The sequence below is a fragment of the Bacteroidales bacterium genome (assembly GCA_031275285.1).
Classification (GTDB): Bacteria; Bacteroidota; Bacteroidia; order Bacteroidales; family UBA4181; genus JAIRLS01.
Window position 1 is genome coordinate 1 of sequence record JAISOY010000108.1, and the last position, 57,671, is coordinate 57,671.

At 40.4% G+C, this 57,671-nt stretch carries 42 protein-coding genes and 1 tRNA gene (1 of these 43 running past the window's edge); 13 read left to right on the forward strand and 30 right to left on the reverse strand.

What is annotated here, in order from left to right; all coding sequences use genetic code 11:
* On the reverse strand, window positions 1–4,145 hold a 4,145-nt coding region (locus LBQ60_11480), incomplete at its 3' end, for a hypothetical protein (protein ID MDR2038533.1).
* A gap of 306 nt (window positions 4,146–4,451) precedes the next feature.
* Complete coding sequence (locus tag LBQ60_11485; protein ID MDR2038534.1) at window positions 4,452–5,219, reverse strand: PorT family protein; 768 nt, start codon at window positions 5,217–5,219, stop codon at window positions 4,452–4,454.
* Between the two features lie 187 nt (window positions 5,220–5,406).
* On the opposite strand from LBQ60_11485, the gene LBQ60_11490 reads away from it, so the two are divergent.
* Window positions 5,407–5,781 (forward strand): hypothetical protein, encoded by a 375-nt coding sequence (locus tag LBQ60_11490; GenBank protein MDR2038535.1) that lies wholly within the window; start codon window positions 5,407–5,409, stop codon window positions 5,779–5,781.
* A 4-nt stretch (window positions 5,782–5,785) separates the two neighbouring features.
* Here LBQ60_11490 and LBQ60_11495 read toward each other — a convergent pair whose 3' ends face one another.
* The 22 genes from LBQ60_11495 to LBQ60_11600 all read right to left on the reverse strand — a co-directional run bounded on the left by LBQ60_11495 (window position 5,786) and on the right by LBQ60_11600 (window position 34,438).
* Complete coding sequence (locus LBQ60_11495) at window positions 5,786–6,229, reverse strand: pseudouridylate synthase (protein ID MDR2038536.1); 444 nt, start codon at window positions 6,227–6,229, stop codon at window positions 5,786–5,788.
* 38 nt (window positions 6,230–6,267) lie between these two features.
* Window positions 6,268–6,996 carry a 3-oxoacyl-ACP reductase FabG gene (gene fabG / locus LBQ60_11500; GenBank protein MDR2038537.1) on the reverse strand — a complete coding sequence of 243 codons (729 nt, stop codon included), beginning with the start codon at window positions 6,994–6,996 and terminating at the stop codon, window positions 6,268–6,270.
* A gap of 89 nt (window positions 6,997–7,085) precedes the next feature.
* Complete coding sequence (locus LBQ60_11505) at window positions 7,086–7,733, reverse strand: outer membrane lipoprotein carrier protein LolA (GenBank protein MDR2038538.1); 648 nt, start codon at window positions 7,731–7,733, stop codon at window positions 7,086–7,088.
* A gap of 99 nt (window positions 7,734–7,832) precedes the next feature.
* The gene (locus LBQ60_11510) at window positions 7,833–9,311 is read right to left on the reverse strand and encodes an NAD(P)/FAD-dependent oxidoreductase (protein ID MDR2038539.1); all 1,479 of its coding nucleotides are present in this window, start codon (window positions 9,309–9,311) and stop codon (window positions 7,833–7,835) included.
* Window positions 9,308–12,319: an MMPL family transporter gene (locus tag LBQ60_11515; protein ID MDR2038540.1), complete on the reverse strand. Its 3,012-nt coding sequence runs from the start codon at window positions 12,317–12,319 to the stop codon at window positions 9,308–9,310. The genes LBQ60_11510 and LBQ60_11515 overlap by 4 nt, the downstream gene beginning before the upstream one ends.
* 39 nt (window positions 12,320–12,358) lie before the next feature.
* On the reverse strand, window positions 12,359–12,802 hold the full coding sequence (locus LBQ60_11520; GenBank protein MDR2038541.1) for an acyl-CoA thioesterase: 444 nt from the start codon (window positions 12,800–12,802) through the stop codon (window positions 12,359–12,361).
* A 132-nt stretch (window positions 12,803–12,934) separates the two neighbouring features.
* Window positions 12,935–13,174, reverse strand: a complete 240-nt coding sequence (locus LBQ60_11525) for a phosphopantetheine-binding protein (protein MDR2038542.1) — start codon at window positions 13,172–13,174, stop codon at window positions 12,935–12,937.
* 28 nt (window positions 13,175–13,202) lie between these two features.
* Window positions 13,203–14,423, reverse strand: coding sequence for a beta-ketoacyl-[acyl-carrier-protein] synthase family protein (locus LBQ60_11530; GenBank protein ID MDR2038543.1), 1,221 nt, complete (start codon window positions 14,421–14,423; stop codon window positions 13,203–13,205).
* Window positions 14,424–14,541: 118 nt separating this feature from the next.
* The gene (locus tag LBQ60_11535) at window positions 14,542–15,987 is read right to left on the reverse strand and encodes a 1-acyl-sn-glycerol-3-phosphate acyltransferase (protein ID MDR2038544.1); all 1,446 of its coding nucleotides are present in this window, start codon (window positions 15,985–15,987) and stop codon (window positions 14,542–14,544) included.
* Window positions 15,988–16,463: 476 nt separating this feature from the next.
* Window positions 16,464–17,966: an NAD(P)/FAD-dependent oxidoreductase gene (locus tag LBQ60_11540; protein MDR2038545.1), complete on the reverse strand. Its 1,503-nt coding sequence runs from the start codon at window positions 17,964–17,966 to the stop codon at window positions 16,464–16,466.
* Window positions 17,967–18,124: 158 nt separating this feature from the next.
* Window positions 18,125–18,706 carry a LysE family transporter gene (locus LBQ60_11545; protein ID MDR2038546.1) on the reverse strand — a complete coding sequence of 194 codons (582 nt, stop codon included), beginning with the start codon at window positions 18,704–18,706 and terminating at the stop codon, window positions 18,125–18,127.
* Between the two features lie 612 nt (window positions 18,707–19,318).
* Window positions 19,319–21,595 carry a family 78 glycoside hydrolase catalytic domain gene (locus LBQ60_11550; protein ID MDR2038547.1) on the reverse strand — a complete coding sequence of 759 codons (2,277 nt, stop codon included), beginning with the start codon at window positions 21,593–21,595 and terminating at the stop codon, window positions 19,319–19,321.
* Between the two features lie 25 nt (window positions 21,596–21,620).
* On the reverse strand, window positions 21,621–23,162 hold the full coding sequence (locus LBQ60_11555; GenBank protein ID MDR2038548.1) for an alpha-N-arabinofuranosidase: 1,542 nt from the start codon (window positions 23,160–23,162) through the stop codon (window positions 21,621–21,623).
* Between the two features lie 16 nt (window positions 23,163–23,178).
* Complete coding sequence (locus LBQ60_11560) at window positions 23,179–25,599, reverse strand: DUF4982 domain-containing protein (GenBank protein MDR2038549.1); 2,421 nt, start codon at window positions 25,597–25,599, stop codon at window positions 23,179–23,181.
* Window positions 25,600–25,612: 13 nt separating this feature from the next.
* Window positions 25,613–27,553 (reverse strand): family 16 glycosylhydrolase, encoded by a 1,941-nt coding sequence (locus LBQ60_11565; GenBank protein ID MDR2038550.1) that lies wholly within the window; start codon window positions 27,551–27,553, stop codon window positions 25,613–25,615.
* Between the two features lie 19 nt (window positions 27,554–27,572).
* Window positions 27,573–28,706, reverse strand: a complete 1,134-nt coding sequence (locus LBQ60_11570; protein MDR2038551.1) for a glycoside hydrolase family 43 protein — start codon at window positions 28,704–28,706, stop codon at window positions 27,573–27,575.
* Between the two features lie 169 nt (window positions 28,707–28,875).
* Window positions 28,876–29,931, reverse strand: a complete 1,056-nt coding sequence (locus LBQ60_11575; protein MDR2038552.1) for a hypothetical protein — start codon at window positions 29,929–29,931, stop codon at window positions 28,876–28,878.
* 1 nt (window position 29,932) lies between these two features.
* Window positions 29,933–31,594 carry a GMC family oxidoreductase gene (locus LBQ60_11580; protein MDR2038553.1) on the reverse strand — a complete coding sequence of 554 codons (1,662 nt, stop codon included), beginning with the start codon at window positions 31,592–31,594 and terminating at the stop codon, window positions 29,933–29,935.
* Window positions 31,584–32,135: a gluconate 2-dehydrogenase subunit 3 family protein gene (locus tag LBQ60_11585; GenBank protein MDR2038554.1), complete on the reverse strand. Its 552-nt coding sequence runs from the start codon at window positions 32,133–32,135 to the stop codon at window positions 31,584–31,586. The genes LBQ60_11580 and LBQ60_11585 overlap by 11 nt, the downstream gene beginning before the upstream one ends.
* Window positions 32,136–32,290: 155 nt before the next feature.
* Entirely contained in the window at window positions 32,291–32,728 is a 438-nt protein-coding gene (locus tag LBQ60_11590) for a retroviral-like aspartic protease family protein (GenBank protein ID MDR2038555.1), read from the reverse strand.
* A 14-nt stretch (window positions 32,729–32,742) separates the two neighbouring features.
* On the reverse strand, window positions 32,743–33,444 hold the full coding sequence (locus tag LBQ60_11595; protein MDR2038556.1) for a ComF family protein: 702 nt from the start codon (window positions 33,442–33,444) through the stop codon (window positions 32,743–32,745).
* Window positions 33,445–33,454: 10 nt separating this feature from the next.
* Window positions 33,455–34,438 carry a polyprenyl synthetase family protein gene (locus LBQ60_11600; GenBank protein ID MDR2038557.1) on the reverse strand — a complete coding sequence of 328 codons (984 nt, stop codon included), beginning with the start codon at window positions 34,436–34,438 and terminating at the stop codon, window positions 33,455–33,457.
* 145 nt (window positions 34,439–34,583) lie between these two features.
* Here LBQ60_11600 and miaA point away from each other — a divergent pair, with 145 nt between their 5' ends.
* The 3 genes from miaA (at window position 34,584) to LBQ60_11615 (ending at window position 36,359) form a co-directional block, all read left to right on the forward strand.
* Window positions 34,584–35,477, forward strand: coding sequence for a tRNA (adenosine(37)-N6)-dimethylallyltransferase MiaA (gene miaA, locus LBQ60_11605; protein ID MDR2038558.1), 894 nt, complete (start codon window positions 34,584–34,586; stop codon window positions 35,475–35,477).
* Window positions 35,478–35,577: 100 nt separating this feature from the next.
* Window positions 35,578–35,652 (forward strand) — tRNA-Val (locus tag LBQ60_11610).
* 251 nt (window positions 35,653–35,903) lie between these two features.
* Entirely contained in the window at window positions 35,904–36,359 is a 456-nt protein-coding gene (locus LBQ60_11615; GenBank protein ID MDR2038559.1) for a GNAT family N-acetyltransferase, read from the forward strand.
* A gap of 484 nt (window positions 36,360–36,843) precedes the next feature.
* Here LBQ60_11615 and LBQ60_11620 read toward each other — a convergent pair whose 3' ends face one another.
* The 4 genes from LBQ60_11620 to LBQ60_11635 form a co-directional block, all read right to left on the reverse strand.
* Window positions 36,844–38,082: a hypothetical protein gene (locus LBQ60_11620; protein ID MDR2038560.1), complete on the reverse strand. Its 1,239-nt coding sequence runs from the start codon at window positions 38,080–38,082 to the stop codon at window positions 36,844–36,846.
* A 217-nt stretch (window positions 38,083–38,299) separates the two neighbouring features.
* Window positions 38,300–40,222: a sensor histidine kinase gene (locus tag LBQ60_11625; GenBank protein MDR2038561.1), complete on the reverse strand. Its 1,923-nt coding sequence runs from the start codon at window positions 40,220–40,222 to the stop codon at window positions 38,300–38,302.
* A gap of 78 nt (window positions 40,223–40,300) precedes the next feature.
* Window positions 40,301–40,714 carry a hypothetical protein gene (locus tag LBQ60_11630; protein MDR2038562.1) on the reverse strand — a complete coding sequence of 138 codons (414 nt, stop codon included), beginning with the start codon at window positions 40,712–40,714 and terminating at the stop codon, window positions 40,301–40,303.
* Between the two features lie 15 nt (window positions 40,715–40,729).
* Window positions 40,730–41,179 (reverse strand): hypothetical protein, encoded by a 450-nt coding sequence (locus LBQ60_11635; GenBank protein MDR2038563.1) that lies wholly within the window; start codon window positions 41,177–41,179, stop codon window positions 40,730–40,732.
* A 498-nt stretch (window positions 41,180–41,677) separates the two neighbouring features.
* On the opposite strand from LBQ60_11635, the gene LBQ60_11640 reads away from it, so the two are divergent.
* The 7 genes from LBQ60_11640 to prfH all read left to right on the forward strand — a co-directional run bounded on the left by LBQ60_11640 (window position 41,678) and on the right by prfH (window position 48,386).
* Window positions 41,678–42,766 carry a DUF695 domain-containing protein gene (locus tag LBQ60_11640; GenBank protein MDR2038564.1) on the forward strand — a complete coding sequence of 363 codons (1,089 nt, stop codon included), beginning with the start codon at window positions 41,678–41,680 and terminating at the stop codon, window positions 42,764–42,766.
* A gap of 16 nt (window positions 42,767–42,782) precedes the next feature.
* Window positions 42,783–43,535, forward strand: coding sequence for a nucleotidyltransferase domain-containing protein (locus LBQ60_11645; GenBank protein ID MDR2038565.1), 753 nt, complete (start codon window positions 42,783–42,785; stop codon window positions 43,533–43,535).
* Window positions 43,535–44,593, forward strand: coding sequence for a nucleotidyltransferase domain-containing protein (locus LBQ60_11650; protein ID MDR2038566.1), 1,059 nt, complete (start codon window positions 43,535–43,537; stop codon window positions 44,591–44,593). The genes LBQ60_11645 and LBQ60_11650 overlap by 1 nt, the downstream gene beginning before the upstream one ends.
* A gap of 572 nt (window positions 44,594–45,165) precedes the next feature.
* Window positions 45,166–45,963 carry a hypothetical protein gene (locus tag LBQ60_11655; protein ID MDR2038567.1) on the forward strand — a complete coding sequence of 266 codons (798 nt, stop codon included), beginning with the start codon at window positions 45,166–45,168 and terminating at the stop codon, window positions 45,961–45,963.
* Window positions 45,960–47,363, forward strand: a complete 1,404-nt coding sequence (locus LBQ60_11660; protein MDR2038568.1) for an RtcB family protein — start codon at window positions 45,960–45,962, stop codon at window positions 47,361–47,363. The genes LBQ60_11655 and LBQ60_11660 overlap by 4 nt, the downstream gene beginning before the upstream one ends.
* A 5-nt stretch (window positions 47,364–47,368) precedes the next feature.
* On the forward strand, window positions 47,369–47,773 hold the full coding sequence (locus LBQ60_11665) for a hypothetical protein (protein ID MDR2038569.1): 405 nt from the start codon (window positions 47,369–47,371) through the stop codon (window positions 47,771–47,773).
* Window positions 47,766–48,386, forward strand: coding sequence for a peptide chain release factor H (gene prfH, locus LBQ60_11670; GenBank protein MDR2038570.1), 621 nt, complete (start codon window positions 47,766–47,768; stop codon window positions 48,384–48,386). Before LBQ60_11665 ends, prfH begins: the two co-directional genes overlap by 8 nt.
* 141 nt (window positions 48,387–48,527) lie before the next feature.
* Here prfH and LBQ60_11675 read toward each other — a convergent pair whose 3' ends face one another.
* Window positions 48,528–49,055 (reverse strand): GNAT family N-acetyltransferase, encoded by a 528-nt coding sequence (locus LBQ60_11675; protein MDR2038571.1) that lies wholly within the window; start codon window positions 49,053–49,055, stop codon window positions 48,528–48,530.
* Window positions 49,056–49,291: 236 nt separating this feature from the next.
* Window positions 49,292–50,296: a type I glyceraldehyde-3-phosphate dehydrogenase gene (gene gap / locus LBQ60_11680; protein MDR2038572.1), complete on the reverse strand. Its 1,005-nt coding sequence runs from the start codon at window positions 50,294–50,296 to the stop codon at window positions 49,292–49,294.
* Window positions 50,297–50,445: 149 nt separating this feature from the next.
* Between gap and LBQ60_11685 the strand changes: the two genes are divergently transcribed.
* Window positions 50,446–51,444 (forward strand): DJ-1/PfpI family protein, encoded by a 999-nt coding sequence (locus tag LBQ60_11685; GenBank protein MDR2038573.1) that lies wholly within the window; start codon window positions 50,446–50,448, stop codon window positions 51,442–51,444.
* Window positions 51,445–51,722: 278 nt separating this feature from the next.
* On the forward strand, window positions 51,723–57,671 hold the 5' portion of the coding sequence (locus LBQ60_11690; protein ID MDR2038574.1) for a tandem-95 repeat protein. 1,332 nt of this gene lie beyond the right edge of the window; only the first 5,949 of its 7,281 coding nucleotides appear in the window; it begins with the start codon at window positions 51,723–51,725; the stop codon falls past the right edge of the window.

The following is a 57,671-nucleotide window of genomic DNA, read 5'->3' on the forward strand; positions in this document are numbered from 1 at the left end:
AATGGGCTATTGAAATCAACAACAATCGTTCCGGTACCATCGCTGAACTGATATCCTTCAGGTGCTTCAAACAAACCGGTTGCTTGCGTTAACGTTGGGTTAACCGTCCAACAGGATACTGAATTCCTGATAGCAGGTGTAATTTCATTATGATTGACTTTCGGAATTACTTTTTTGTTTACCAAAAGTTCTTTAACATCTTCTTCAGTGAACGTTGAGGGTATCTGTATATGATGACCTCCCTCCAGTTTGATATCGAGAATTTTTGATGCAGGTATTTGCGCATCCGTATCAGTAATCTTTAGCCTGTAAATGTCATTAGAAATAGCATATAGATTCACATCAACCAATACCATATATTCTTTTCCGGAAGAAGGTATAAGTGCACTGTTTATAGAATTAGTTTCACTATTTTTTTTATCTATCAGAACATATTCACTTCCATCCTTCTCATATAAATACAATTCGCAGTTCTGTCTCATATTACTGGCAAATTCTATCTGATATCGTTCCGAAGAAAAATTCTTAAGCCTGAATGCTTTCACTTTACTCGTTCGGACAATATTTGGTTGTATTTTCAATTGTACTACCGGAACAGATGATTTTGTAAAATCACAAAAGTGTACATATGGAAGGTCTTTTTGACCATCTATTATTGGGGCGTTTTTAAATAATTCATCCAGAGAGCTTTCCTCTGTATATTTGTCGACTTTCAATATATAACGGTCGTCCCTAATAGCGGAACCATGTACAATAAAGTAGTATTCTCCCGCATCCAATTTTTCTATCTTCCACGAACTACCATAACTCATCAACTCATAGGTGTTTTCCTTCTTGACGTAAATGTCGAAATTTCCTGTAACATCAGTCTGTAATGAAGATATAATAGCTATAATATTTGTTTTGGCAGTAAGGTTGATTTTGTATGCCTGTGCAGATCTATAATATCCATTAGAAAAAAGACATGGAGAATTCCCCTTCTCAAATGATACCAGTACAGAACCGGGAAAACTAAGTTCAGTCGCATTGGCACATAAGTCATCAATAGTTATGGGCACGATTATTTTCAGAGACAATGAAAAATCACTGTTTTCAAAATTTCCGTGATAATCACTAACTGATACTACTACATAGTATTCGCCGGATTCATCGATAAGAGATAATAAATTCGGATTGTCGTTTCCTGTAACTTTCTGATATTCGTCGCCATTCTCTTTATACAGCTCAATTAATGGCATATAGCCGGATGATTGTATTTGTGCCAACAGATGAGTTCCTACCTCCAGATTTACCTTATATGCTTGTGCGAAATTATAAGTGTAATAATAGTAATTATTACTGTATTGAATTTTTTTCTGAATCGGATCCGTTTTGCGGCCTGTAACAAAACAGGTATGGTCTTCATTAAAAAGCAACTCACCGGCATTGTCCAGCAAATCATCCAGAGTTGAATAGGTAAAAGGCTGGATACTAAGTGTGAAGTCGCCTGAAGTAAGGACATTGTTGTATGTTGAGGAAATGATCAAATAATAATCACCGGATTCTTTTGCCTGATATTTCAATGACCTTGTTCCTGTAATCAATTGTACAAATTCGCCCCGAAGATTCTTTCTGGCTAAGGATACATTCGGATATAAAAAGTCTGATACTGCTTTAATACTGATATCTTCACCCTGAGTAAGATGTAATTTATAGGCTTTTGCAAAATAATAATTACCCATATCTGTAAAATCATTACCTTTTACACAAGGCTCGGATTCACCGCCCAACACATCCGTGAACGAAGCCGGCAAGGATATGGAAGACGCATTTTCGAGCAGGGTTTCTATCGGAATAGTGGTGAAAGCTCTTAGCTTTAGTGTATAATCGCCTTCATCCAAAGGGCTCTTTGCAGACACGATGATATGATAGTTTCCGGATTGCGGTATCAGGTACGAACCATGAACTGCATCATTAAAATGTACCTGATGATAAGTTTGCGAATCATAGATGTACAAATATTTTTCAACATCCGAAGTAAGATTATATTCCAATACTGTTCCGGCTTCCAGACTAACCTTATATGCATTGGAAAAATAACAATAACTGCTGTTTCCCTTCAACAATGAAGCGTGTTCATTATTTAAAGTTCCAGATCCGACAAAGGGGAGTGTTGTCGTACTTTGGGTTGCATCGATTAATCCCTTATAATTGATAGGGATGGCTGTTTCTGTAATATTTAAGTCGTATTTGTCGTTTTGCAGACCGTTTGAAGAAACGAGGATATAATAATCATCTGTTTTTCCTGCGGGTACTACTATTGGATAATAATAAGAATTGGATATAAGTTGATACTGGTCATCGATTTTCTGGTAGGCGGTAACTGTTGCATTGTGATCATACCCCTCCTTTATTCTTGCAGCTGTTCCGGCTTTCAGACAAAGACGATAAGCTGTGGCATAATTTACATAATGATCCCTGTCTACAATATTGCTTTGTTCATTCAGAACGCCCTGTATCTTACTTGGCAATGTATTTAACGGTTTTGCCTCAGATAAAACATCTTCAAGGGAATTAAGCTCGGTTATATGATCTATTTTTAATGAAAAATCGACGTTCCCATTATTTGCTCCGGAAGATACAACTACATAATAATCGTCATTTTTACTTGCATAAAGAACATTACCTGAATAATCGTATGTCTGATTATATGTGCCGTTTTCTTTCAGGTAAACTTTTACATCAGCGCCTGTCAGATTGATCCTGATTCTCTCTTTGGCCGTCATGGTCACTTTAAATGCCTGTGCGTTGATCCAACTACTGCCATCAACGACAAATCGTGATGGCGGCGTTCCCAGTATACCATTCAGGGAAAAAGGCATATCATTATAGTTCACTGGTATGGCTGATTCATACAGTTCATTTATTGTTCCCGGAGCTTCTGTTTCCGTGATATTTAATGTAAACCCGATCGTTTCCAATGGTTGGTCCGTCAACATGAAGATAATGTATTCCCTATTTACTGCCGAACTATAGCTTAATGAATTGGTATTCACATACGCGTTAGTTCGTAACAAATTATTACCACTTTTATAGTAAATACTGAAACTGGCATTCGTTTCTTCCGAATTGAAATCAACCCGGATCGCTTTTCCTGCTCCTATTTGTACTTTAAAAGCTTTTCCATGATAATAACTGCCATAAATATCCATAAAAGAAGATTGTAATCCATTTCCCACAGGAGCTGTTAACGAGTAGGGAAGTGTTTCTATTTTTTCTGCCCCTTCGGCACATTCTTCCAATGAGGCAGGTGTTTTCATACTTTCAGCCTCAAATGAATAAGTATAATTAAAACCGTACGGATAATGAGAACAATACACCATTGTGAAGACCAGATAATTGCCCGGTTGAGAAATCCTCTTTTTGCTAATTCCATTTGTATGGTGCCCTATCAATTTGAATTGTCCGGCATTTTCAGCAAAAATGTATACATAACTAGGGAATGAGTTTTTAATGGAGTAACTAAGTAAGACAGACTCATCCGTATCAATGGAAAACTTATATGGTCGGACGAGATACATATCGTCTTGATATCCTATCCCATCCGTTCCACCAGCAACAATAAATGAATTTCTTTCTTCCATTTCTCCTGATTCATTGAAAGGGAGCTCGGCAATGTTTGTGGCTTGTTCATATAACTCGGCAACCGTATAAAAATGATGCGGAAGATCTAGCGTCAGTGTTGTTTTTTCAAAATCCTGACCATATTCACCCGTTATTACAATGTAATATTCACCGGTACCTTCAATTTGTGATGAAGTTTGAAATCTCAGTGCATTAGCAGATACATATACTCCATTATTTTTTTTGAAAAAATAAACATCAGGAACCATGTTGTCACAATAAACCCTCAATTTTTCGCCTTCAGCCAGGTTAACCTTAAATACCCTGGCATGATAATCATATCCTGAAATACCCAGTAAATTGTTATCCCCTGCAACCGGAGGCATACTCCCATCGTGGAAATCAATTTCAATGCTTGTAGGAATACCTGCGTAGTTAATGGTAACAGCATGATCAAATAATTCATTAACTGTAATTGGCGTTTGCGCCATAAGATTTACCTGGAAATAAATATAAAGGATGAATAGGGCGATTTTTTTCATGCAAATGGGGAATAATTTAATGCTTATAAGAATAATAGCATGACAAAGTAAATATTTATTTCACATATTCCAATTATTAGCTTCATTTTTACCTAAAAGTGGCAATGGAAATGTCAGCCAATTAAACGATTGGTATTATTTAAATTGAATAAATAAGAAGTGATCAAATTACACCATGATCATTTACAATTACAGATCGTGACCTTTATGGATATTTTTGTGAATAACATGATTGCTTATACGCAAAAAAGCTCAAAAAACATTTGTTCTTGAGCTTTTGTATGGCTTTTTACGATTGTTATTTTTTTACATAAATTGTATTCCGATCGATAATCTTGGTAATTCTTTAGAGATAGCATCATTGTTAAAGATATCGGTAATCCGGTAATGCCCTATGATCGCAATTTTTTTCCACCCAACGCGAACAAACGGAGAGGCATTGAACGGATTAAACGCATACCCGTCACGATATTTCTTCTTATTGTTGACACTGGGTTTCACCTTATAAAATTTGCTGAAAGCAAAATCCCCCTGTATGCCTAAGTCAAAGTAAAGCCCACTGCTGTTTGAACGGTATTTGGCGGGGACTACGTAAAAACGGGTAAATATACTGGCAGCCAGATTACGGCTCCGGTATACCTGTTTACGAATATTATCGGCGTCGGGAAGAAATCCGATGACTTCATTGGCAAATTCTTCATCACTTGCTGCATTTCTTAACCGGTAATTATAATTGGTAAACTGAAGGGAAGTTCCCAGTGAAAATATTTCATTGAAACTGAACCGGTGCATTCCCCCGAAGGTAAAATGATAACTGTTTCCTCCCCAGATGTCGAAATATTCGTCACCTCTGTCTAATGCCATAAAACTGATCCCTATGAAACCGGAGGTAGTGGAATATCTGTAATGGTTCTTTTTAGGCTTACCTTGTGAAGGAGGATCATTCTGCGGAATGATTTCCTGTTCCTTATTTTGTTTGACGGATATTTCCATGGTTCCGATTCTCACAACAGACTGGGAGAATGCAATACCGGATACAAAAACAAAACAAAAAATGATCAATAAGTGCTTCATAAAGTTATTTTTAGTGGATAAAATCTTATCTGCAGAAAACCCTACAATTGTGTTGATCCGCTGCATGTTCAATATGTAGACGAGCTAATTAAAAAAATGTTACATAGGCTTGAAAAAATATAAAACCATTCTTCTTTATGAAGAAAGAGCTATATTTAAAGTCCCAAAATTAATATCAGAAAGACCAATGAAACTCAAGGGTGACTTATACAATGTTGTTGATTTGCATAAAGATGCAGACAAAATAGAATATATACTGCGGTTAAATCCGTCCCATTTCATCTATCAGGCTCATTTTCCGGGAAATCCGGTTACGCCGGGCGTTTGCATTTTACAGATAGTTAAGGAACTATCCATGGAGCATCTTCAGTGTGATCTTTTCCTGAAAAAAATATCAAAAGTAAGGTTTTTACATGTGATCCATCCGGTGGAAAATAACCAGGTAAACCTTACGCTGACTATTTCCCAGGATGACCATAGCTATAAAGCAACAGCTACCGTTTATAACCAGGAACGTACGTTTACCCAGTTATCCCTGATCCTGGAAAATACAAACGGGTAGGGTATTACGACGCCTGACCGGCTATATCGGTCATAAAGATCTTCATTTCACCGGAAGCGATTAATGTTTCACCGACCTTTACCTGTGCCTGGACAAGAAGTGTAGATAATACCTCCTTTACGATAGTAACTGTTGTCAGTAATTCTTCGCCGACACGGGGATTTCTTTCAATGACCAGATTTTTTACCTCTCCGATGAATCCCAGCTTTACTTCATCTTTCTGTATATATTTATTGACATATCCCATTCTCGCGGCTCCGGTTTGGGCAATGTTTTCAACAATTCCCGGTTCGGTCAGGAATTCGCCTTCCACAAAAATGTTATCCGATTTTACCAATAGCTTTGTTGAGATTGATGTTTCATCAAAATAAGCCAGTGAATCCACCATCACGAACGGACGTTGCTGAGGTAAGAGTTCGGTGATATCTATTTTTTCTATTTGTTCCATAAAAATACTTACCTGAAGGGAATTAATCCCGGATGTTTTTAAGTATATAACCCACCATTGATGGATACTACCTCTCCTGTAATATAGGCAGCTTGTTCGGAAGCAAGGAATCCGACCAGCGCAGCTACTTCTTCGGGTTGCCCGAAACGTCCGGCCGGGATCATCGATTTAAGCGTGCCTTCATCCAGGTCCTGAGTCATATCCGTAGCGATATATCCGGGAGCTACGGCATTTACAGTAACTTTTCTCGCACCGACTTCCTGTGCCAGGGCTTTAGTCGCACCTATTACAGCTGCTTTAGCTGCGGAATAATTGGTTTGTCCGGGTAATCCTTTTAATCCCGATAAAGAAACCATGTTGATCACTCTGCCAAAACGTTTGGTCAACATATTTTTCAATAACCTGCGGGTTACATAGAAGAACCCGTTCAGGCTGATGTTAATGACATCATTCCACTGGGCATCCTCCATAAAAATCATCACAGCATCCTTACGTATTCCGGCATTATTCACCAATACGGCAATATAATCGTCAGGATGTTCTTTAGACCAGGTACCTATAGCAGTATCAACATCTTCCTGTGAAGCTACATCAAAAGGGAGTAATTCGGCTTTTACGCCCTTTTCTTCCACCATTTTTTTGGTTTCCAGGGCAGCTTCCTGATTGGATGCGTAATTAATGATGACAGGATACCCCATATCTGCCAGCTGCAAACATACGGCACGTCCTATTCCCCTGCTTCCACCTGTTACTAATGCGTATTTCATTTAAAAAAATTTGGTTTTAAGTGTGAAGGTTTAAAAGTTTTTTTATACCACATCGAACATGTAACTTTTAAACTGTGAGTTATTATGAGTTACTTTTGTTTTTGCTTTTGTTTTTTCGATGGTTGAAAAACATCTTCATTGATGGGTTGATTGAACTTTTGGTTGATCAATTCATAAATATTATAACTGCCGTCCGGTTCTATCGTTTGAAAGGTGGATAATATAGAGCCATTCTTGTCAAAACTCATGATCACCTTGACAATATTGCTTTTATTGGCTTTTTTATCTATATCAGCCGTAACAACATAATACTGGTCCGTTTCCTCACATACAATTTTCTCAGCGCCCATCTGCTTCACATCTCCCTGCAGGCAAGCGGAGAGGATAGTCTTCATTCCCCTCATTTTGGCGTTGGATTTGGACGTAGTTTCATTCCACTTACCTCCGGCCACCATAACGAATTTATCTTCATCGATCAACATCAGGTCGCCTGCCGGATCTTCATAATACATGGCCATCTGATCGGGTTTGTCATAATAGAACAAACCATTGGATTTTATTTTTTCTCCTATAATTGACATATGTTTTATTTGCCTGAAATCACAGGTTATGGTTTTATATTGAGTGTTCGCCTGTTTGATCTTTTCAACGATCCGGCTATCTGCATCACTGATTTCCTGGGCTCTTCCATAGACGGATCCGAAAATAATAAATACCAACAAAATGAAGTTCTTCATACGAAACAAATTATATAAAATTGACAATAATTACTTTTAAATATTATATTAATTTGACAGTTCAAAAATAATACCTAAAACGGATTTTCCATTCTCTGTTTAATGATATAATTCTTTCACAAGATATTCCATACCTGTAATTTTTGCACAAGTGAAAAAAGAGGTCATAGATACACCCAGGATCCCATGGAGGTTTAAATTTTGCCCCGTCAACAATAGATTCGGGACTTGTGTCTGAGGTGTCAGCATGGTAAAGGGCAAGCGATTGTAATCTTTTTGTATGCCATAGGCCGAACCTTCCCATGTTCCGGTATAATCCCGGTAGGTCAAAGGAGTGCTGGTATAATACTTTTCAATATTTCCTTTTAATTCCGGAATCCTTTCAGAAGCCAGCCGGATACATGCTTCTGCTTTTTGATTTTTAAAATCCTTGTAGTCTTCACCCCTTCTTTCAACGGATGTATTGGCCCATTTCTCGACTTCAGCCCAATACATGGGGGTAAGAATATCGATATTCCTGGTATATTTTGTTCCTGATTCGGGAACCTGGTAACTGATCAATGCCGATTGCGTTCCTGCCTTAGGATGATAGTTGCAATCCCAGAGGTCCTGATCCTTATACAGGTATATATTCCTGTTCAGATAAGGGACTGATTTTTCCTTTAATTGCAGGTGTACCGTGAACATACCACGCGTATTGGACAAGCCGGAAATACGTTTTCTGTATATTTTCCGGACATGCTGGCTTTCCGGGATCAGGGAAAGCGTGAGTGCCGGGTGCATATCGGATATCACATATTTGCTTTCCACTTGTTCCTGGTTATTGTATTCAATCCGTACGATTTCTCCGTTTTCTTCTATCAGACTTGTTACTTTAGCCTTTGTCAAAATAGTGCCGCCCATACGACGGATCCCGGCAGCAAGCTGATCGGCAATTAATGATCCCCCTCCTCCCAAACGCCAGGCGCTTTGGATAAAGGAACTATTGATTTGTGCAAAAACATATAAAGGTAATTTGTCCTTACATAATTCCATGGTCAGGGACGCACCTGAAAGGACATCCCGAAGTAATGGATCGTCAATAGTCTCCTGTAAATACGAGTGAGCCGAACGAGCGAATAAAGAAGTTGTGAAAAAATCTTCTCCGGTGGGATTAAAGCTGTTTTTTATATTATTCCCCACCTGTTGCAGGAAACCGGCATAATTACCCAATTGTTGCCGTTGATGAGGAAATTTTTCTGATAGTGAGTCAACAAAACGTTCGAATCCGGATGCAAAGAGATAAGAATGATCGTTCAATACAACTTCTGCAAATCCGGTTTCATCCATTTTATGCCAGGGTAGATCCAACAAGTCGAAATAACGGAAAAGTGTATGAAGTCCCTGCCCTTCTTCCAACCCGCCGACATAATGAAATCCCGTATCAAAAACTGTATTCCCGCGTTTAAATGTTTGCAGGCACCCGCCTAATTGTGGGTTTTTTTCCAGAATACAGACGTTATATCCTTTTTTTGACAGGATATAACCGCATTCCAATCCACCTAATCCACTTCCGATAATAACAACGTCATACTTCATTTTCCGTTATTATTATTTTCCTGTGAGTAACAAACAAAAACAGCATCCTCCTGGCTTTTACCGAAACCAAGATCTGTTAGTACCCGGATGTATTTATCCTGCTGATCTTTTCTGAGCACTACTTTCTTTGCTTTTGAAAACAAATCTATCATGGTTTTTTCATGGGTAATGATCCTGGTTTTATTGATGATGACCATATCATACGATAAGTTCAGTACTGAATAATCCGTAGAAAATGTCATCCTGTCGGTTTTTGAAAAACAATTATCCGCCAGTGCAATGGCTTCCCAATCAGTATCAAACCCGGTAATATTGATTTGCTTGTCCGTCAATGCTACCCAATATGAACAGAATCCATAACCGCACCCGTAATCCAGTACGTTTTTTTCTCCTTCCAGTAGATTGCTGATTAACGCATAATTATTTGTTTTTCTTAAGTCCTTACTCAGGGAGTGTTCCAGGTCATAACCCTTATATAGGTAATTATCTTTTAGTATACGTTGCGGTTGGGGATTTTTCAGTGAAAACAGATTTGCAATACCGATTGGTGCTTTCCCTTTTTCCGTTCGACCAGTAATCAACAGTGAAAATAAAAACGGTTGTAACGAATACGCAATTAGGATCGTTGCTCCCATCCCGATCAGTGTAGCAACACCAATCGAAGATATGGCCGGATGAACGGCGAAAAGGAGGGAGGATACGACAACTATCAATATGACAGCAGAAAAGAAAATGGCTGTTTTATGATACATCAGCAGAGGTGATCTGGTCCGGTATCCGGCAAGTAATCCGTCCATGATGAAAATACTGTAGTCTACTCCGATGCCGAATACAAAAGCAGAAATGACAATGTTGATCAGATTGAATTCCATACCAAAAATAGCCATGCTTCCCAGGACAATATACCAACTAAGTCCCATCGGCAGGAAGGCCAGGATGGAAAGTACGATACTCCTGAAGGACAGTAGAAGCACCAGTAATACGAACAGGGATGATATGGTCAGTGTGGTATTGAAATCATCGTGGATCATTTTTACCATATCACTTGTATAATACATAGGGTCGATCACTACAAGATCAGGATCATCTTTGACGATATTGTCACCGACTTCTGTTAAATACTTCCTGTCCATTTGTACGGGAACAAAAACAAGGTACTGATCGTCGGTATATTCAATGATATTGTCCAGGATTTCTTCCGGTATTACATCTGCTTCATACAAAGATACAGGTTCGTATTCCGTATCAAGCATATCAAAAAAAGGAGTAAATGTTGTCGGTGCGAATTTATATTTTTTCCCGGCCTCAGTAATATTTTTCCTGATATCCTCTTTCCTTTCGTCGGTCCAGAACTCGTTCCATCGGTCAATCCGTTCTTGCTGCTCATTCATTGGAACGAACAAAGTGAAAGCAGCTGAATATCCTTTTATCTGATTTTGCTTAAGCGCCTCATCCAATCTGGAACAAAGCTTTTCACCATAAATCAGGGCAGAATCAAAGTCACCGGATGCTGCCGCGAAATAAACGGTCGCCTGTCCTTCGTTTGCTTTTGAGGACAACAGTTTCTGGGAACGTACCACTCTTTTATCATGATAACCAATGTTCTGTAAGTCAGAATCAAACTTTACCTTATCCGATACTGCAAAGCAAACGGCACTGACAATTAAAATCAAAGCGATCAGCCATTTTTGCTTTTCGAATGGGAAAGAATTGATTTTTTCAAGGATGGCAAATGCTTTTTCAGATTTTTTATTGTTCCGGGGATTAAAGAATTGCGGTAGAAACAGCAAACAGAATACCGTAGTTCCTACCAACCCCAGGGATGCGAACAATCCAAAATCCTGTAATAACTCGGATTTAGTCAATACCAGTCCCATGAAGGCACCAATGGTAGTAAGGGAACCCAAAATGACAGGAATGGTCTGATCTTTCAATACTCTTTTAGGATCACTGACATATTTGTAATGTGTGATCACATGCAGGCAATAGCTGAAAGCTACCCCCATGACAATGGCCCCGATCCCCATGGCCATTAATGACATGCTGCCTTTAATAAAGTACATAACAGCCAAGGCAAAGAGAACTCCGTATATAACCGGAGTGATCAGGTAAACCAGTGTAGACCTGTTTCTGAAGCAAATAATCAAAAGGACAAAGATCAAAGCCAGGGAAACGGAAATGGTCAATAATAGATCCTTTTTTATTCGTTTGGAATTGTAAACACTCTGGACGGGTGCACCATGGTATAATATTTCAACACCCGGATATTGTTGCTGGAAAGAGGCAATTTCCTGCTCTATCATCTCCGAAAGCCGGGTACCTTTTTTAGAATCAAATGATTTAAAGTTGGGGGAAAGAAATGCAATAGCGACAGTTGTATCCGATGTAAAGATGTGACCATTATAGAATGTAAAATTACCACCTAATCCACTGCCGATTCCACCTAATCCGGACATAAAAATGTTACGCAGGGCTATCGGGTCCTGGGTAATTACATCCCTGAAAGCCATCCCTGCTGTAGAGATTAATGTAGCGTAATTCTCTTCCATCTGTTTTTCTACCTGTTCTTTTTGCAGGAGGGAATCCAGTTGACGGTATTGGGAAGCTTCAAGGAATACCGGGACATTTTCGTAAAGGAATGTTATCCCGTTTTGAAAAAGACTTTCGTCAATCTGGTACAGGACATTGTAAATCGCATCATTAATTGTGTCTTTATCCAAAAGCGCCTGGACAAATTCATCACAGATATCAACCAACTCATCAGTATCTATTGTATCAGACACCGGATTGAACAATATAAAGATTTTATCTTTTACCTTCAGGTTAGAAAAGACCAGTTTTTCGGTACCGCCTTTTTCCACAGACGGTAGTAATTTGGAAATATCTTCCTCAAAATTGATCTTTAAACCGAAGTAAGCAAAAAATAGGGTGGTCGATATCAGGATACCATAAAATAGGGCTTTATGTTTCTTGAAATATAGGTATATAAAAATGGTAAATCTTGACACAGGTTTTGATGTTATGAATTAAAATGATAATGGTGGTTTTTATTCAGGCTGGACATTCCATTGTTTTTTCCATTTCCTGTAAAAGTCGGGTGCAGAGACTTCAAATATCCCGTCCCGTGTCATAAAAAGTTGAATGGTGCTGGCTTTCAAAACAACAGACATGTCAGATTCTTTATAAATGGTATAGTCAAATATCATCTTTGCCGAGTTACATGGTACATAAGTAGTTTCAACAACCAGTACCTCTTCATAAGAAATCATATTCATATACCTGATATGCAGGTCAACAATAGGAGTAACATAGCCATTATTGTAAACATCCATATATCCTATGCCGAACTTTTTGCCGAAAGCTTCTCTTCCGTTTTCCAGATACTTGACATAGTTGCCATGCCAAACCATATTTATAGAATCAACATCATAAAAATGAATATTTATTTTTGTTGTTTCTGATAATTTTTTTTGAATATTTTCTTCTTTCATTGACAATCAAAAGGCATTTGATCAATTCTTCCCCGATATAAATAATCGGATTTATCTTTTCATTCTTAATAAAGCTAAAGCTGATTGAACAATTTCGTTCAATCAGCTTTGCTTTATACAATTTCAATTTTACTAAAGTCTTTCCTCAATAAAATTATATAATATCTCAAATGTTTTTATAGATGTTATGTCTTGACCTTTGATTTCCACGCCAAATGCGCTTTCTATCAAAGCAATCATATCCACCAGGCTTAAACTGTCGAGATCTAATGTTTCTTTAATATCGGCATCAGGAGTGATATCCGATACTTCTATCTCAAATTCCTCAGCCAGTGCATTATTAACTTTTTCAATGAGTTCTTGTCTTTCCATTCTTGTCTGTTTTATTTATTTTTAAAGATTAAATATTTTTTACAATGAGGGTAGAATTGGTTCCTCCGAAACCAAAAGAATTAGATAGGAACATATCAAAATTTTTGTCTACCCTTGATCCGGGAATATTTAATTTTGCCGAATCTTCATCCGGATTTTCAAAATTAAGATTAGGTGCAATATAGTTATTTTTCATCATTAACATCGAATAAATCACCTCACTTGCACCCGCCATCCACATTTCATGTCCAGTCATTGATTTGGTCGATGTTACTTCCGGTTTATAATCCCCGAATACATGATCGATCGCTTTTGCTTCATTTCTGTCTCCAACAGGAGTAGAAGTAGCATGGGCATTGACATATCCTATATCCCTGATATCAACTCCGGCTTCTTTTATGGCCATCATTAACGAACGGGCGGGACCATCTACATTTGGAACCGAGATATGATCTCCGTTGGAAGAAAATCCATATCCACATATTTCCCCGATAATAGGAGCACCACGTTTAACGGCCGATTCATAGCTTTCAATGATAACGGTTGCTGCTCCACCTCCCGGAACCAATCCATCACGATCCCTGTCAAAAGGACGGGAAGCCCTGGTGGGATCGTTTTCCCTTATTGAAAAAGCACTGATGCCATCAAAACTACCGACGGAAAAGGGGTTTACCTCCTGAGCACCACCACAGACAATACAGTCTTGCAGTCCCCATTGGATCAGTAAACTTCCCAGACCAATGGAATGTGATCCGCTGGCGCATGCTCCGGAAATTGTCAGATTGATCCCTTTCAGTTTAAAAATACAAGCCAGGTTCATGGTCACAGTGGAATTCATGGATTTAAAGATGGCCCCTGAACCGATCAACGTGGTATTTTTCTTTTCACGCATAATATCGACACTTCTTACTACGGCGTCGGCACTGCTGTCGTTTCCATACAACAAACCTACTTCATGTGTATCCAGAAAATCCTGGTCGATTTTCGCATTTTTTAATGCTTCTACAGTTGCTACATAGGCATAAGCACCTTCTTCCGGTATATAAACCCGTTGATTCCGGCTAAGTGCACCTTTCAGATCAGGCATATCTACTTTTGCCGTTAATCCTGACCGGAACCCCATTTCTTTCCTCTCCGGATCCAGAATAATCCCTGATACTCCATTGTAAAGGGATTTATTTACTTCTTCGAGATTTTTTCCTAAACATGAATAGATACCCATTCCTGTAATTACAACTCTCCTTTTCATGTGATGATCATATTTTTTTTAAGTATGACAGATTTCCCATCGTGCAAAAATAAAAAAACAGATGAAATATTCGAAAATATTTCATCATTAAAACTTTCAGAAATCTGTTCATATGTGATTAACTGCTCTTCCTTGCCCGCAACCAAGGCTGTATAAACCGCTCATAAAGATTACGAACTATAGGTTTTGATCTTATCCCCAACGAAGTATCCAAAGATTCATAAAGATTGGTTCGTAATGAGATCAAATCATCCAGCTTCTTATTTTTGGATAACTTATGAAATCGAAATTCGCTTAACCAGGCTTTCCATGTTTTGGCGTAATGCCATACAAATACGCCTAAGAACGGAAGACAAAACACATATATAGAGGCAATCAGAAATGAATTTGTCAACATCCATGTTATGGCAAAAATGGAAAGATATAATACCGGCATGGTAAATAATAAGCTGATCACGATTTTGATGGCGCTGTGCAACATCGGATCTTTTACTTTAGATGTAACCATTCCGGGAGCATATAAAACCAGGATATTAGGGATCAATGAAAAAATAAAAAGAGGGAATAACAAAGCAAACAAAACTCCTTTGGATAGCATTTTCCACGGATTGTATTTCCTATCGAAATTCCAGTCGTTAAGCCTTAATTGTTTTATTTTTTCTCCCAGTGTGAGAGTGTCCCGGTATATCTGCTGTACCAGATGATCGTCTTTTTCTTTCAAATGTTCCAAATCAGCAAACAACTGTTTGTCAGCCAATAATTTTTCCGGAAGTTTGGTGGGATTTAAACCCTTTGATTTTGCGTATTTAACCCCATATGTATTTCTCAGGTAATCTATGGCCTTATAATTATCCAGATCAGTAATATTCAGCATTAAATCGGATACCTGTTGCCTGACCAGTGCATTTACCTGCCGTTGTGCGGTTCTTGGCTTGGTTTTGTATAACTCATAGAAAGGTGCTATAGAAATCGGTGTCCCGTATTTAATCACCATATCTTCCTGTATATCGAAATAATTTGAATAATGATTACAGGACGGAAGGACAAATAATTCTTTCTTAAAATCGCTTTTTCTTGCAGCTTCAAAAAGGATATGCAGGTAACCTGATGAGAATTTACCCAGCCAGCGTTTATCCTGATGTCCGGACTCGGGGAAAATAATGATGGTTCCATCATTTAATAATTCCTCTTCGGATACTTCAAAAGTATCAGTGTTATGTACCAGTGACTCCTCTCCATCAACAGACATACGGTATGCCGGTAGCAATCCCAGCCAACGAAGCAAGCGATTGGCCAGTGGTTTGTTGAAAACATCGGCCCGCGTGATTACCTTATGTTTTCTTTCTCTTCTCCCTTTAACGGTAAGCAAAAGTCCCAATGGATCACATAAGCTGTTTTGATGATTGGATACAATCATTAACGGACACTTTTCAGGTATGTTTTCTGTATTGACTGCATATACTTTCCGGTAATATACATGATCATGAAAGAAACCCACATACTTCTTGAATATCCGATACCCTAAACCGGGTTTTTCGTTTTGGATGTTTCTCTTTTTTGTCATTATTATTTATACTAAAGAGAGCGTAATATTTGATGTCCTGATTAATGGTGTGTATGCCTAATTTCGGACAATTTTAGATGAACTGGTTATCGAAAGAACTTGATCAATAATAAACGTAAATATTATCGAATTGTTCATTTTATGAGTTCAAAAGGATTACGATAAAACCGTCTACATCACTGCTTTTGAAAGATCCGGATTTTCAGGTACGGATGCTGTCTTTTTCAAATTGATTATTTCTCGAATCCCAAAACCATTAGTTTTACTAATAAAAAATTATTCCAAGCGACAAATATAATCTATTTTAGATTACAATAAGTGTCCATTATTACTGTAAAAATGTTTGAAAAGTCGTTTTCCTGTTTTCTGAATTGTTTTAGTCTGTATTACACAAAATATATTCTTTTGTTTCCTAGTGAATTGCGAAGATATTATAGATTTTGTTAAACGCCAAATAATTATTTATTCGCAGGTGATTACACATCTAAATCAATGGATATTCCATTTTTCTTACATATTCGTTGTATAGCGAATTTTCCTGCCATGGCAGCTAATGGTAGACCACCATTGGGATATACCCACTGTCCGGCAAGGTACATATTTTCTATTCCGTCGACAAGACCTCTGTGTCTTTTTCTTTTTATATTGGTTAATGGAAAGAAAGACATATAAGCACCCTGGTATGTCTTGCAATAACGATTGAATGTCAGCGGTGTCGCAACATCAGTCATCTCTGTTTTACCTGCCAGTTCGGGATATACAGCGGTCAATTCATCAATGATTGCTTTCGCAACTTTTTCTTTCTCCTGCCTGTATAAAGCGGGAGAATCTTCTTTTAACTGTTTCCAATATTTATATTCTTTATCCTCAATGGTCAACGTAATTAATGATTTACCATCTATATTGAATTCCGGATCATAACTGTAATTTTTCATGCTCAGTTCATGGTAAACCGTTTGGTTGATCGTCAATGGGTGTGTCAACTTGAGGCAAAGGAATTCCGGATATTTTTTCAGGTCAGCGTTTATTCCTAATGAGACCAATGTTGCTGAGAGAAACCTATAATTTTCGGGAGAATCGAATCGTTCTTTAAAGTAGGTATCTTCATATTTCCCTTGAAGTAGCTGGTGGAGTACGGTATATGCATCTACTGTCGGAACAATATAGTCTGCGGGTATTTCTGTACTGTCGTCGGTCAGTGTTATTCCTACGGCTTTCCCGTCACGAATGATGATATTTTTTACAGGAGTTCCGGTATGCATGATTCCTCCCAATTCTTCGAATTTCCCTCTCATCCGTTGTGCAAATTGATATGATCCTCCCATGGGCCATCCTCCGTCACCGGAAGTCCGTATTCCCAATGTGAAGAAAAGGGTATTAGCCGGTAATTCAGTCGGCACAATTGAAGAAAGCATCCTGCGGATAACATCTGATTGGAATCCGGATAAATAATCCTTGATGGATACCTTACTACTTTTTACCATTACTTTTCCAAACTTGAAATGTTTGAACAGCAAGTTCATTTTCTCAAAAAACGACATGTACTCAAATGGTTTTCCACCTGGAACAGGGGGGGTCTGGCACCGCCTGACAGACTCGATAAATTTTTTGATCTCTGATTCATCGACCGGAGAAATGGACAATAACTCCTGTTCCATCTTATCCAGTTGCGAATACAGATAATATGTCTTCCCTTCGTGAATGGTAGCAACAATATATTTGGACTGGTATATGGTTGTCTCATCATTAATAGCACCACATGTTTTCCATACACGGTACATGTCGGTACCTTTTTTGGATCCGGTAAGCCAGTGAATACAACCGTCGATATGGTACCCTTTCCTGTCCCATCCTGTACATATCCCTCCGGCGACATTGTGAAATTCAAAAATTTCCGCTTTAAAACCAGCCCTAAGTGCATAAATACCTGCAGTTAGCCCTGATATACCTCCTCCAATAATAATGATTTTTTTGTTCATTGTTTAAGTTCTATATGGTAGTTTCTGGTAATGATTAAATGATTATTAAAACATTCTTTACTACAAGGGACAAAGTTAACAAAAATACCAGTTTAAGAAATTTCATTTTCTTAACGTAATAAAATGGCTCATTATTGTGTGAATTAATGCCTGGTAAATTATCCTATTAAAAAACTTAATACCGCTACAAGTCCGAGTAAGACGATCAGTATTCCGGCTGTCCTGTTCAGGTATAGCAGGTAACGCGGGCGGAATTTATTCCGTAACATAGCGATACAGGTAGTTAGTGTGAACCACCACATAGATGCTCCGATAAAAACCCCGGCGAGAATGAATGATCCTGAAAAATAACTGATATCCGAATCAACTCCGAAAAGAGCAAAAAAAGCCATGTATGTCAGGATAAAAGCAGGATTAACTATTGCAATGAGAAATACCGAAACAAAGTCGCTTCTTAATGTTTCTTTTTTTTCCTTGTTCTGCCGGATTTGCATTACAGGATTCTTAAAAAAAGTAATCACTCCTAATACGATAACACAGATTCCAAGTATGATTTTTAACAGTTCGATATTTTTTTCAATGAATGGCAACACAATTCCCAGGAAGAATGCAGCAATAGTCGCAGATAAAGTATTGGCAGAAGCGGCTCCGAGTCCGGAAATAAATCCGGATTTCCGGCTTTTGGATAATGTTCGTTGGATGCAGAGTACTGCAATAGCTCCTGGTGGTATTGCTACCATTAATCCAGTTATTATCCCTATCCCTAAATTCAACAAAAATTCCATATCCGGTGATATCAGTAATATCCAGCTGCAAAGATAACAGTATACCTCAATTTGAGGTTATAAAAATACAAGTAATAAAAAACAATTAATCTCATATTTACTATACGTAATCAATTTGATCAATGTGACTTAAGAAAACAATAAATAGCAATGAGTGCTAAATTCAAAAACTTGTTCCCGTATCTTACGGGAAATATATCCAATAAAGAATAAATAGGGTTAGGACAGGAGGTATTGAATTTCTCTTTTAAGCATCGGAAAATTTAATATAGAGTCAACAAGCTTTTTATTTTTTGAGTAATATATAATGGGTAATACGGTCCATTTTATTTTTCGGGGTAATTATTGTCCCATTTTTTAATGTACCAATAGCAAACATCGCTTTTTGAGGATTTTTGATTTGAAATCCTTTCAACAGCAAGAGTTGATCTGTCGATGCATAGAGTTTCTGTATAGGCGCCCATTCCATCTTGTAACCAAAATGAAGTTATATGCATATAACAATGATACATAACAATTGTTTACTTTTCTATCACATTAGAATAAAATATTTTGGTATGTAGTGAACTATATTTGCTCCAAAACAAAAGAATATTTCCCCGAACCTACATTTACTTTTACAAAAGCGCCGTCTACAATTCCCTTTTGAGCCAATCCGTTTATTGTCAAGACATATTTTTTTGATGTTTTTGGAATCCATATTTCGGCAGTGGCATTGGCCGGAATTTCTATTTCCATAGTGAATTTTTCATCGGGTTGGTTATTAAAAGCTACGGATATATCGCCTCTAATGGAGGGAATTCTTATCGAAGCCTGCTTAAGTGTTGCCGGCTGTGGTTTGATACGTATTTTTTCAAATCCAGGTTCAATTGGTTCAATTCCCATTAATTTCCTCGGGATTATATTGGCAGGTGCAGCTCCCCAGGCATGATTCCAGTCCTGATTCGGCTTATATTTATTATCCCATGCTTCAAGTGATATGGTTGAACCTTCCCTGATCATATTGTACCAGCTTCGTTCGGCAGTGGAAGAAAGAAGCTCAAGCCCGTATTGTGCATCATGCGAATTGTAGATGGCATCCATTAGGAATTGTGAACCATAAACACTGCAGGCCAGGCCTCTTGTCCGCATAAAATCACTGACCTTTTTTACATTCTTTTGCGGTACTATTCCAAAAGCCATAGGGAACATATTGGCATGTAAAGAACTGTGATCAGTGTCAATACCATCGTTATAATATCCTTTTTTGGGATCTAACATTAACCGGTTTATTTTTGTTTTAACCTGTTGAGCTTCCCTGTCATATTTTTCCTTATCTGTTTGATATCCCAGTACTCCGGCAATAACACTCATTTGCCGTAAGGCTTCATAATGGTATGCATTTACCACGGTATTATAATCTGTAAATACAAAACCATCGGATTCTCCCGCTTCATTTTTCCCTAATCCCAGGATGCCGCTTTGAGGCCAGTCGACGATGTCACGCAACGCTTTTCCCTTGAAATGTATCGATTTGAGCAATTCGGGCGTTTGTTTTCCGGTTCTGGTGCTGATCAGGCCATTGTTTTCTTTCAGTCCGCCAAGCGTCTTGGCCTTGAGATCCTCATAAAAACGTTTCAATGAAGCCATATTCCCGGTGTACAGATAATCATTCCATGCCATCAACACCGATTGCATGATCCATTCGGCAGGCCATGTGGCATAGTTGATGAGGTATTCATGACTATGACGGGCTATCGTAAACTCCCTGTCGACAGCATAATGACACAACTGATTGATTAATGCATCAGCTTCATAAGGGATCCTCTCCCTGTCACCATCTACATAGGTACCTGCGAAGGAAGTTGCTTTGATAGAATATTTGCAGAGATCCCATACGCGGTTCAATACAGTATCGGATGAGTGAAACTCCGATGCTGTTTCATTGAATGGATAAAATATGGTCTGCCTCATCATATCTGTTGTATTCAATGCAGGTGAATAACCTTCTACTTCGCAGTAACGGAACGGGTAAACTTCGCCGGTATAATCAGGCATTATAATCGGTTTTACACCGCTTTCATTGGCGGAAATATTTGTATTCCTTTTATCCGGGCGAATTTTGACCGAATAGGTGTGTGTGCCTGCCATCAGCGGTAACCTGTACATGGCATAACGAATGGTTCCACCCGGCTTACGGTCGACTTGTCCGTTTTTTGCGTGCTCTCCCAAATGAATAATCACCGTATCCATTTCCTTGAATGATGTCAATGTCAATCGCAGCCGGCCAAAAGACGCTTTCCCGAAATCAATAAAATAATGTCCCTTATCTATTGTAGAAATTTTGACAGGGTGTTCATCACTTACCTGTAACGGATATTGTGCAGTCATGCCATCCATATTTTCGGCTGTAATAAAGCTTTTTACCTGTGAAAACGGGCTTTCCACACCATGATTGTCCCATACTTTTACTTTCCAGTAATAAACAGTGGATGGCTGGAGCGCTTTCCCTGCATATGGCACAGATACTGAATTATTGCTTTCTGTGCGTCCGCTGTCCCACATATCGCCTTCATCTTTTGCCAATAATTTTGGTGATGTGGCGACTAAAATATGGTAAGCGGTTTGAAGCGTATTGGCTTGTTCGCTATTTACCACCCACCCTAAATACGGGTTTGTATTCCGGATAGCTGCTGTCTGGTATCGCTCAATTAGGGAGCCGATTTCAGATAATGATATATTGGCAGGATAACCGTCGAGGAATACCCGGTCGGTATGTTCCAATAAATCTGTGGTAAGATGGGAAGGTGACTGGGCTATACAAAGCTGGATGCTGGCCAGAAAAACAATAAAAATCCGGGACATAATTCTTTATATTTATATGATTATTCTAATTTAATTCCAATACAACAATTGATTTTGCAGGGAGTTGAACATTTAGTATTCCCTTATTGATTTTAAATGTACTAAAATCAGCCGGCTTTACCAGGTCATTTTTTTCAAAAGTATTATGATCATTAATATTACCGGAGGTTAGCACTGTTCCCTTCACCTTCGCAATTTGCATGGCAGATATATCTATATTCACTTCACGTCCGGCTTCCAGGTCGATGTTGGTCAGGGATACGTGGTATTTGCCATTCTTGTCTTTAGAGGCCGAAACATTTACCACCGGTATATTGCGGTGGTTAATTAGTTTAGTGTCTGATATGATATCTAACGGAAGAAAGGTGGCATCCTGATGTACCTTATACATATCGAATACGTGGTAGGTAGGGGTCAACAACATTTTGTCATCCTTTGTCAGGATTATCGATTGAAGTACGTTGACTACCTGCGCGATATTAGCCATTCGTATACGGTCGGCATATTTGTGAAAGACATGCAGTGATAAGGCGGCAACGAAAGCATCGCGAAGCGTGTTCTGCTGGAACAGAAATCCGGGATTGGTTCCGGGTTCCACATCCCACCATGTTCCCCATTCATCAACCAGTAAGCCGATATGCTTGTTCCGGTCGTATTTATCCATAATGACAATGTGCTTTTGGATGACTTCTTCGATTTCCATACATTTGGCTATGGTCCAGTAGTAATCGTCATTATTGAAGTTGGTGGCAGATCCTTTACTACCACTCCATCCTTTCACTGTATAGTAATGTAATGAAAGGCCATTCATCCGGTGTCCGATATTTTTCATCAGTACTTCCGTCCAGTTATAATCATAATCACTGGCTCCACTGGCGACTTTATACAATTGGTTGCCGTCATAATTACGGCAATATACCGCATATCGACGGTACAGATCGGCATAATATTCCGGTCTCATGTCTCCGCCACACCCCCAGCTTTCGTTACCTACACCCCAGTATTTTACTTTCCAGGATTTCTCCCTGCCGTTTTTGCGTCGCAAATTTGCCATGGGGCTGTCGCCATCAGAAGTAATATACTCCACCCATTTTGCCATTTCTTCTACAGTTCCACTTCCTACGTTGGCACTGACATATGGTTCACATGCTAATATTTCACATAAATTTAAAAATTCATGGGTACCGAAACTATTGTCTTCAACTACTCCTCCCCAGTTGTTATTGACCATTTTAGGCCGCTGATCACGCGGTCCTATACCGTCCATCCAATGATATTCGTCGGCAAAACAGCCTCCGGGCCACCTGAGGTTCGGTATCTGAAGAGATTTCAAAGCATCCAGGACATCCTTCCGATATCCCCGGACGTTAGGTATGGAAGAATTTTCTCCCACCCAGATTCCACCATAGATGCATGATCCCAGATGTTCGGCAAAATGCCCATAAATATGTTTACTGATGATCTGCCTGCCTTGTTCGGGATGAATCCGGACTGTGACATTTTTCTGCGAAGACGCAGTTAATGTGGTAAATAATAAGAAAAGGCCAGTTATTATCAGATTTTTCATATTGGTATGGATATAATTAATTGCTTACAGATAAAATGGTTTCAACAGGTTTTAACCAGGGTGCGGAAAATTTAACTTTAACAGTGCCTTCTGTTCCGGTAGTCTGGATGTATGCCAATAACCGGCCATGAAAAGCCCGTTGTTTATTGTCCCTGTAATTTCCCATATCGCTGTTATTGCTGGCCTCTAGTCCTAATAACTTCGCCGGCCCTTCGACCACGCAGGTAATCTCTTCATCCGAGATCATTACCGGAATACCGTTCATATCCACTACCTGAACGGTAACATGAACCAGGTCTTTATTCTTATCCGGATGAGGGTTGTCTACGAGAACGGTCAATGCATCCGGCCTTCCGGAGGTCCGGATATCATAACGGCATACTTCTTTGTCTCCCTTATATCCCACTGCTTCGAGTTTTCCGGCTTGATAAGGAATATCCCAGGATATAATACCGGTATGGTCATCGTAATCTTTGAGCGTGCCTGTTTCCTTTCCATCCAGCAACAATTTCGCTTTTTCACAATTGGTATAACACACCACACGGATGATCTGTCCTTGCTCATAATTCCATATCGACCAGGCATCCAGGGATAGCTGGCGCGGATTGTCCGGGGCCGGGTAAGTGCCGATATATATCATAGGCCGGGTATCCCACAATGCCTGGCGAAAATATCCTCTGGGCTTTTGGAATCCTCCGAAATCAAGCAATCCGGAATAAAATCCTCTTGAGGGCCACCTTCCCGCTTCTCCCAGATAATCGATGCCGGTCCAAAGGAATTGTCCGAAGATATGCTCCTTGTCTCTGGTCGCTTTCCATGAATCCATTCCATGTCCGTTCTCACTTCCGTAAATGATCCTTTCAGGGTATTTCTGATGATCAGAGTCATACCTGTTTTCAGTATAGTTGTATCCAGTGATATCCACAGCCGAAGGATATTCCGTTTCATTGGACATGATTACACCCGCCAAAGCGGCGGTTACAGGTCGTGATGCGTCCAGTTGTTTTACATCGGCAACCAGCCGTTTGGCTATTCCTCCTAAACGTTCGGCAGGAGGATTGTCCGGGAGATATCCGCCATAGACTGGCTGGCTGAAAGTGCTGCCATTCAAGCTGGGATGTGAATATGGATCGTTCGGATAATCGACTTCATTACCGATACTCCACATGACAATCGACGGATGGTTTCTATCCCGCAATACCATTGCTTGTATATCCTTGTTGCTCCATTCATTAAAAAAGGAGGCGCTGCCCTGAAAACCGGGTTTCCCAACGTTCCACCCTTCCAGCCATTTCTTTTTGGGGAATTCCCATTCGTCAAATGCTTCATCCATTACCAGAAAGCCCAGCTCATCACAAAGTTCATAAACATCAGGTGCTTGCGGATTATGACTTGTGCGGATAGCATTACAACCTAAGTTTTTCAGGTTTTTCAACCTGCGTTCCCATACCTTACGGGGAACCGCTGCCCCAAGACATCCGGCATCATGATGGATACATACTCCTTTCATCTTCATCCATTGTCCGTTAAGTGCAAATCCTTTATTTGCATCGAATGTAAGGGTACGGATACCCGTTTTTACAAGGCTTTCATCAATGACCTTCCCATTTTGAAGGATTTGGGTTTTTACACTATATAGGTAGGGCCGCTCAATATCCCATAATTCAGGGTTTTTGACCTTGATCTCCAGTGAATTTTTGTCGACTGAATTTGCTTTTGATGCGATTTTTTTCGTGTTTTTTGATACCGATCTGCCATCTGCAGATAATAGCTCAACCTGCACTGTGAGATTCCGGGTCGAAGAAGTTTCATTCTTTACATCTACCTGTACTTCCAAAAGGGCTTCTTTTCCGGTCACTTTCCGTGCCTGGCAGAATACTCCCCACTGGTCAATGTGAATAGATCCGGAATACACCAGATACACATTGCGGTATATACCTGATCCTGTATACCAGCGGGAATCGGCTGATAAACTGTGGTCTACTCTTACAGCCAGTATGTTTTCTTCTCCATATTGGATATAAGGTGTCAGATCATACATAAAAGATATATATCCGTTGGGCCTGGTCCCTAGGGAATGTCCATTAATAAATACCTCACTGTTGTTATATATGCCTTCAAAATAAATGAAGACTTTTCCTTCCTTTTTTTCGGAAGGAATATTCAATGTTTTTCTGTACCAGCCTATACCTCCGGGAAGATAACCTGTGCAGCTTGCCAGGGTTGGGCTTAAGGTACCTTCTATGCTCCAGTCATGGGGAAGGTCGAGCTTTCTCCATTTGCTGTCATCGAAATTTACGGATGGGACATCTGACGGGTCGCTCAATGTGAACCGCCATCCGTTATTGATATTTTCAGGCTGTCCGAAAGATACCTGGGAATATGACGGAACGGACAGTGCCGTTATAGTCAATATGAGTAATAATAATTGTCTCATCTGTTATGGTAATTTATTTTTTCTGATAAACCCGTACATAATCGATTTCATACTTCAGGGGGAATGTTTCATCGTCCGGAATGCCTCCGTTTATTCCACCTATGGCCAGATTTAATAATATATAATGAGGCTGCCTGAAAGGATTTTTGTGTTCACCCAAAGATCCGTTGAACGTATCCTTTAACAAGGTCTCATTCAGTAAGCGATCATCGAGATAGATCCTGATAGCGTTTTTATCCCAATCCATCCGCCATATATGAAATTTTTCCGTCCAGTAAGGATCTTTATCAGTGAATTCAGTGAAAGGGAACATACAGGTATTCCATGCAGCATGATATCTTTTTTCGGTTCCCCATGCCGTATTGGCCAGGATATGTGGTACACCTTTTACCTGATAATATTCCATGATATCTATCTCTCCGTTTGAAGGCCATTCCATAGAGTTTCCCAATGTCCATATAGCCGGCCATGCTCCACTGGCTACAGGGATCCTGGCCCTTATTTCAAACCGGCCATACAGGAATTCTTTTTTACCGGTCGTTCTGATACAGGATGAGCTATATTGGGCATAAGGCCTTTTTTTACGCCAATCGTTATTACCAGGCGAATAATCAGGATTTTTTATCTGGTCTTTTTTTCCGCATATGGTAAGCAGTCCGTCTGCACAATTGGCATTATCCGGTTGATACCATTGAAATTCTTCATTTCTGACAAAACCGTTTTCATGACTCCATACACCGGGATCAGGTTGTCCGTTATTATCAAATTCATCATTCCAGACTAATTTCCATCCGCGTACATCCTTTGGAACTTCTGCGACCGGCCGGACATCTTCGAAAATGTCCAAATCCCATTCATCTGCCCATTTCAATACAGGTAGTCCATCGTTAAACAGGACCGGTAACCAGATATACCCGCCTTCAATAGGTTTTTTTGGTGTCCAGCGATCTGCCATAAAAATGAAGGCGTCCTTTTTGCCGGATACAGGTAAAATATACGTGCTCTGGGAATGGAAAGTCAGTTCGGCCCCATCACCTTTACACGGATTCGGATATTCTTTCCATGGGCCCATAATATTTGTGGCGACATGAAGTCTGGCAGCATTTGGATCCCATCCGGTACATCCGGACGTGATCATGAAATATTTTCCGTCTTTTTTAAAGATAGCAGGAGCCTCATTATGGCCGGCAGGAGCCATACGCACATATTTTCCCGTATGGGTCAGATAATCATCGGAAAGTTCTGCTATATGTAAAGTGAAGTTTTCTTCGGATGAATAAATATGGTAGGCTTTCTTATCATCGTCCACGAAGAGGGTCATATCCCGTGACATCTGTCCTCCCTGAAAATCACGGCGAACAAATAATCCGTCTTTAACGGCTTGCATCCACTCCGGGGTCCACTCTTTTTCGAAACTTTCCGGACGAATTTCTGAGTTTCGTTGTTCTTCAGTCATATTTTCCGGCCATTTTCCGGCGTTGGGCCTGAAAGAACGGATATAGTTGTATGGGCCTGTGATCTTGTCTGATATGGCAATTCCAACCCGTGCCGCACGATATCCTCTTCCTTTTAGTTCCAGATGAAAAAACAGGATAAATTTTTGTGTTTTCTCATTGTATATCACTTTGGGACGTTCCATCACACAACCTGCGATAATATCACTTGTCGAATCATTCTGTTCGACAGGCAAAGCGACGCCTTCATTTTTCCAGTTATACAGGTCTTTGGAGGAATAACAGGTGATTCCGACCCATGCCGAATTGGATCGTTCTCCTTTATGTTCACCGAACCAATAATATTTTCCCTTGTGGTATATTATACCTCCGCCATGGGCATTGATATGTGCACCATTATTGTCAGGCCATGGCTGGCCGGGCAGAAATGAATTCCTTTGTCCCCGGACATAGGGTAAAAGCGTAAAAATGACGAGACAAAAGACAAGCAATTTTTTCATACTAATTTTTATTACCAGATTATTTGGTTTTGTTGAATGAATCCAGGTTCCATTCATCTTTCCATTTGATGACCGGTTTCCCGTTTTCAAATTGTATGGGTAACCAGACATATCTTCCGTCAATAGGATTTTTGGGAAGCCATCGGTCCCCCATGTAAATAAAGGCGTTTTTCCCGGCAACCGGTAGAACATATGTACTTTGCGAGTGAAATGAAAGGTTGGCATCTTCACCGGTGAAGGGATTTCCTAATTCTTCCCATGGCCCCCAGATAGAAGAAGCTACAGCTGAACGGCCGGCATTGGGTGCCCAGCCTGTGCATCCGGACATGATCAGGTAATATTTTCCGTCTTTTTTAAATATAGCCGGTGCTTCCATAAAACGTCCGGGAAAGAAACGTGCATATTTACCTGAGCAATCGGTATAATCGTCATTTAACTGTGAAATATGCAATGTGCTGTTCTCTTCCGAAGAATAAATATGGTAGGCGGTTCCGTCGTCATCCACGAAAAGATTCATATCCCTGGCCATTTGCCCTCCGGGCATATCCCTGCCAAGCAGGTTCAAAGTGTCCGGGTGGGAGGGAAGGTCACCTCCACTGAAACGTTGTCCTTTTGATGGTATTTTATCTGATTTGTGTACCTCCAGTACATTGACCGGCCAGTACCCGGCATTTGGCCGGATCGCCTTTACAAAGGTATATGGTCCTGCCGGCTGATCGCTTACCGCAATCCCGCTTAAAGCACCGGTATAACCTGCTCCTTTGGGTTCCAGATGAAACCACATCACATACTGGTTGTTTTTCTTGTTATAAATTACCTTCGGACGTTCGAGGATACACCCTTTTGCAATACTATGAGCGGGGTCATCCGTTATTACCCATAATGCCACTCCTTCATCTTTCCAGTTATACAGATCTTTAGATGAATAGCAATGTACACCAATCTGGGCTGTATTTCCCAGATCCCCGTCTGTCTTATGTTCACCGAACCAATAGTATGTGTCTCCCATCACCAGTATCCCTCCTCCATGTGCGTTGATATGTACTCCTTTGTCATCAGGCCATATCTGTCCGGGATAAAATGCATTTCTTTGTGCTGAAACCCGGATAGTGCACAAAACAGCAATAATGCTACAAAAAATAATCGATTTCATATTTATATTATATAGTTACAAAGATATCTTTTAGAAATTTGTTCTCATTATTATTTGGTGTTCCTTCATGCAAATTCTTTTTCCTGCAATCAATACGGCTTTATACCCTAGAAGAAAATCACTCGCGACCAATTTCGAGGTATATTTGTCTGAAAAGCGCTCATATGTTTCATTTACGGTATGATATTGTTCTATATTCTTCATGACAACTGGTGCAGGTTAAGCGATGTATATCATTTTGGCTATTTTGACTCAGATATGTTGTATTTGCCTTTTTTACATCTATTTTACAATTATCCGAGATATTGGTATGACATTTATCACATGATTTTTTAGTATTGTTAGAGTGTGGTTCATGGCATGCCATACAACTGATTCCTTCATGAACACCTATTGGCGTCCGGTCATCTTCAGATCCCGTACGGTGTATATAGTCAGGAGAATGACACTGCATGCACAGCAATGCATTGGGATCTCCGGATACTTTAACTTTGCGGTTCCCATCTACCATATCCACTTTGGTCAAGTGGTCGCTACGCAGATGCATTTTGTCTGCCCGTATATAAAGGGCTGTTTTAGGATTGCTCACCATCGTTATTCGTGAAGAATCGACCATAGAGACATACCTTTTTGATACGGGATTTTCAGTATGGATCTGATGGCATGCCAGGCATGGAATTGCCGGACGTTCTTCTTGTTTTTTATCCCGAATACCCCATTCAGAAGAATTTCCCTCGAGGGTCATTAAATCGTGAATATTGCCTTCATAAAACATCCCATGGCAACGAAGACAATCCCAATATGGTTTTTCCATAACATTATGGGTACTATCCAAAAATATTTCCCGGTAATTGACCGCATGTCCACCGGATAACCATCCTGCATATTCCGATTGATGGCAGGAAGCACAACGATCAGAGATTTCCAGTATCTGGTTTTCCGTTAATAAAATATCTTCATTGTGTTTATTGCTTTTCACATGACTGATCAGCATTCCTATTTTTTCACTTAAAGAATGGTATCCGTTGGAAAGCGCTGTCCCATGACACTCAACGCATGATACATCTGCATGTGCAGATGTCATCCAGTCGGCATGAGATGGAGCTACTTCGTGGCACTGTGCACAGGTATGTTTCGGGTCAAGTACGTTCCATGTGGTATATGAGGCAATAACCACCAGCATCAATATTCCGCCAACAATCAATATTATATGCCTGCGTTTCATCTTAAGATGATTTTATGCTGTTGAAGTTTTTTACTATGTATTCCCCGGTACGGTATGCAATTGCCATGATGGTCAACACAGGGTTAAAGCCACCATTAGTCACTAAAACACTGCCATCTGCAACAAACAAATTTTCAATCTCATGTATTTGTCCGAAGGGGTTTACTACAGATGTTTTTGGATCATTCCCCATCCTACACGTCCCTGCCTGATGTTGTCCTCCACTGGGGCTATAGGATACTTTACCGGGGATACCCCTGGGCCATACCTGTACAGCACCAGCTTCCTTTAGTATTTCTACGGCTTTGGAAGATAGAAAAATGCAATTGTCCCGGTCCAAAGGATGGCGTCCTCCGGACATTGCGGCTACAGGAATTCCCCAATAATCCTTAACGGTAGGGTCGACGGTTATACGTGAGTCAAAATTGGGAATCTCCTGTACCGGGCCATGTAAACGGGCTGAACGATAGTAATATTTTCGTTGATAGTCTTTATGTTCTTTTCCCCAACGTGCACTTCCGGAAGGTCTGTTACCTGTAAAAGCATAAGGTAACTGGAAGAATTCCGTACACAACATTCCTCCTCCCACTAATCCGGGGTTATGATGGTTAAAATCACATATGGCCATAGTGGCTCCTGGGCCGGTAAGGTCCAGTATGTCGAAGTCAAACAACCCTGTTGCACCCGTATATACATGTCCTTGTAGATTTCTTCCTACCCAGTCATTATTATTCCCGGCTCCGTTAGGATGAAGTTTTGATTTGGAGTTCAGCAATAGCCTTGCTGTTTCAGTGGCAGCACCGGCGACAACGACCATGTCAGCGGTTTGTGTTTTGCCATTACCTTTTGAATCAAAATATTCCACACCCCTGGCACGACCTTTTTCATCAATGATAATATTTGCTACCATGCAACCGGTTTTTACTTCACAATTCCCTGTTTTCATCGCAACAGGAATGACCGTATTCTGTGTGCCGTTTTTCGCATCAACAGGACAGGCAAATCCGACACAGGTACGGTTACGGATACATCGGGGACGGCCATTATATGGAATGGAATTTCTCAGCATGGGGATGGGAAAGGGGTGTAATCCCATTTTTTTACATGTTTCGGATAAATGCCTGGCCTCCCTGTTATATTCGAATGCAGGCATCGGGTAAGGTCTATTACGCGGACCGGCAAAAGGATTCGTTTCATCTCCGGAAACGCCTATCTCCCATTCTGCTTTTTCGTAGTAAGGTTCCAGATCATCATATGTAACAGGCCAATCTTCCAAAGAAGAACCTTCAACATGTCCGTAGATGCTTTTTAGTTTAAAATCTTCCGGCATAAAACGCCAGGCCATTCCGCCATAGCTTACAGTTCCGGATCCTACGCATGCTGCATTGTGGTTATACCCTCCATTTGCGGGAGTGATTGTTGTCCTTTTCCCATCCGGACTTATTAAAACTCTCGGATTTCTTTTCCAATCAGGTCCAAATGCATTTCCTAACTCCTGAATACGTTGGGAGATCAGTTCATCATTGGCATTTTTATCATATACGGGCCACTCCCCGCGTTCAAAAAGTATTACAGACAGGCCATTAACAGCCAGTTCCTTTGCTATAACGCCACCTCCGGCTCCTGCCCCAACAATGATAACATTGACATGCTTATTTGCCATCTTTGTATCTGTTTTGTCCGATTAATAAAGGATAATCCAGTTTCATCATCCGGTAACTGACATAATCTTTATTCCCGCCATGTCGTGGAGACCCGTAAAAACCTTGCATAGTACGACGTAATACCAGGTTGAAAAAAGAAGCCTGATTAGCTTTCTGCCAGTATTCTCCGGGCAATTTATTCCTTTCCATATCTTTCATGATTGAAACCTGTTCTACAGACGATAACTGTTCGAACAAACAATTGTGTTTTTCTTTACAAAAAGCCTGTAAGGCCACTATTCCATTCTTGAAGATTGCTTCATCATCCGGAAATCTCAGGGTGGTTTGTTTATCTATAAAATTAATTACCCCTGCATCCGTCGCTCCCGGATCTTCGTCGGCAGGAATTATCTGTTCACACAATGCAATCAGACACGAAGCTTCTTCTTTAGTAAATATCCTGTAACCGGATTTCTGATTCCCGTTACATGATGAATACAATAATAAAGATCCGTATATGAATCCCAAATGCTTCAGAAAATTTCGTCTATTGTATTGCATGATTCTACAGGTAAGTGTCAAACAAAAGAACGGTTATGTAAAAATAAGATCTTTCCTGCTTTTATACATCCATCATTACGTTAAGAAACAGATCATAAAAAGTTATCATTCAAAGCGTACGATGTCAAATATCATAACAATAACCGGATGAATATTTAGTATTGTTTGATATTCCTCAGTATAAGCTCTTTCCTCTTATAATCGATAATGGCTTTATGCCGTAACAGGAAATCGCTTCCGATCAACCCCGAAACACGTTTATCAGAAAAGCGCTTATATGTTTCATTTACATGACTGAGATCGATCAATACGACTTTCCAGTTTTTACGTTTCAGATCACCCAGTTTAAATTTTTCAATATTTCCGATACTGCTGATGAGTTCTCCGGCATTGATCCCTGTCGACTGTATTTCCTGTTTGATCCCTTTTTTTTCTGTGATTTCAGGAATGATCGAAGCGTCAAATACAGTTTGTGAGGCTCCGGTATCTATCAATAAGTCACATTTTTTCTTATTGATGGTTCCACTTACGAATAAATGGAAACTATTATCTTCACCTAATGTAACAATTTCAATAGGGATGGTCGTTTTCATTTTTTTAATTGGTTTTATATTGAAGCGAAAGCTAAAGCAGCTACACTGACTTTTGATTCCGGAGAGCACAGGATCGTATGGATACAGGCTTCAAGCGTAGCGCCTGTTGTAATCACGTCATCAATTAGCAGTACGTGTTTCCCTGCCAGTGATTCGGGATCAGATAAGCCAAATCCTGACGCCACGTTCTCCCATCTTTCATAACGCTTTTTACGGGTTTGCGTATTCGTTGCGGAATGACGGATCAGTGTCTTTGCATCCATCGGCTTGTTCATCGAAGCACCGACTCCCCTGGCAATCCATTCACTTTGGTTGTATCCCCGTTTGCTCATTTTTTTCGGATGTAGGGGGACCGGAACTACCACATCGATGTTATTGAAGCAGGATCGTTCAAGCTTTTCCCCCATTCTCTTTCCAAGGACTTCTCCTATTTGCTTTTGCCCCTGGTACTTCATTTGATGCATCAGTCTTTGTATCCGGTTCCCTTTTTTAAAAAAGTATTGGGCCGTGGCATTTTCCACTTCTGCCCTTCCCCAGAATATCTGTGCTACCTGATTGTCTTTTTCTTTATAAAAACCGGTTTCCGGAAGCTCATACAAGCAATGGCTACAGATGTGCATTTCTCCGTGCATCAATCCGTTAGAGCAACAAGCGCAGATATTCGGATAAAATAGTCCGACAAATCCTCTGGTAAGTTCGGATACTACTGATGGCATTCGTATTATATTATTTGCTCCGTTTTAACAAAACGGCTGCTACTTTTTCCAATTCTTCCTTGCGGGATCCATCCGGTAATGTCAAATCTTTCAGGTGCTTCATGGTCTCCTGATAATAGATCTCCATTTTTTGTTGTGCCATTCCGTTCACATCCAATTGGTCGTAGACCTGCTTTACCTGCCTGATCTTTTCCTCATCCTGTATATCTTTTCTGTTCAGTAGGGCTAATAAATGTTCCCGGGTTTTATTGTCGGCTTTTTCCAATGCCGATAATAGCAGGAATGTTTTCTTTCCGCTCAGGATATCTCCTCCTGTTGCTTTTCCGAATATCTTAGGGTCGGAATATACATCCAGCCAGTCGTCCTGTATCTGGAACGTCAATCCCAGTGATATGCCAAACTTGTATAATGCTTCCGAACTATGTTGGTCGCCGCCACCGCAAAGGGCTCCGATTTTTAGACTTGCTGCCAGAAGAACGGCGGTTTTTAACCGGATCATTTTCAGGTATTCATCAATGGAGACATCCGTGCGTTGTTCGAAATCCATGTCGTATTGCTGTCCTTCGCATACTTCCAGAGCTGTGTTGGAAAAAATATCCAATACCGAAGATAGTATTTCCGGCTTTGCCTGGCTAATATATTGATAAGCCAGTACCAGCATAGCATCGCCGGAGAGGATCGCCGTGCTTTCAGACCAGCGTTTATGAACGGTAGGGCGGTTTCTACGGACATCGGCATGATCCATTACATCATCATGCAGTAATGTGAAATTATGGAAAACTTCAATAGCTACTGCAGGCATCAAAGCCTGTTCTATATTATCGGAAAACAGGTTACAGGCCATTAAAGTTAATGAGGGGCGGATGCGTTTACCTCCCGATTCAAGCGTATATGCAACAGGCTCGTAAAGATTGACAGGTTTTTTTTCGTGGATAGCCAGTTCTTTTAGTTGTTTTTCCACGAACGAGGAACATTGCTCAAGATTATATATCATCAGGTTATATTTAATAAATCATTGCACACATAGGTTGATGCACAAAGATAGCATAAATGAATCAACATGCCATTCCGGTAAATATTTTGCTACGTCTTTTTTCGTTATTTTTGGGGCGGTGTTAAAATACCATACTTATTTTTTGATGAAACGTCTTGTCGTAATTATTGGCCCAACAGCTATCGGTAAAACACGGGTAGCTATCGAAGTGGCAAAGGCTTTATGTACTGAGATCATCTCTTGTGACTCCAGGCAGATGTATCGTGAGATGCAGATAGGTACAGCGGTTCCTGATGCTGAAGAATTATTGGCGGTGCCCCATCACTTTATCGGTAATTTATCCATCCATGATTACTACAATGTAAGTATGTTTGAACAGGAGTCGTTGACGCTTCTTGAAAAATTGTTCGAAAAATATCCTGTTGTGGTGATGACTGGTGGTTCCGGACTTTATGTTGATGCCCTGACCAATGGTATCGATGATTTTCCTACTGTAGATAAAGAGATCAGGGAGGCAGTGACAGGCTGGTTTGAAGAAGAGGGTATCGAATACCTCCGGAGACAACTGAAAATGCTTGATCCGGAACATTATGCGAAAGTAGACCTGCGTAATCATAAACGGATCATGAAGGCCATCGAAGTCAGCTTGCAGACAGGTAAGCCCTATTCTTCCTTTCTTACGGCAAAACAACGGAAACGCCCGTTTGAAATTTTAAAAATAGGGTTGAACCGTCCGCGGGAAGAGTTATTTGCCAATATTAACCGCCGTACAGAGATAATGATGGATACGGGTTTATTGGACGAAATACATCGTTTATATCCGTTCCGTCATTTGAATGCACTGAATACGGTGGGGTATAAAGAATTATTTGCTTATCTGGATGAGACGCATGATCTGGATACGGCTATAGAATTGATAAAGCGTAATACACGGCGTTACGCCAAACGCCAGTTAACCTGGTTTGCCCGTGATCCTGAAATACAATGGATGCATCCTGATGAAACAGAAGGCATTATTGATTTATCGAAAAGAGGGTGATCGTTGTAACTTTTTAAATGGACACAAAATCGAATAAAATTAAATAAATTTTTTGTTGGTTTCGAAAAAGTGTTTACTTTTGCACCGCTGAAACAACAAAGGGAGCATAGCTCAGCTGGTTCAGAGCACCTGCCTTACAAGCAGGGGGTCACAGGTTCGAATCCTGTTGCTCCCACACTAAAAACCAAAGCCTTACATTTTATCTGTAAGGCTTTTTTGTTTTTATGTGCCCGCAATTTGCCCACAGTTTTTTGATCACTTTATAATTTTGTGTGTGGAATAAAAATAGATCTTTGTTTTCCCATATGCAATAACAGTCTATCTTTTTTAAAATCATAGGTTTTGGGAAATTTATATCTTTGCAACTTTTACAGACCCAAATAAAAATACAATATGATAAGAAAATGTACTGATTCAGATATTAAAATGATATACGAGATTATAAACGATGCTTCAATAGCTTACAAAGATCATATTCCAGCAGACCGTTGGAAGGAACCATATATGCCGATGGATGAATTGAAACACGAAATTAACGAAGGAGTTGTATTTTTCTGTTTTGAAGAGGAGAATGAAATACTCGGAGTGATGGGTGTTCAGGATGTATTGGATGTCAAACTTATACGTCATGCCTATGTGCGGACAAATAGGCGGAAAGGAGGAATAGGTACCCGGTTACTCCATTATTTAACAGACAACCAGGAAAAAACCATATTGATTGGCACATGGAAAGATGCAAAATGGGCTATAGACTTCTACCTCAAAAACGGATTCCGGGAGGTAACAGAGGAAGAAAAAAATATTTTATTGAAAAAATACTGGAATATACCGGACAGACAAGTGGAAACATCTGTTGTCCTTACAAATAAGAAAACAGCTTGATGGAAGAACATGAAAATAAGAAATACTAAGCCCACATTATTCGAAAAAGCGGATTGTAATATATGGACCATAACCATGATGCAGAACGTTGAAAAGCTCTAGTAGTCTTCTATAATTTAAAACACAGCAGTTTCCATATCTGATTCGTAACTTAGGTAAATTTATCTGTTCATCAAACAAATATAGTGTCGAACACGGTGTAAAAGACAGCCCGCTCATGGAAATATGATGCTAGGAACAAGAAAATAAATAATTAAATAAAAGCCTGAAAAAAGATATCTGACAATATTAGAAAACATACAACTGTCAGATCAAGTCTTGTCTATTACAATTGATAGTTTTGATTGTGTTTGTATGTTTGCTTGAGCGGATGTGAGAATATGAAACGGGTGCCATCTTTATACACCAGATCGATCCATATGTTCCTCCCCATTTTACGATAATCAGTTTATATATAGACAACCTAATACAAATATACAACAAACTATTTCGTTTTCTTAAGTACTTGTTTTGTAATGTTTTTACGGGAAGTTGATGTCCTTTTTGGGGCGTTTTTTCCTTTGATTAAAGTTGTTTTTTCCGGCTTTCCGGACAGTCTTTTCCCCTTATGAAACGATGCTTTATTTTCTGACTTACTGCTTGTATCTTTTTTATATTCGTTATATGTTCTGCTTTTACCGACTCTGGGTCCTGAATTAGTTTTTTTAAATACTCGTATTTCCTCATCTTTCCGGGAGGTAGAAGATCTTTTGGGCTTTTCGGCTCTGCCTGAACTTATAGAATCATCTTTCGTTCTCGTTGAATATTTCCTTTCTTTTCCGAACGATTTTGTATCGTCTGAGTTCCGGTATGCACCTCTTTTATATTCGCTGTAAGTCCGGCTTTTACCATTTTTTGACGTTAATGGCTTTTTTTTGAGGACCGTCTTTTTTTCGGGTGCTTCGGAGGCTGATTTCCGGGATTTTATGGTTCTGTTTACAGTGATTGGATGTTCTTCTGTATTTTCAGAGCGATTACTTTCCGGACGGAATAATTTTTTTTCTGGGTGTCTCTCAATCGATGATTTGTTTTCCAATTCTGATTTTTGATGGTCTGGTTTGTTGGGTAGCATTTTTTTAGGTATTCTCGTCCTTTTCTTGCCTGGAACTTCTTCAATGCTTTCCTGCGGATCAAATGCTTTAAGGAATAATGCTGTTTCCTCATGGTTTAAATGCCGGTATTTTCCTTGCTCTAAACCAGTTAGTTCGATATGCATGATACGTATACATTCCAGTTTTACGACATTATATTCCAAATATTCACATGTATGACGAAGTTTCTGATCCTGTCCCTGACTTAATATAACTGATATGCTACATGCTCCAGTTTTTATCATATTTTTTAAGATAATTCCTGACTGTATTTCCTGGATAAAGGTCTTACTGATAGGTTTATTTACAGTTATATGATATTCCTTTTCGTAGTTATTCCCTGCCGCTGCTATTTTATCGGCAATACCGGAATCGTTGGTCAGCAAAACCAATCCCTGAGAATCGTTGCCGGATTGATCGATGGGAAACAATGGTCCGTCAATGCCGGTATCATCCATCATGTCAGGTACGGCTTCCTGGTCAGTATTTACAATACCTGGAGGTTTATTGTAAGCGATTATTATACTGCTGGTCTTTTTTGCCTTTATGTCATCAATGGGTTTATCTGCCTCTCCGATATGGTTACTTTTCACTTGATTTCTATTTCTTTAATGATCGGCAAAAATACGTTCTTTAATTGATAAATTTTTCTTTTCCGGATATCGCTGATGAATTATGTGCTAAGCTATTGATTTAATTTGCATTAAGATTTAAAATCATATATAATGCTATTTTTAAAGCTCTAATAAATTGCTGAAAGAAGAAGCATGAAAGACATGAATAAAAGAAGATATCACATCATTGATAGTTTTAATGGTGTTTGTGTGTTTGCTTGAGTGGATGTGAGAATACGAAACGAGTACCATCTTTATACGCCGGATCAATCCATATGTCTCCCCCCCATTTTACGGCAATCAGTTTACAGATAGCCAAACCTAATCCTGTACCTTGCGCATATTCATTCAATTTTTCGAACCGTTCAAATACGCTTTTGTGCTTTTCAACAGGTATGCCGCATCCAGTGTCTGTAACCGAAAAAAGAACATTTTCATTATTTTGATCTACCTCAAATGCCAGGGTTATAGTGCCGTCTTTTGTGAACTTTAAGGCATTAGATAACAAATTGATTAATATTTGTTGCAATCGTTGATTGTCTGTATAAAGATCGAATTTTGGATAAATTGGATCAAAGATGATCTCATTGTTGTTTTTATCCACATATTTTACTGTTTCCAGGACTTTTTTAGAAAGTTCAACGATGTCACATGTTTCGTAGGACAGTTCAATATTTTCTGTTTCTAATCTGGAAATATATAAAATATCATCAATTAACCTCAGTAACAGTTTGGAACTGTTTTGAATGATTTCACAATACGATTTTCGATTTTGTGGAGTATGCTCCTTCATGACCAGGATGTTGGCAAAGCCCACAATAGCATTAAGCGGCGTGCGGATCTCATGGCTCATATTGGCTAAAAAGGCTGATTTGAGACGGTCGGATTCTTCTGCTGCCTCTTTGAGTTTTTTCACCCGGAAGAAGTAGAAAAATACAATCAGGTAGCCCAGCAACAACAGACCGAACACAGCCGCAATGGTAATCAGCGGATATTTATAGGACTCCATGGCAAAGGAGCGGTTAAGCATTTGGTGGGGCAATGGCAAGGAGCTCTTGCGAATACCCGATTGCTTCATCTTTATCCGGTCAAAGACAAATTGATTGGGAATATCCTGTATATTTTTGTCAGTTACCACAGCGACTGATTGGTCGACATATTCAAACGCCCGTAACGACAGGTCCTTGCCAATCGTCTGACTCATGGGGATATAGCCTCCGATCACTCCTCCTTGCTCCATACCCGCCGGAGTGAGAGCAAAGCTGGGTATAGCGGGATTAGTCCCGGTTATCTGGCTAAGTACGCCGGATACGGAATAGTTGTCATTCATGTCAATACGCCACGAACCCAACAACAAAGCCGTATTAGGGGGCAAGTGCTTAATTTGCTCGATAATTTCAGGGAGAGAAGCTTTGCGCCCATCCAGCAGAATCAGTTTCAATTCAGGAAAGTTATGCATCTGCTTTTTGACCAACGCCTGGATCGACACTCCGGCGAAAGAGTTGTCCGAAAGAAAAGCGATATGTTCCACCATCGGATAGAGGTGTTTGATGAGCTCCACGTTTTTGTTTATATCATAAAAACAAAGAGCACCGGAAACAGCATCTCCCCATCCCGGAGAATCCGAAACATCGACGCTCTCGGGTTCCCATTCACGCAGATCCGTGCCTACCTCCGGAAGTTTGACTGTATTTTGGTTCATCAATCCGCACAGCACTGGTATGGTATGGTCTATAATCTCTTGATCCTGCGATATAAAGGCGCTCCAGGCCGCAAGCCCCAGGATAATGATCAATGCCGGCCGTTTTTCACCCTGATAGGTGAGCAGGAGTTCCCTCATCTGTCCCACCCATCGGTGAATCCCCGACAGACTTTCAAAGTTCATGTTCTGGATGAGTATGGGGTGTTTACCCCCCAATGATTTATAGTTCCTGATGAACTCTGATATATTGTCGTCTATGTTGGGGAGACCGGGATTAGAGGAGCTAATGATCAAAATGGGCCTTGAAGAGGTTTGTGCATAGAGACTGCCTGACGTCAAAGCCATCGCAAGCAGGAACAACAACACGATCCCCCACTGGGGACACCTGAAACCGAAATAAAAAGCTTTAACTTTCATCTAAAATCTGAAACCTGTTAGGTGACATTTTCGGCTTATGCGGCAGATTCTGTTTTAGAATCATTTTCCAAAAAAATCTTAAAATAGAGAGAAAAGAATATAGATCGATCCTGATACAACTGTATAGCCCGATTCGATCATGACTGACTGGAGAAAATGCTTCCAGCCGCCATATTTAAAGGTGTTGGTACACATCTGCCATCCGGCGATAGTGAACACCGTAAAAAAGGCAAAACCGACCGATAAATAAGCTATGGTAAAACAGACCAAACCATACATAGAACCTGTAATGAGCTGGATAATAAACGAACGAATCCACCCGTAGGGCGTATTCTGATCGGGCATATCAACTTTAAAGACCACTCTCCAGGTATTGAAAAAAAGCAGTGAATACCAGATGGCACCTACAGCAAAAGCGGCGACCACCGAGAAAGCAAACCACACCCAATTAATTTGAGCAATAATCATGGACAGATCAGAGGTATTTATCATTATATTCTTTTGTTGTTATTTCTTGAGCACTTCGCACTCTTTGGGTTTTAATTTTAATCGTTCAACATCAGCTGTTGTATGATACCGTGCCTTTTGTTCCGGTTTAATAGAGATCATTACAGCATATATTAAAGCAGTATTAACCATATTGGTTAATACTTTACTTAACCTGCTATTTAAAGCATCAAATGAAAGTCCGCCACGATTTATCAAATCAATCAATGTCGACTTTGCCCTGTTAAAAGGATTTTGGATATTTGTCCTGGCTTCCTTCAAATATTTAGGCATGGGTTGATCGGATAATTTTTCCCATTCCTGTTTTGTCAGAATTTTTCCGGTAGTATAGTATTTCCTTACTCTGTTTTGAGTGAATCGAATTTTAACATGGTATTTATTATTTGCTAATTGCGTTCTAATACCAAAAGAATCAGCAATTAAAATATCACCTATTGAATAATGAAACATATTTCATATCTTAAAAACGTAAATACAAAAGTATGAAATAATATATTATTTATTAATGAAATTAAAAGAAAAGAAATATGTGTTTTTGGTTTGAGCATAAACACTTATGTGTAGAAGGAATTTTGAGAAAACAGATAGGATATAAGGCTATTATGTGTATATGTAAATGCCATTTGCCGCAGCTTTTCGGGCTGTTTTTAATACATTTTTCAATGCTATATAGCCCTATTCAGTAATTATATGATTGAATCATTTTACTGGCTACATTTATTTTATTTGTAAGGAATTTGTCAAACTAGCTCGAATTTAATTGGATTTCAGTGATTTCTGAGCTTTTCCCGTTTTGCGGATTTGGGTTGGGTTTTGTTTTGAGGATAAGAAAGAGATGAAAATAGCTTAAATTTGTGGAGCTCAATCAGGATAAATTACACTATTTGTCACATATATTTTGATAAGCAAAATTTTTTATAAACCTGTATCAGTATTAAATATCTTCCAATGAAAAGTAAACCTGACAATAAGAATGATGAATTGAATGATCGATATGAAAAGTTCTGGCGCTGGTTTCAGGAAAATGAAAAGGAGTTCTTTTTCACAGTGAAACAGTCTTCAAATATAGAAGAGCGTTTTTTCGATCAGTTGTCGCCGAAACTGGGTGAGATCAAAGACGGATTTTTCTTTCTGGCAGGGATGCTTGGCGATGATATTGCCGAATTGGTATTCACCGCCGATGGCAATATTGCGGATATGGTATATATCGAAGAATTGGTAAATACGGCGCCAGATATTGCAGGCTGGAAGTTTACAGCACATAAACCCCCGATAGATATTGAAAAATTCAATATACGTATGGGAAATTACGAGTTCAGCAAAAACAATTTGTTTTTCTATTCGAACGATCACGATGAATATCCTGATGAAATAGATATCTCAGTTATCTATACCGATTTCAACGAAGCCGATCAATCGTCTATTGTCAATGGGGTTTATATATTTTTGGATAACTACCTGGGTGAATTAAAGTCAGTTACCGTTATCGATAATTTACTTGTTGTCGGGCCGGATGAGGCACAAAAGGAACTTATTCCGATCGGCAAATTGAACGATTTCCTGACCTGGCGGGAAAAGGAATTTGTCGAAAAGTATGACGGAGAACGGCATAATACAGAAAATGATAGTTATTCGAGCCTTGAAGCCACATTGGAAAACGGTAAGCCATTGATAGCGATAGTAAATTCTACCTTGCTTGCATGGGATCATAAAGCATCGCACCCATGGATATTACGGATCGAGATGAAATACGACGGAGAAGAAAATAATGGAATGCCCGATAAGCCTACATATCAGCTTCTTGATAAGATCGAAGATGAAATTATGAGTGAAATGCATGATGTAGATGGATATCTGAATGTCGGTCGGGAAACGGCAGATAGTGTCAGGGAAGTTTATTTTGCGTGCAAAGATTTCAGGAAACCGTCAAAGGTAATGTATCAACTGGTTGAAAAATATACGGATGAAATTGATATTTCCTTTGAAATATATAAAGATAAGTATTGGCAAACATTTCAACGGTTTATGGTCGACTAAAAGATGAATTTTCTCAATGCAAACCATTATCATCAATAAATTATCAGATATTCAGAGAGAATATGGTATAGATATTCTCTTTGCATGTGAGTCGGGTAGTCGCGGCTGGCAGTTTCCTTCGCCCGACAGTGACTACGACGTTCGGTTCATCTATTCCCGTCCGATTGAAGCCTATCTTTCGGTTGCTGAACGTGATGACCAGATCGGTTTTCCGATTAATGACGAACTGGATGTTTATGGCTGGGATATACGTAAAGTCCTGCAATTGTTGAGAAAGTCGAACACCACACCATTCGAGTGGCTGCAATCGCCCATCGTGTACATGCGGCAGCAGGGATTCAGGGATGAACTATGGGAACTATGCCAACAATATTTCGACCGTCGCTCCAATATCCATCACTATCTTGGCATTGCCCGCGGAGCATTGGAAACGGTGGTAAATAACGACGAAATAAAAATCAAGAAACTGTTTTACGTGCTTCGTCCGTTGCTGGCAGCTAAATGGTGTCTGGAAAAGAACGCCATCGCACCGATGTCCATCAAGCCTTTGATGACCCTGATGCCCGACGGTTTACAACAACTCATGCTCGAACTGATCGATCGGAAATCGACAGCGCCTGAAGGATACATCATCAAAATAAAACCCGAATTACAGCAGTATATTGATCATGAGTTTGATATTTGTACACAGGCATCTTCAGAAATGCCCAAAATGAGTTTTGATGTAGAGCCGCTGGATATCTTTTTCAGGAAAATTATCAAACCGTAATGACGATCGGCGAAATAAAAGATAAAGGATTACTGTTGTTCGAATGCATCAGTGGAAGCCGTGCATATGGTTTGGATACCCCGAAATCGGATACCGACCTGAAAGGTGTATTCTATCTGCCTAAAGACCAATTCTACGGGTTGAATTATATCCCACAGGTAAGTAATGAAACCAATGATGAAGTGTATTACGAACTGGGGCGATTCGTAAAGTTGCTATCCAAAAACAATCCGAATATATTGGAGATATTGGCAACTCCGGATGATTGTATCCTGTACAGACATCCCGTCATGGATCAGCTCCATATAGGTATGTTCTTATCCAAGCTTTGTAAAGATACGTTTGCAGGATATGCTATTACACAGATACGTAAGGCCCGCGGACTGAAAAAGAAGATCGTGAATCCTGTAGATAAAGAACGGAAATCTATACTCGATTTCTGCTATGTCGTAAAGGGTTATTCATCTGTTCCTGTACGGGAATGGTTATCGGCAAAAAGGCTTCGCCAGGAACAATGCGGTTTGGCTGCCGTCCCTCACGTTAAAGGTTTGTATGCTTTATTTTATGACCATGCGGATATGTTTGCTTACAAAGGAATAATAAGCGGCGACACTGCTAACGATGTATCGGTAAGTTCCATTCCGAAAGGAGAAAAGGAATTGATCAACCTGTATTTTAATAACGACGGTTATTCGGCATATTGCCGCGAATACCGTGAATATTGGGAATGGGTGGACAAACGCAATGAAGACCGTTATCGCAGTACCATGCAGCACGGCAAGGATTACGATGCAAAAAACATGATGCATACCATCCGCCTGTTACAAGTAGCGGAGGAAATCCTCACAACAGGACAACTTCGTGTTAAACGCCCGAACAGGGAAGAACTTTTATCCATCAAATCGGGAAAAGCCGGATATGATGATCTGTTACAACAAGCCAACGGGTTAATCGAACGGATAGAAGCGGCTTATGTATCGAGTCCGTTACCCGATGTTCCTGATGAAAACCTGATAGGGCAGGTATTGGTACAAATGCGGACGGAATTGTATGGATAATAATGTCCTGATTTTCATAATGGATATTTTTATAATTTAGATTACAGGAATTTTTGCCGAAATATACCGTTTGGACGATTAGAGGCCGGTAAAGATGACGGTAATTGGCTTAATTTCAAAATATCTCGTCATTCTAAAATGAGTGTTCCTATATTATTTATATAATAAATGTAATAAAGAGTTTGCGAAAATTGAGAGCTAAATACACTCTAATGTAAGTATGTGTGTAACGCTGATTGAAAGTATAAGTGCATAAAATAATGATATTTACCTCTTCATTTTGAGCATGACTGTGATACCATATATGTTTTTCAGAATAATTATGTTACTGTAAATACGTGTGAATAAAAATAAAATTTGATTTTTTTCAAAAATATCCCTTACATTTGCCCCACAAAAATGTTGAACCCTTAAAGAATGGAGGGTCTTATTATGCTGGAGAATAACATATAACCTTTTAGATTGGCCTTTCGGCAAAACTGCCGAAAAGTATTTTTATTTTTAGAATAGGGACGTGGCCGTATGGCACGTTGGTTGGCCAATCTCCCTGAATCATTTTTATTATAAACAGATTGGCAACAGTTTTTACTGTTGTGATCTTTATTGCTGATTATATGTTATTTGACAATCTGCCGACAGCACGGCAGAAAAAGCGAAAAATAAGAAAGGATTTCGATAAACGGTTGTTGGCATTGGAACGGGAATACCGAAATGTTTGCCGCCTGATACGCGATCTCGGTTATGAAGAACTGGCCGTTCCCTATCAGTGCGGATGGAAACGCAGCTTTGTGCTTCGTGACGAAGAAAAGCAAAGCACACGTGCAGATTTCTTCGGAAATATCCTCGAAAAGATCAATTCTGTACAGTTCAGTACGCGCAAGGATTTTAAAAAGAAACGCCGTCGCCGTGGAAAGTCGGGGTATGTTGTCCGTCCGCAGGAGTTGAAAAAGTTAAGCCTGTGGGAATTTCAAAAGATGCAGTTCACCGGAGAAGAGGCTTCGTGGTTTATGGAGGAGGAATATTGGTGTCCGCACGGCAAATGCTGGCGGACGCAATACATCTTTCGTGAACAGTGGCGCTTCGTACTGAAAACCGAGCCGAACATGATTACCCGCAAGAGAAAGCTCGATCGGGAACTAGAACAACGCCAATCCGAGTTAGACCGACTTCTCGGCTCCTATCCCGCAAAGCCGCGGCTTGATTGGCTGCGCGGATACGGGTATAAGTGGTATAAGGCCTGGGGTTACATGGAGGATGTACGTCTGTCCGAAAATCCTTTCAAAAACAAACAAAAAGAACAGGTAGTATGGGAATTGTTCGAAATAGATCGAGTCACTCCCGAAAACATCTCATTAGAAATTTTATCATGAATTTATCCATAAGAACAAAAGATTTAAGTAAAATCGGTTACACCGACAATGTAGCCCGAAGTATTGCCACCATTGCAATCAACAAGCATTGTAAACGCCGGATCAAGCAGGAAGTGCTCGCCGAACTGGCAGATGTGATACAAAACCCGTCCGGTTATCACGGACACACAGTCTGGGGACGACTGGCCGAACATTTCTGCCCGCAGGAAGAACAGGAAACATACACCTGTTACGACCTGCGCGAGTCGTCGCAAAGCTTCAAATGTTATGGCGGCAAATATATCGACCAACCCGCCCGACAACAAATGGAACTGGCCATGCGTCTGCCCGTTACTATACAGGGAGCTTTGATGCCCGATGCACATGCAGGTTACGGTCTGCCCATCGGCGGAGTGTTGGCAGTCGACAATGCCGTGATACCTTACGCTGTAGGTGTCGATATCGGATGCCGCATGTCCCTGTCAATATTCGAAGAATGTCCGCAACACCTACAACGCTATGCTCATCAGTTGAAGGAAGCATTAAAGGAATTCACTCATTTCGGAATGAATGGATGCCTTGGTTTCACTCAGGAACATGAAGTACTCGACCGGACAGAATTCAGGGAAATACCGTTGCTGAAACCTTTGCATGGTAAAGCGGTCAGACAACTTGGCTCATCGGGCGGTGGCAATCATTTCGTGGAGTTCGGCGATCTGGAGCTTTTTCCCGACAATGTGCTCGGATTGCCCGCAAACCGTTACATGGCGTTGTTGTCACATTCGGGTTCCCGCGGCTTAGGTGCGGAGATAGCCCGCCATTACAGCAATATTGCCCGCGAAAAATGCCGGCTTCCGCGGGAAGCGCAACATTTCGCGTGGCTGGACATGCAGTCTGAGGAAGGACAGGAATACTGGCAATGTATGAATCTTGCGGGAGATTATGCCGAAGCCTGCCATGAACGTATTCATGCCAACCTTTCTAAAGCGACGGGGTTGCAAAAAATTGCCAATGTGAATCACCACCATAATTTCGCATGGAAGGAAATCCTGCCTGATGGGCGCGACGCCATTGTCCACCGTAAGGGCGCGACGCCTGCCCACACAGGCGAAGCAGGCATTATCCCCGGAAGCATGACCACGTCAGGCTATCTGATTTGCGGAAAAGGTGCGCCCGAAGCCCTTTATTCGGCGTCGCACGGTGCCGGACGAGCCATGTCGCGTCAGAAAGCTAAAGAAAGTTTCACTCGATCGGAACTGAAGAAAATGCTGAATTCGGCAGCTGTAACGCTCATTGGTGGCTCTGTGGAAGAAGCGTCATTGGCATATAAAAATATCGACCATGTCATGGAAGCACAAACGGCATTGGTAGAAGTGCACGGACGCTTCATGCCACGGATAGTAAGAATGAATAAAGAATAATTGAAATGAAAGACATAAGACAAGATTACGAATTAGCGGAGTGCATCAGTTTATGGGGGTGGAAATACCATCATTTGGGAATTCCAACAGATAAAGTAATGCCAAATGAAAGGTATTTGCCTCACTTGAAATTTTATGTTTCAGGATTTAATACAAGTCCGTTTGGAATTGAGTGGATGAGGTTCGACAAAGATTGTCCAATATCAGATATAATAAAAACAGTTCCTCATATTGCGTTTGAAGTTGATGATATTGACAAGGAATTTGCCAGACATAGTTTTGAAATTATTTCTGAACCAGGTATACCCTCTGATGGAGTTAGGGCAGCAATGATTTTGCATCATGGAGCTCCTGTTGAGTTAATAGAATTTAAGGTGAAAAACCTTGTTAGTAATCGAAAAAATGGATAGAATATACTTACAGGTCACATCGGGGCGCGGTCCAGCCGAATGTTGCCGTGTAGTCGCCAAAGTATTGGAAATCATCCTTGCGGAAGCAAAGAGAAATGGTTATTCGGCGGAAGTCGCGGAGCACGAGGAAGGCGAACTGAACCGTACGCTTTTTTCGGCGTTGGTACTCATACAGGGACCCAACCTTACGAAATTTATCCGTTCGTGGGAAGGAACTGTCCTGTGGATTTCCCGTAGCCCGTACCGTAAATTTCACAAAAGGAAAAATTGGTTCGTGGGTGTTCAAAAGCTTGATATTCCTGAAAAAATGAATTATGATGAACGGGATATCCGTTTTCAGACCTTGAAAGCTTCTGGCCCCGGCGGACAACATGTCAATAAGACAGAATCAGCGGTAAGAGCTATCCATGTTCTTTCGGGAATCAGTGTCATTGCTTCGGACAGCCGTTCACAGTTGCAAAACAAACGTCTGGCTTTGGAACGCCTGTTAATAAAACTGGCTGCAAGGGAACAGGAAAAGGCCCTTGTCTTGACACAGGATAGCTGGCAAAACCATAACTTGTTGCAACGGGGAAACCCGATAAGGGTTTTCAAAGCAGAATTGAATACCTGAAAATATTTGGAAAAAGATGAATCTGAGGTTGGTATTGTGATACCTGATGGTATAGATTTTAGGGTAAATATATGAAAATGACTTAACAGATATAATCATAGATTCATTAAATCTATCCGTAATGGAAAAGATACAGAAATTTTATATTTCTATCTTGTAAAGGACATGTTCTTTTAAAGGGTGATGATCAGGCACGGCCGGATGTGGAAATTCTTTTGTTTTCGCCATCCCTATTTTCTGCATTACCCTTTCTGAACTTTTATTCGGAAGTGAAGTGAATGACCAAACCGTCTTGAACGGTAGTTGCTCTTTCGCATATAAAATGCAGGCTTTAGCTGCTTCCGTTGCATAACCGTTATTCCAATCTTCATACCGGATGCGCCACCCGATCTCAACGCCCGGAGCAAAATCAACATCAAAAGAAATCCTGTGGAAACCCGTATATCCTATGAATGCTCCATCTTCTTTTTTTTCAAGTGCATACAGTCCGTAGCCATGCTGAATGAATTCGTCACATATCCTTAGATAAAAATCCAAAGATTCTTTTTCCGTTAACGGTTTCGGGAAATATCTCATCACATGAGAATCGCTGTTGATACGGGCAAAAGGCAGAATGTCCTCTTCTTTCCAGTCCCGTAATAATAGACGAGGAGTTTCGATATATACCATAACAATGTTTCACTTATTATTGCGACAAAGGTATTGAAATGTAGCCTGTTTTTACCTGTCCTCCCGGAAGAACAATACTATGTAGTTATATGGTACTTTTACACTCTTTGCTACCGGGCGATTTTATTGTATGGTAAATCCATATTTTCTGTGCAATATGATCACGCAAAAGATATGGATCGATGGAATAATGATAAATCCTTGAAAACAGCATGATCCCAGATCCATCAATTCGGTTATTTTACCGTATCCATGTGTACCACAAGGTCCAGGATTTTATTTGAGAATCCATATTCATTATCATACCAGCTCACTAATTTTACAAAAGTCGGGCTTAATGAAATGCCTGCTTTTGCGTCAAATACAGATGTCTTTGTTTCTCCGATAAAATCCGTTGAAACGACCTCATCCTCCGTATAACCCAGTATGCCTTTCAACTCATTTTCAGAAGCTTTTTTTATGACTTTACATATCTCATCATAACTGGCAGGCTTTTCAAGGCGGCAAGTTATATCTGCAACTGACACATCTAATACGGGAACTCTAAATGATAATCCTGTAATCTTTCCTGAAAGTTCAGGTATCACCTTTCCTACGGCTTTTGCTGCTCCTGTAGATGATGGGATGATATTACCGGATGCAGCCCGTCCACCCCTCCAGTCTTTCATGGAAGGACTATCAACAGGTCTTTGTGATGCTGTTGTCGCATGTATTGAGGTCATTAATGCTTCTAAAACCCCGAATTTCTCATGTATTACTTTCATTAAAGGGGCAACACAGTTAGTCGTACATGAGGCATTGGATACGAAAGCTTCTCCCTTGTATTTATTTTCATTGACACCCATAACGAACATGGGCGTATCGTCTTTTGGGGGCCCGGACATCACCACTCGTTTAGCTCCCGCTTTGATATGAGCCTGTGCTTTTTCCCGGGTCAGGAATATTCCGGTTGATTCAATAACATATTCTGCATCAATTTCATTCCATTTCAAATCTTCCGGATTTTTTTCCGATGTAATGCGGATCATTTTTCCGTTCACCAATAAATTTCCGTTGCGGACTTCAATACTTCCATCGAAATGACCATGGACAGTATCGTATTTTAACATGTATGCCATGTATTCAACACTGATTAAGTCATTGATCCCGACGATTTCTATGTTCCCGTAGTTTTGGGCGGCACGAAAAACAAGACGGCCAATTCGTCCAAATCCGTTAATTCCGATTTTAATTGTATTCATCATGATTCTTATTTTTTAATAAAATAACTGTTATTCAACTTTCTCCTTACAAAAGTACGATATTGTATTATTGGCACCAATGACATATTATATACAAATACTGCCAATTTGTGAAAAATGATTATGTTTGTAGAAATATTAAGGATCCTATGAAAGAAAAGAATCACGTAAAGCATATTGTAATATTGGTTCATCCATATTCGACTTTATTGAATGTATCTGCACCTGTAGAAGTGTTTCAAACGGCAATAAATAACATGGATAGAGTTGAAAACAACGTAAATTTTTCATACCGGATCCATGTTGTATCTGCTCAAAAAAGTAGAAAAGTTGAAATGAATCCGGGAATATCCATGAATTGTGAGAGTTCTTTCAAAACAATTACTTATCCGATAGATACTCTTATCGTAGCAGGAGCACCAAGGAAAAACAAATTAAAACGGGATGTATTAATCTGGCTAAGAGAGCAAGCAGATAGCGTACGTCGTATTTGTTCCATGTGCGCAGGTGCTTTTATTTTGGCAGAAGCCGGGGTCCTAAAGGGGAAAAACGCCGTAACCCATTGGCAACTTTGCGAGGAGATGGCCTGTACATATCCTGAAACGACAGTGAATATGGATGCCATTTTTGTTAAAGATGGAAATGTATATACCTCGGCAGGTGTTACTGCAGGTTTGGATCTGGCATTAGCTTTGGTAGAGGAAGACCTGGGGAGAATATTTGCTCTCCTGGTTGCAAAAATAATGGTGCTTTTTCTGAAACGACCGGGAAACCAGACACAGTACAGCACTATACTTGAATATCAGAAGACGGATCATCAACCTGTAAATGAAATTACAAACTGGATATATAACCACCTGCATGAAGATATTACTGTAGAAAAACTGGCAGAGATCTCCTTAATGAGTCCCCGTAATTTTGCCCGGGTATTTGTCCGGGAGTTAAACATAACACCTATCAAATATGTCGAAAAACTGAGAATTGAAGCAGCTTGCCGCCATTTAACGGAAACACAATTGACCATCGATGAGGTCGCGCACTTATCGGGATTGAAAAATTCAATAAATATGAACCGGATATTTTTAAAAACCTTTAATACTACTCCATCACAATACAGGAAAAACTTTAGTTCATCCCTTGCTTCGTAATTTTATCGTGAAATAACGGTCGATTTCATCATTCTTTCGTATGGCAGCTTTCATTATTGTTAATGTTGTAAAAATATTTTGAATATAATTTTGACAAACACCTTTTAAATTGTAACTAGCCTGAGAATAATACGTATTATATACGTACTTAATTTTGATTGTTTTTTATTTATAAAAACATTGATCAAAGTATGCCTAGGATAAAAATAACATTTTTATCTTTATGCGGATGCTAAATAGATGACCTTATAGGGTTGTTATTGTAATGAGAACGACGGATGGGCTTTAGGGAGGATAAAAATGGGTGTGTTTTTTTCAGGCAAAATATATTAATAGTAATATTCTGTTTCATATCGCATTATGCTATAGCTATACCTGTTATCACGAATGTCCAGGCCAGATCGGGCGATACTGGTTGCGGCAACGATGGCAGGATAACCATTACGGCTACCGGGACCGGGACTTTGTTTTATGCCGTAAAAAAAACTACGGATGCCACATATTCTTCGAGACAAACCGGTAATGTTTTTGACGGTCTCATGTCCGGAACATATAAAGTGATGGTGTATGATGATAATGGTCAGACCGAATCGACGAATTCTTATACTTTAAATAATAAAAGCAACACTTCACTATTTGAGATTACCACGCCGCCACAGGTAACTGTTGATGTTATTTCCTGTGAAGAGACCGGGAAGATCACCGTTAAGGGACAGAAGGGAAGCAATCCTTATACTTATCGTATATTGAGCGGACCTACATCTAAACCTGATATTGTTACCAATTCAAGTAATGCGCAAAGTTTTACCGGATTAGCTACCGGTACTTATAATATTATGCTGTTTGATGCCTGCGGAACAACCTATTACCTGAATAATATAGATGTCCGTTCGAATAATCTGGGAAGCAGCGACCTGAATGTTTTTGAATTTAACGGACCGGTCACATACACAGGGGGGTATTGCGGGATTACATTTACCCGCGACCGCTCTTATATATTTTTAACCAATGCCGGAGGTGATACTTTATTTATGCATGGAGGTAATGAGGTACCTTCAGGTTCTGCTATGCCGGTACGACTGGAATATCCTGCCGGGTCGGGTAATTATACCGCCTGGAATAACAACCTCACAAGTTTCTCCATACCATCAGGTACCTACCAGGCAGACGAAACGGCATATAGGATACAAATGAGAAATCCGTGCAATGCTTCCGATATTGTGACATCTCCCATATATCATTTGATCTATCCATATGATTGGAGACGTACAGTATGCGGTTATGAACTTTTCAGGCAAATACCCAATTATACATGCAATGGAAATGTATTATTGCAACTTGTGAACACGGTTAATTCTGGGCAACAGTTTTCATTTATGTGGAATGGGTCAGGCGACGCCTATACATTGGATTTTTCGGGCATACCTGATGGTACCTATCATACTAGTATTACTACAATACATGGTACCTATCCGACAGCTGACCTGACAGTAGAGCAGGAAGACTATATGGATGTCGGGCTGGTTGATGATGTTGTGAACTATCCGATGAACCGGGGATGTGATTTTTCTACCGTGGGATTGCGGACAACAAAAGTGCCATCCACCAATACTATTCCTATTACATATACGATCCTTTCCGGTCCCATGAACAGGCCAGCCGTTACCGGCACACAAAATATGACCCTGTGGGACGATCTGGTAGAGGGGACTTATACGATTCGGATTGACCGTGGCGCTTGTGGTGTCAATATTGTGGAATACCATGTACAGCCTCCCGTTTCAGGGTTTGATGCCATGGTTTCATATACAGGAGGATATATTTGCGGATTGTATAGAATTACAGGAAAGGGATGGTACCTGGATCCTGACGGAAATATTTCCGATTCGGACATCAGCTACGGGGTATCTGTTTTTGATGCCAATACAGGTATATTTATGGGGACAGCGGCCACGAACGTTTTAGGAAATATGTCATTCGAATCTGCTGTGGATGTGCCTCCGGGAACATACCGGGTGTCTTTTGCCAGCAGTGCCCCAACTACTGCATCATGCCGTTATATCGACAGGTATATCACTATTTCAGAACCTGATCTGTTAACTATTGATCCCACCATTTCAGGAGGTTTGATATGTGCGGACGGATATGGAACTTTACATATCGGCGTTACCGGAGGGAGCGGACAGCCTGTATATTATCGTATCAGGCCTGCAGCCTCGCAAAATGAAAATGATTATACGGCCTACCAATTGTCTCCTGATTTTTATGTACAAGCCGGTGATTATACCGTGCAGGTGCATGACGGTTGCGGCTCCGACTCCCGGAATGTTTCATTAACAGCAGGGTCGGTAGATGCGAACATTATAGTGGCCGGAACGGCATGCGAAGGAACAGATGTAACATTAAGTTTACAGGTTATAGGACAAATAACGGATGTATTGTGGACACTGCCTGGCGGCGGTCAGCTATCGGGGCGAACAGTTACAATACGGAACCTTTCTTCCGGCGATATAGGCGAATATTCTGTTACTTTTAATTCCGGGGGCTGTTCATGGACTGAATCTGTAACGCTTGTGGTACATCCGAAACCTGAATTTGAATTTGAAGCAATGATGTCGACCTGTCAACCGGTTGACTTGCAGAGCCTGAACACCATATCAGGTGATGTCTCCGGGTTGACAATGTCGTATCTCAATGATCGTTACACACCTGTTGCAAATCCATCCCTGGTGGAAACAGGAACTTATCACATTATCGGGACAAGCAGTTATGGATGTATGGATACCTCAACCGTTTCCATAACAGTCAATCCTCTTGCTACAGCAGGGATCATTATAGCCAATCCGGTGGAAAAATGTACCGGTTTGGAAACAACACTTACAGCAGCGCCATTGACATCTGCAAATATTGATCATCCTGTATTCCGTTGGTATGCGGGGCAGGATACGGATGAGGTACTGCATACAGGTACTGATTATGCGTTGGGTATCATCAATGTAAATGTAATCACTACTTTTGATTATTATGTTTCAGTATCGGGCGATAATTATTGTGAAAATCCGAAAGGAAGCCGTAAACAAGTAACCTTAACCGTATATCCGAAACCTGTTGTACAGATACAGACACCGGGTGATATCAATAATTTGTGCCATAATAGTACTATTGCCCTGAATACAACGGTTACAGGAGGTTCAGCTATTACATGGTACGGATGGTATGATAGGACAGAAGATGTCTCGAATACAGTACAATTTGCTCCCGGTCCTCTTTCTGCCAATGTAATATACAATCCGGATCCTTCCGAAGCGGGAGATGTGACGAAGCTGTACGTAAGGGTATACGACCGGGTGTGTGGGTATGTTGCCGATACAATAAGGATACGGGTATTTCCGCTTCCAACCGATATGGGTCTCGAGCTGGTAGAACAGCCGGTTACTTTCCAGGAAATGTGCGAAGACACAGTTTATATTCTCAAAGTAAAGGCAACCGATATAGGTGATTTAAGCAATATAAAAGTTCGACTTGATGATGTAAATGCAACAGGTATAGCTATTAAAGATGCTGATGTAAAATATCCTTATGTCTCGGGTGCCTGGGAAACTATGGATATAATTGATTCCGATGTTACAGGCGTAACCTGGTCGATTGACAATCTGTTGCCTTCCGGGGATTCTTTGCAGGTGCGAATTACAGTGGCTGCCGAATGCGGTTTTTTCAGTGGAACGAATGTCGACTTCTATCTCGATGCTACCAGCTCCTGTGGTGATGACCTGCCCCAAAAAGTTATTTCTTCGGATCCGTTTTTTACAAAGCAGGATATCTCCCAGTTGAACACATATGATGTGACCAGTACATTCAATACAGGGATAATAACCAACCAAACGGGAGATACCGTTACATGGCGCTTGCAGGCAGTAGTGCATGGAATACAGCAGACGGATGAAGATAAAGAAACCTTTGTAGCACTCGTTCCTGCAGGTTTGACACCTGTTCCTGACAGTTACAATCCGGTACAAAATGCTCCTGACAGAACATCATTGTCATATATTGATGATGAATTCGGGATAGAATTCGGTCTTCCTATGGTTTCAGGCCTTGTAGAGGGTGATGTTATTATTGCGGAATTTAAATTTCTTGCTACCGGAGCACCTTGTGGAACATATGATTTTTACAGTGAAGTGGTTTTTACCGATTCCATTGATTGTGGAGCAGATAGATGTACCTTCAATTCAACACGTGGCGGTGTTTATCCCACATTAACCGTAGAACGTTACCAGTTCAGCCTGGCCGATAGTATTTATGGAAGGACCATAGATAATTTGTGGTACGGAAATATTCATGTAGAACTGGAAACACAGTTTTTTGCAGGAGATTCTGTTACTATAGATTTTTATATTGACAGGGATAATGATGGTATACTTTCTTCTGCCGATACTTTGGTACGTACTATATATGATGTGACAAGAAACTTATCTCCCGGTGAAATTTTTGGCGTCAATTTCGATAGTGTCTATATAGAACAGGAGAAGCCCTTGCTGGTCGAAATACATGGAGATGCTTTGTGCGAGCCGTTTATTTTTCCTGTAGCTACGCTGATGGGTGTTGATACTCTTTGCCGGCTGGATACAACCTTATATTACACCACCTCAGGTATGTCCAATTACAAGTGGGATGTAATTACTCCCGATGGTATTTCAGGGGCTACACCGGTACGTATCCCTCTGGAAGGTTCTTCGGAAACAAATTACATCAATGAAAATGTAGCAAGGATTGTCTGGAAAAAAGCAGGCGATTATACTGTCTGGGCACAATACAGTTTACCTGCAGGCCCGCTGCGGGAAATAGACCGTACATTCTTTCCTATAAAGGTAAACGAACGTCCTGTGGTTGCTTTAACCGGTAGTCATGATACTACAATCTGTATTGGTGCACAGGTGGAACTGGGGCAATTTTTCACTGAAACTACAGGTGTAGGGAAACTCTTATTCTATAGGGTGGAAAGTGATGGCAATCTGACATTCCTTTCCGACCAGCTTCCTTTGTACGTCAATCCGGTAGATACGGCTTTATATAGAGTGACAGCCATTGCAGGCCCGTCAGGTTGTGAGGCGGAAAACTTCATTGATTTTTATGTCAATGTAAACAGGATGCCGCATATTTGGTCTGTCAATGTTAATGAACAGCCCGGATGCGGAACGAATACAGGTAGCATAAAAGTTTACGTAACAGGTGGCAGCAGCAATTATGCATATAGTCTTAATGGAACTACTTATACGGACTTGCCTGCAGATGGTATTATCGGGAATTTACAGGCAGGCGACTATCATTTGTATGTGCGGAATAGGAATTGGGGCGGATGTCCTGTTTCCATAAGTGAATCTGTTAGCCTTAGTCCTTCGAACAGCGGACTGCATGCTTCGGCATTGGTGACAGATGCGTCTTCCTGTACGACGACTGACGGTACCATACAATTAACCGTTAACGGAGGTATACCGCCTTACCGATACAGGGTAAACGATGGTAGTTATGTATCTCTCCCAGCCGATGGTATCATCGGAACCGGATTTGCTGCCGGTGAATATACCATCAGGGTTCTCGATGTCACCAATTGTGCCACTACACCCGGAATTGTCCAGGTGAAAGCTTCATCAGGAATAAATCTTGTCCTGAACCAGCAAACCGCAGCAGCCTGTACTGCCGATGGCCTGATGGACATCGTGCTTTCCGGCGGGACGCCGCCTTATTCTTATCGTCCGGGTGGAGAAGGATGGGTGCCTATGGACGGAATATCCGAAACTATTCTGCTGCCTGCAGGTACTTATAAGATCTTTGCCAAAGATGCCAATGGATGTGAAACTTCGGCAACCGGTACATTAGCCGGTACAAACGGACTTTCTGCCGATCTAATAGAGACGGTAAATGTACCGTGCAATGGTAACGGAACAGGAAGCATCCGTTTAAATATCAGCGGAACAGGACCTTTAAAATATAGTCTGGATGGAGGATTGACACAATTGCCCGCTGCCTCCGGCGAATTTATGATACCGGATTTACCAGTAGGTATTTATCAGGTATTGATTTTTGATGCCAACGGATGTCAATTCAGGTTTGAAAGTATACATATAGGTAAGGATCCGGATTTTGCCCAGGCTGTTGACAATCGTGTATATACATACATGAACCAAAGCGTAAAGGGACAACTCAGTTATGACGATTATGACTTCAAC

Coding starts and splice junctions, on each gene's coding strand:
- LBQ60_11650 (MDR2038566.1), top strand. CDS start 43,535: ATGACGATCGGCGAAATAAAAGATAAAGGATTACTGTTGTTCGAATGC.
- LBQ60_11595 (MDR2038556.1), bottom strand. CDS start 33,444: ATGCCATCAGTAGTATCCGAACTTACCAGAGGATTTGTCGGACTATTT.
- LBQ60_11665 (MDR2038569.1), top strand. CDS start 47,369: ATGAAAGACATAAGACAAGATTACGAATTAGCGGAGTGCATCAGTTTA.
- LBQ60_11640 (MDR2038564.1), top strand. CDS start 41,678: ATGAAAAGTAAACCTGACAATAAGAATGATGAATTGAATGATCGATAT.
- LBQ60_11550 (MDR2038547.1), bottom strand. CDS start 21,595: ATGTCCCGGATTTTTATTGTTTTTCTGGCCAGCATCCAGCTTTGTATA.
- LBQ60_11615 (MDR2038559.1), top strand. CDS start 35,904: ATGATATACGAGATTATAAACGATGCTTCAATAGCTTACAAAGATCAT.
- miaA (MDR2038558.1), top strand. CDS start 34,584: ATGAAACGTCTTGTCGTAATTATTGGCCCAACAGCTATCGGTAAAACA.
- LBQ60_11490 (MDR2038535.1), top strand. CDS start 5,407: ATGAAACTCAAGGGTGACTTATACAATGTTGTTGATTTGCATAAAGAT.
- LBQ60_11525 (MDR2038542.1), bottom strand. CDS start 13,174: ATGGAAAGACAAGAACTCATTGAAAAAGTTAATAATGCACTGGCTGAG.
- LBQ60_11570 (MDR2038551.1), bottom strand. CDS start 28,706: ATGAAATCGATTATTTTTTGTAGCATTATTGCTGTTTTGTGCACTATC.
- LBQ60_11510 (MDR2038539.1), bottom strand. CDS start 9,311: ATGAAGTATGACGTTGTTATTATCGGAAGTGGATTAGGTGGATTGGAA.
- LBQ60_11645 (MDR2038565.1), top strand. CDS start 42,783: ATGCAAACCATTATCATCAATAAATTATCAGATATTCAGAGAGAATAT.
- LBQ60_11685 (MDR2038573.1), top strand. CDS start 50,446: ATGAAAGAAAAGAATCACGTAAAGCATATTGTAATATTGGTTCATCCA.
- LBQ60_11565 (MDR2038550.1), bottom strand. CDS start 27,553: ATGAAAAAATTGCTTGTCTTTTGTCTCGTCATTTTTACGCTTTTACCC.
- LBQ60_11495 (MDR2038536.1), bottom strand. CDS start 6,229: ATGGAACAAATAGAAAAAATAGATATCACCGAACTCTTACCTCAGCAA.
- LBQ60_11505 (MDR2038538.1), bottom strand. CDS start 7,733: ATGAAGAACTTCATTTTGTTGGTATTTATTATTTTCGGATCCGTCTAT.
- LBQ60_11630 (MDR2038562.1), bottom strand. CDS start 40,714: ATGATAAATACCTCTGATCTGTCCATGATTATTGCTCAAATTAATTGG.
- LBQ60_11590 (MDR2038555.1), bottom strand. CDS start 32,728: ATGAAAACGACCATCCCTATTGAAATTGTTACATTAGGTGAAGATAAT.
- LBQ60_11560 (MDR2038549.1), bottom strand. CDS start 25,599: ATGAGACAATTATTATTACTCATATTGACTATAACGGCACTGTCCGTT.
- LBQ60_11625 (MDR2038561.1), bottom strand. CDS start 40,222: ATGAAAGTTAAAGCTTTTTATTTCGGTTTCAGGTGTCCCCAGTGGGGG.
- LBQ60_11675 (MDR2038571.1), bottom strand. CDS start 49,055: ATGGTATATATCGAAACTCCTCGTCTATTATTACGGGACTGGAAAGAA.
- LBQ60_11535 (MDR2038544.1), bottom strand. CDS start 15,987: ATGACAAAAAAGAGAAACATCCAAAACGAAAAACCCGGTTTAGGGTAT.
- fabG (MDR2038537.1), bottom strand. CDS start 6,996: ATGAAATACGCATTAGTAACAGGTGGAAGCAGGGGAATAGGACGTGCC.
- LBQ60_11580 (MDR2038553.1), bottom strand. CDS start 31,594: ATGGCAAATAAGCATGTCAATGTTATCATTGTTGGGGCAGGAGCCGGA.
- LBQ60_11600 (MDR2038557.1), bottom strand. CDS start 34,438: ATGATATATAATCTTGAGCAATGTTCCTCGTTCGTGGAAAAACAACTA.
- LBQ60_11540 (MDR2038545.1), bottom strand. CDS start 17,966: ATGAACAAAAAAATCATTATTATTGGAGGAGGTATATCAGGGCTAACT.
- LBQ60_11585 (MDR2038554.1), bottom strand. CDS start 32,135: ATGCAATACAATAGACGAAATTTTCTGAAGCATTTGGGATTCATATAC.
- LBQ60_11545 (MDR2038546.1), bottom strand. CDS start 18,706: ATGGTAGCAATACCACCAGGAGCTATTGCAGTACTCTGCATCCAACGA.
- LBQ60_11575 (MDR2038552.1), bottom strand. CDS start 29,931: ATGAAACGCAGGCATATAATATTGATTGTTGGCGGAATATTGATGCTG.
- gap (MDR2038572.1), bottom strand. CDS start 50,296: ATGAATACAATTAAAATCGGAATTAACGGATTTGGACGAATTGGCCGT.
- LBQ60_11485 (MDR2038534.1), bottom strand. CDS start 5,219: ATGAAGCACTTATTGATCATTTTTTGTTTTGTTTTTGTATCCGGTATT.
- prfH (MDR2038570.1), top strand. CDS start 47,766: ATGGATAGAATATACTTACAGGTCACATCGGGGCGCGGTCCAGCCGAA.
- LBQ60_11635 (MDR2038563.1), bottom strand. CDS start 41,179: ATGTTTCATTATTCAATAGGTGATATTTTAATTGCTGATTCTTTTGGT.
- LBQ60_11530 (MDR2038543.1), bottom strand. CDS start 14,423: ATGAAAAGGAGAGTTGTAATTACAGGAATGGGTATCTATTCATGTTTA.
- LBQ60_11520 (MDR2038541.1), bottom strand. CDS start 12,802: ATGAAAGAAGAAAATATTCAAAAAAAATTATCAGAAACAACAAAAATA.
- LBQ60_11660 (MDR2038568.1), top strand. CDS start 45,960: ATGAATTTATCCATAAGAACAAAAGATTTAAGTAAAATCGGTTACACC.
- LBQ60_11555 (MDR2038548.1), bottom strand. CDS start 23,162: ATGAAAAATCTGATAATAACTGGCCTTTTCTTATTATTTACCACATTA.